47 protein-coding genes and 1 pseudogene (1 of these 48 running past the window's edge) are annotated in these 57,671 nt (G+C 38.7%); 28 read left to right on the forward strand and 20 right to left on the reverse strand.

The features are described 5' to 3' along the window. Both F968_RS07200 and F968_RS07205 read left to right on the forward strand, forming a co-directional pair. Nucleotides 1–875 (forward strand): annotated as a pseudogene (locus F968_RS07200) (DNA polymerase III subunit gamma/tau); the annotation flags it as partial. Nucleotides 876–1,199: 324 nt separating this feature from the next. Then, a complete protein-coding gene (locus F968_RS07205) occupies nt 1,200–3,428 on the forward strand; it encodes a phosphocholine-specific phospholipase C (protein WP_004791720.1) in 2,229 nt (742 codons plus the stop codon). 47 nt (nt 3,429–3,475) lie between these two features. On the opposite strand, the gene F968_RS07210 is transcribed toward F968_RS07205, so the two are convergent. Together F968_RS07210 and F968_RS07215 are read right to left on the reverse strand one after the other, a co-directional pair. Beyond that, a complete protein-coding gene (locus F968_RS07210; RefSeq protein ID WP_004791723.1) occupies nt 3,476–3,910 on the reverse strand; it encodes an acyl-CoA thioesterase in 435 nt (144 codons plus the stop codon). Continuing rightward, nucleotides 3,910–5,067 (reverse strand): iron-containing alcohol dehydrogenase, encoded by a 1,158-nt coding sequence (locus F968_RS07215; RefSeq protein WP_004791724.1) that lies wholly within the window; start codon nt 5,065–5,067, stop codon nt 3,910–3,912. Before F968_RS07215 ends, F968_RS07210 begins: the two co-directional genes overlap by 1 nt. 349 nt (nt 5,068–5,416) lie before the next feature. On the opposite strand from F968_RS07215, the gene F968_RS07220 reads away from it, so the two are divergent. Further along, nucleotides 5,417–5,728 carry a YcgJ family protein gene (locus tag F968_RS07220; protein WP_034596169.1) on the forward strand — a complete coding sequence of 104 codons (312 nt, stop codon included), beginning with the start codon at nt 5,417–5,419 and terminating at the stop codon, nt 5,726–5,728. Nucleotides 5,729–5,792: 64 nt separating this feature from the next. Here the strand turns inward: F968_RS07220 and F968_RS07225 are convergent, their stop codons facing one another. After that, nucleotides 5,793–6,263 carry a winged helix-turn-helix transcriptional regulator gene (locus F968_RS07225; protein WP_004791729.1) on the reverse strand — a complete coding sequence of 157 codons (471 nt, stop codon included), beginning with the start codon at nt 6,261–6,263 and terminating at the stop codon, nt 5,793–5,795. 62 nt (nt 6,264–6,325) lie between these two features. Here F968_RS07225 and F968_RS07230 point away from each other — a divergent pair, with 62 nt between their 5' ends. From F968_RS07230 to F968_RS07250, 5 genes are all read left to right on the forward strand, one after another. Further along, nucleotides 6,326–6,553 carry a tautomerase family protein gene (locus tag F968_RS07230; protein WP_004791732.1) on the forward strand — a complete coding sequence of 76 codons (228 nt, stop codon included), beginning with the start codon at nt 6,326–6,328 and terminating at the stop codon, nt 6,551–6,553. 370 nt (nt 6,554–6,923) lie between these two features. Continuing rightward, entirely contained in the window at nt 6,924–7,427 is a 504-nt protein-coding gene (locus tag F968_RS07235) for a low molecular weight protein-tyrosine-phosphatase (protein WP_004791736.1), read from the forward strand. 19 nt (nt 7,428–7,446) lie between these two features. Further along, a complete protein-coding gene (gene murB, locus F968_RS07240) occupies nt 7,447–8,481 on the forward strand; it encodes a UDP-N-acetylmuramate dehydrogenase (protein WP_004791738.1) in 1,035 nt (344 codons plus the stop codon). Between the two features lie 4 nt (nt 8,482–8,485). Then, entirely contained in the window at nt 8,486–9,607 is a 1,122-nt protein-coding gene (locus F968_RS07245; RefSeq protein ID WP_004791740.1) for a YdcF family protein, read from the forward strand. Further along, nucleotides 9,607–10,635 (forward strand): alpha/beta hydrolase, encoded by a 1,029-nt coding sequence (locus F968_RS07250; RefSeq protein WP_004791742.1) that lies wholly within the window; start codon nt 9,607–9,609, stop codon nt 10,633–10,635. The genes F968_RS07245 and F968_RS07250 overlap by 1 nt, the downstream gene beginning before the upstream one ends. A 53-nt stretch (nt 10,636–10,688) precedes the next feature. Here F968_RS07250 and F968_RS07255 read toward each other — a convergent pair whose 3' ends face one another. The 3 genes from F968_RS07255 to F968_RS07265 form a co-directional block, all read right to left on the reverse strand. Continuing rightward, nucleotides 10,689–11,183 (reverse strand): hypothetical protein, encoded by a 495-nt coding sequence (locus F968_RS07255; protein ID WP_004791745.1) that lies wholly within the window; start codon nt 11,181–11,183, stop codon nt 10,689–10,691. 62 nt (nt 11,184–11,245) lie between these two features. Then, on the reverse strand, nt 11,246–12,301 hold the full coding sequence (locus F968_RS07260; protein ID WP_004791748.1) for a linear amide C-N hydrolase: 1,056 nt from the start codon (nt 12,299–12,301) through the stop codon (nt 11,246–11,248). 211 nt (nt 12,302–12,512) lie between these two features. Further along, a complete protein-coding gene (locus F968_RS07265; protein ID WP_004791750.1) occupies nt 12,513–14,186 on the reverse strand; it encodes an FMN-binding glutamate synthase family protein in 1,674 nt (557 codons plus the stop codon). A gap of 468 nt (nt 14,187–14,654) precedes the next feature. Between F968_RS07265 and F968_RS07270 the strand changes: the two genes are divergently transcribed. The 7 genes from F968_RS07270 to F968_RS07300 all read left to right on the forward strand — a co-directional run bounded on the left by F968_RS07270 (nt 14,655) and on the right by F968_RS07300 (nt 22,699). Beyond that, on the forward strand, nt 14,655–15,086 hold the full coding sequence (locus F968_RS07270) for a hypothetical protein (protein WP_004791752.1): 432 nt from the start codon (nt 14,655–14,657) through the stop codon (nt 15,084–15,086). A 534-nt stretch (nt 15,087–15,620) separates the two neighbouring features. Further along, nucleotides 15,621–16,148, forward strand: a complete 528-nt coding sequence (locus tag F968_RS07275) for a Csu type fimbrial protein (protein WP_004791753.1) — start codon at nt 15,621–15,623, stop codon at nt 16,146–16,148. Nucleotides 16,149–16,231: 83 nt separating this feature from the next. After that, entirely contained in the window at nt 16,232–16,939 is a 708-nt protein-coding gene (locus F968_RS07280) for a fimbrial biogenesis chaperone (protein WP_004791755.1), read from the forward strand. A 40-nt stretch (nt 16,940–16,979) separates the two neighbouring features. After that, nucleotides 16,980–19,388 (forward strand): fimbria/pilus outer membrane usher protein, encoded by a 2,409-nt coding sequence (locus tag F968_RS07285; protein WP_081399622.1) that lies wholly within the window; start codon nt 16,980–16,982, stop codon nt 19,386–19,388. After that, nucleotides 19,379–20,407 (forward strand): Csu type fimbrial protein, encoded by a 1,029-nt coding sequence (locus F968_RS07290; RefSeq protein ID WP_004791759.1) that lies wholly within the window; start codon nt 19,379–19,381, stop codon nt 20,405–20,407. The genes F968_RS07285 and F968_RS07290 overlap by 10 nt, the downstream gene beginning before the upstream one ends. 466 nt (nt 20,408–20,873) lie before the next feature. Next, nucleotides 20,874–22,040, forward strand: a complete 1,167-nt coding sequence (locus F968_RS07295; RefSeq protein ID WP_212749650.1) for an MFS transporter — start codon at nt 20,874–20,876, stop codon at nt 22,038–22,040. Between the two features lie 155 nt (nt 22,041–22,195). Next, nucleotides 22,196–22,699, forward strand: a complete 504-nt coding sequence (locus tag F968_RS07300; protein ID WP_004791762.1) for a hypothetical protein — start codon at nt 22,196–22,198, stop codon at nt 22,697–22,699. Nucleotides 22,700–22,746: 47 nt separating this feature from the next. On the opposite strand, the gene accC is transcribed toward F968_RS07300, so the two are convergent. From accC to sbnA, 11 genes are all read right to left on the reverse strand, one after another. Continuing rightward, nucleotides 22,747–24,117, reverse strand: a complete 1,371-nt coding sequence (accC, locus tag F968_RS07305; RefSeq protein WP_004791764.1) for an acetyl-CoA carboxylase biotin carboxylase subunit — start codon at nt 24,115–24,117, stop codon at nt 22,747–22,749. A gap of 17 nt (nt 24,118–24,134) precedes the next feature. Beyond that, nucleotides 24,135–24,554, reverse strand: a complete 420-nt coding sequence (locus tag F968_RS07310; RefSeq protein WP_004791766.1) for an acetyl-CoA carboxylase biotin carboxyl carrier protein — start codon at nt 24,552–24,554, stop codon at nt 24,135–24,137. A gap of 17 nt (nt 24,555–24,571) precedes the next feature. After that, nucleotides 24,572–25,027, reverse strand: a complete 456-nt coding sequence (gene aroQ, locus F968_RS07315; protein WP_004791768.1) for a type II 3-dehydroquinate dehydratase — start codon at nt 25,025–25,027, stop codon at nt 24,572–24,574. Nucleotides 25,028–25,262: 235 nt separating this feature from the next. Further along, nucleotides 25,263–26,588 carry a Y-family DNA polymerase gene (locus F968_RS07320; protein WP_034596171.1) on the reverse strand — a complete coding sequence of 442 codons (1,326 nt, stop codon included), beginning with the start codon at nt 26,586–26,588 and terminating at the stop codon, nt 25,263–25,265. A gap of 263 nt (nt 26,589–26,851) precedes the next feature. Next, a complete protein-coding gene (locus tag F968_RS07325; protein WP_004791771.1) occupies nt 26,852–29,122 on the reverse strand; it encodes a TonB-dependent receptor in 2,271 nt (756 codons plus the stop codon). A 153-nt stretch (nt 29,123–29,275) separates the two neighbouring features. Further along, nucleotides 29,276–30,049: an HpcH/HpaI aldolase family protein gene (locus F968_RS07330; RefSeq protein WP_004791774.1), complete on the reverse strand. Its 774-nt coding sequence runs from the start codon at nt 30,047–30,049 to the stop codon at nt 29,276–29,278. Next, nucleotides 30,042–33,569, reverse strand: coding sequence for an IucA/IucC family protein (locus tag F968_RS07335; protein ID WP_004791776.1), 3,528 nt, complete (start codon nt 33,567–33,569; stop codon nt 30,042–30,044). Before F968_RS07335 ends, F968_RS07330 begins: the two co-directional genes overlap by 8 nt. Continuing rightward, nucleotides 33,566–34,771 carry an MFS transporter gene (locus F968_RS07340; protein ID WP_004791778.1) on the reverse strand — a complete coding sequence of 402 codons (1,206 nt, stop codon included), beginning with the start codon at nt 34,769–34,771 and terminating at the stop codon, nt 33,566–33,568. Before F968_RS07340 ends, F968_RS07335 begins: the two co-directional genes overlap by 4 nt. Nucleotides 34,772–34,774: 3 nt before the next feature. After that, on the reverse strand, nt 34,775–36,415 hold the full coding sequence (locus tag F968_RS07345; RefSeq protein ID WP_081399625.1) for an IucA/IucC family protein: 1,641 nt from the start codon (nt 36,413–36,415) through the stop codon (nt 34,775–34,777). A 71-nt stretch (nt 36,416–36,486) separates the two neighbouring features. Beyond that, nucleotides 36,487–37,500 (reverse strand): 2,3-diaminopropionate biosynthesis protein SbnB, encoded by a 1,014-nt coding sequence (gene sbnB / locus F968_RS07350; protein ID WP_004791781.1) that lies wholly within the window; start codon nt 37,498–37,500, stop codon nt 36,487–36,489. Nucleotides 37,501–37,521: 21 nt separating this feature from the next. Further along, nucleotides 37,522–38,526: a 2,3-diaminopropionate biosynthesis protein SbnA gene (gene sbnA / locus F968_RS07355; protein ID WP_004791783.1), complete on the reverse strand. Its 1,005-nt coding sequence runs from the start codon at nt 38,524–38,526 to the stop codon at nt 37,522–37,524. Nucleotides 38,527–39,024: 498 nt separating this feature from the next. Here sbnA and F968_RS19670 point away from each other — a divergent pair, with 498 nt between their 5' ends. Continuing rightward, nucleotides 39,025–39,144, forward strand: coding sequence for a hypothetical protein (locus F968_RS19670; RefSeq protein ID WP_081399497.1), 120 nt, complete (start codon nt 39,025–39,027; stop codon nt 39,142–39,144). Between the two features lies 1 nt (nt 39,145). On the opposite strand, the gene F968_RS07360 is transcribed toward F968_RS19670, so the two are convergent. Both F968_RS07360 and F968_RS07365 read right to left on the reverse strand, forming a co-directional pair. Continuing rightward, nucleotides 39,146–40,168, reverse strand: a complete 1,023-nt coding sequence (locus F968_RS07360; protein WP_004791785.1) for an ABC transporter substrate-binding protein — start codon at nt 40,166–40,168, stop codon at nt 39,146–39,148. Further along, nucleotides 40,169–40,759, reverse strand: coding sequence for an ANTAR domain-containing response regulator (locus F968_RS07365; protein WP_004791787.1), 591 nt, complete (start codon nt 40,757–40,759; stop codon nt 40,169–40,171). It abuts the gene before it with no gap. Between the two features lie 456 nt (nt 40,760–41,215). On the opposite strand from F968_RS07365, the gene F968_RS07370 reads away from it, so the two are divergent. The 12 genes from F968_RS07370 to F968_RS07425 all read left to right on the forward strand — a co-directional run bounded on the left by F968_RS07370 (nt 41,216) and on the right by F968_RS07425 (nt 57,513). Then, a complete protein-coding gene (locus tag F968_RS07370; RefSeq protein WP_004791789.1) occupies nt 41,216–42,556 on the forward strand; it encodes an MFS transporter in 1,341 nt (446 codons plus the stop codon). A 27-nt stretch (nt 42,557–42,583) separates the two neighbouring features. Beyond that, the gene (nirB, locus tag F968_RS07375) at nt 42,584–45,130 is read left to right on the forward strand and encodes a nitrite reductase large subunit NirB (protein ID WP_004791792.1); all 2,547 of its coding nucleotides are present in this window, start codon (nt 42,584–42,586) and stop codon (nt 45,128–45,130) included. A 14-nt stretch (nt 45,131–45,144) separates the two neighbouring features. Further along, nucleotides 45,145–46,767 (forward strand): nitrite reductase small subunit NirD, encoded by a 1,623-nt coding sequence (gene nirD / locus F968_RS07380; RefSeq protein ID WP_004791794.1) that lies wholly within the window; start codon nt 45,145–45,147, stop codon nt 46,765–46,767. A gap of 18 nt (nt 46,768–46,785) precedes the next feature. Beyond that, on the forward strand, nt 46,786–49,569 hold the full coding sequence (locus F968_RS07385; protein ID WP_004791796.1) for a nitrate reductase: 2,784 nt from the start codon (nt 46,786–46,788) through the stop codon (nt 49,567–49,569). Next, nucleotides 49,566–50,195, forward strand: coding sequence for a molybdenum cofactor guanylyltransferase (gene mobA / locus F968_RS07390; protein ID WP_004791797.1), 630 nt, complete (start codon nt 49,566–49,568; stop codon nt 50,193–50,195). The genes F968_RS07385 and mobA overlap by 4 nt, the downstream gene beginning before the upstream one ends. Before the next feature lie 149 nt (nt 50,196–50,344). Then, entirely contained in the window at nt 50,345–52,618 is a 2,274-nt protein-coding gene (locus F968_RS07395; RefSeq protein WP_004791799.1) for a molybdopterin-dependent oxidoreductase, read from the forward strand. 228 nt (nt 52,619–52,846) lie between these two features. Then, nucleotides 52,847–53,887: a GTP 3',8-cyclase MoaA gene (gene moaA, locus F968_RS07400; protein ID WP_081399498.1), complete on the forward strand. Its 1,041-nt coding sequence runs from the start codon at nt 52,847–52,849 to the stop codon at nt 53,885–53,887. Further along, nucleotides 53,888–54,142, forward strand: a complete 255-nt coding sequence (locus F968_RS07405; protein ID WP_004791802.1) for a MoaD/ThiS family protein — start codon at nt 53,888–53,890, stop codon at nt 54,140–54,142. Nucleotides 54,143–54,145: 3 nt separating this feature from the next. Then, nucleotides 54,146–54,631 (forward strand): molybdenum cofactor biosynthesis protein MoaE, encoded by a 486-nt coding sequence (locus F968_RS07410; protein ID WP_004791804.1) that lies wholly within the window; start codon nt 54,146–54,148, stop codon nt 54,629–54,631. 23 nt (nt 54,632–54,654) lie between these two features. Continuing rightward, the gene (moaCB, locus tag F968_RS07415) at nt 54,655–55,578 is read left to right on the forward strand and encodes a bifunctional molybdenum cofactor biosynthesis protein MoaC/MoaB (RefSeq protein ID WP_004791806.1); all 924 of its coding nucleotides are present in this window, start codon (nt 54,655–54,657) and stop codon (nt 55,576–55,578) included. Continuing rightward, on the forward strand, nt 55,578–56,813 hold the full coding sequence (locus F968_RS07420) for a molybdopterin molybdotransferase MoeA (protein ID WP_004791808.1): 1,236 nt from the start codon (nt 55,578–55,580) through the stop codon (nt 56,811–56,813). The genes moaCB and F968_RS07420 overlap by 1 nt, the downstream gene beginning before the upstream one ends. A gap of 217 nt (nt 56,814–57,030) precedes the next feature. Next, a complete protein-coding gene (locus F968_RS07425) occupies nt 57,031–57,513 on the forward strand; it encodes a winged helix-turn-helix transcriptional regulator (protein ID WP_004791810.1) in 483 nt (160 codons plus the stop codon). 16 nt (nt 57,514–57,529) lie between these two features. Here the strand turns inward: F968_RS07425 and F968_RS07430 are convergent, their stop codons facing one another. Beyond that, nucleotides 57,530–57,671: the final stretch of an aminotransferase-like domain-containing protein gene (locus F968_RS07430; RefSeq protein ID WP_004791813.1), read on the reverse strand. It continues 1,250 nt past the right edge of the window; only the last 142 of its 1,392 coding nucleotides appear in the window; the start codon falls outside the window, past its right edge — the gene reads right to left on this strand; its stop codon occupies nt 57,530–57,532.

Here is a 57,671-nt window from a genome sequence, read left to right on the forward strand (position 1 = left end):
AACCTGAACCTGAACCTGAACCTGAACCTGAACCTGAACCTGAACCTGAACCTGAACCTGAACCTGAACCTGAACCTGAACCTGAACCTGAACCTCAGTCTAATCAGGATTTAATGGTATTTGACCCAAATCATCATGAGTTGATTGGACTTGAGTCAGCAGTTGTTCAAGAGACTGTTAGTGTTCTGGAAGAAGATTTCATTCCGGTACCAGAACAAAAGATAGTACAAGTTCAGGCAGAAGTCCAAACCAAACAAATTGAACCTGAACCAGCTTTCACTGCTGAACCTATGGGTTTATTTGAAACGCCTAACGCTGAATTTTCGCTGGCCCAAGATACATCTGATCTTGTTTCTGAACCTGTTATTGAACAACAGTCATTTGTGCAAGCCGAAGTAATGGTTGAAACAGTTGCAGTTGTGAAAGAGTCTAGCGGAACTGATAACGGGCAGCTGATGCCTCAAGATATCTTGAAGCTTTCTCCTCAAGTTTTAGAAGGTGAATGGACACTTGAAAAGTGGGAGTATTGGTTTAGAAATAGTCAGCTTTCACCCGCTGTTCAAGAACTTGCACAGCATGGTGTGATGACTGGTGAAATTGGCGGCAATACTATTTTCCATATTCCTCAAGAATATGAAAATATGCTGACCCAATTGCAGCAAGGCCTTATTGATGCATTAAATGAGCAATGGCCGAATACTCAATTTACAGTTGAATATGGTGCTTTGAATACATCTACACCATATACCATTCAAAGTGCGCGTAAAGAAAAAGCCTTTCACCGAGCAGCCGAGCTGTTACAGCAACAGCCAGTTATTAAGAGCCTCATAGAAACTTTTGATGGCGAATTACAAAATATTCAATTAAAGCCTTAAATTTAACTGAGTTTTGATCTGGTGCAGAATATGAAAATAATAGAATTTTCATATTTTTCACTGGATTGAAATATTTGGGTCATGTCACTGTCATTGTACTTTTCTATGTTAGCCATTTTAGATTTTAAATGGATTGTACATAGCAATGAAAAGGCAATGCACTGGAATAAATTGTTTTAAATATTCATATTTTTTATTAATCGGCGCGATTCTGCTGAGTGGTTGTAACGACTCATCAAATGATAATTCAAATACACCAGAAACAGGTAAAAAGCCTGTAATGCGCTGTGCTCCATAAACTTAAATAATAAAAAGAACCTGATCATGATTACACGTCGTAAATTTTTAAATTATTCTTTAAATATGGGTTTGGGTACAGCGGCATTGGCAGCGTTCCCATCTAGTATTCAAAAAGCTTTAGCAATACCTGCAAACAATAAAACTGGCACCATTCAGGATGTTGAACACGTTATTATTTTAATGCAGGAAAACCGATCTTTTGATCATTACTTTGGAACGTTAAAAGGTGTTCGAGGCTTTGCCGACCGTTTTACAATTCCTCTGCCAAGTGGCCGCCGTGTTTGGGAGCAGCTTAGAAGTAATGGGCAAGTTTTAACGCCTTTTCATTTAGATGGTACAGCCAATAATGCGCAGCGTGCAGATGGTACGCCACATACGTGGAACGATAGTCAGTTGGCTTGGGACAATGGGCGTATGGCGAATTGGCCAGCCCATAAAACTGATATATCCATGGGTTATTTTAAAGAAAAAGAAATTCCATATCAGTTTGCACTTGCGAACGCCTTTACGATTTGTGATGCCTACCATTGCTCTATGCACACTGGAACAGATGCAAACCGTTCTTATCATTTAACGGGTACAAATGGTGCAACACCAACCAAGCGTTCATTTGTAAATAATGAATGGGACTGGATTGATGGTAACCCTGCCACGGCAGATCGCGGTTACACGTGGAAAACTTATGCCGAACGTTTAGAAGAAGCAGGGGTAAGCTGGATTTGTTATCAAAATATGCCAGATGAATGGGGCGATAACATGCTTGGAGCATTTTGTACGTTTAGAAAGGCAAATATTGCATCTGGTTATCCAGTTGCAAGCGGTGGTGAACCAAATAAACCATATGCAGATACGGGACAAAAACTACCATATAAAGCCTATGATGCTGCAACGGATAATTCTAAAAATCCACTTTATAAAGGTATTGCAAATACATTGCCGGGCAATAAACCAGAAGAATATCTCGATGCTTTTAAACGCGACATTCGTGAAGGGAAATTACCTCAAGTGTCTTGGATTAATGCGCCATCGATTTATTGTGAACATCCAGACCCTTCAAGCCCAGTTCAAGGGGCTTGGTTTATTCAAGAAATTATTGATGCATTAACTGCTGTGCCAGAGGTTTGGAGTAAAACAGCACTCATTATCAATTTCGATGAAAATGATGGTTACTTTGACCACGTACCGTCACCATCAGCGCCATCTCGACTCAAAAATGGCCAGTACGCAGGCAAAACGACATTAAGTAGTGCTGATATGCAGGATGAGTATTTTGACCACGCAGCGCCTGAGGGGAGTCATTCTCAGCCTACACCTGATGGACGAGTTTATGGTCCGGGCCCTCGTGTTCCGTTATATGTGATTTCACCATGGAGCCGTGGTGGTTGGGTGAATTCGCAAGTGTTTGACCATACGTCTGTGCTTATGTTTTTAGAAAAACGTTTTGGGGTTAAAGAGCCGAATATTAGTCCATACCGCCGTGCAGTGTGTGGTGATTTAACCAGTGCATTTAACTTTAAAACACCAAATGCAGATGTTTTACCGCAGCTGAGCGGTAAACAGACACGTTTGCAGGCCGATGAGCTAAGAGAAAATCAAGAAGCTTTGCCAGCTGTTCCTGTACCAACGGATATTAAGTTCCCGATTCAACAGAGTGGCATACGTCTGTCGCGTGCGCTACCTTACGAGCTGCACACCAGCGCGCGCTGTAAAGCCGATGGTAAAGTGCAATTGATTTTCTCTAATACAGGTCAGCAAGCAGCAGTTTTTCATGTTTATGACAAACTTAACCTAGACCGTATTCCAAAGCGTTATATTGTCGAGCCGAATAAGGCTCTAGATGACGAATGGGATGCTTTAAAAGATAACTTAGGCCGTTATGACTTATGGGTACTTGGTCCAAATGGTTATCATCGTCATTTTAAAGGCGATACTCAACGTATTATCGATAGTGGCATTAAACCTGAAATTCGAGTGTGCTATGACATTGCCAACGGTGATGTATACGTAGAGCTCATGAATGATGGTACCAAGGATGCAATATTGACGGTAAAACCTTGTGCATACCGCCAAGATGCACCGTTACAACTGACCGTAAAAGCGGGACAGGTCGTTAAACAACATTGGTCGTTAGCTGACGTAGGACATTGGTATGATTTTGAAATCACCAGTCAAAGTGATCCGTATTATTACCGACGTTTTGCTGGTCGAGTTGAGACGGGTGAAGACTCCTTTAGTGATCCTGCAATGATATAAGTAGAGAGAGGCAAAAAGAGTACTTTATTTTCTTTTTGCCCTGTTTTTTATAATAAATAACTTTCTAAAACCTCACGAACTGTCTCAGAAATAGGTACAGTTTTACGCGTTTCGCGATCAACAAACACATGAACAAAATGTCCTTGAGCTGACGCTTGGTCTTGACCTTGTTTAAAGATTGCCAATTCATAGCGTAAAGATGTCGTGCCGATTTTCCCAATCACAACACCCACTTGAATAATTTCTGGAAATGACAATTCCTGATTAAAGCTACAAGCTGAATCGACGACTAACCCAATTGATTTTGCTTCATGAATATCAAAACCTGTTTTTTGAATCAGTAACGCATTGGCTGCTGTATCAAAATAGCTATAGTAAGTCACATTATTCACATGACCATAAATATCGTTATCTGCCCAACGCGTTTGAATGTCTAAAAAGAACTTAAATTGATCACGGGTTTTTAAAACGGGTTTAGTCATCAATGAATCGCCTGATAAATTGCCAAAGCAGCGGCTTCTGTCATGTCACGTGGGTTATTTTGTAGTAAGCGGGTTTGCAACATGGCATCTTGAGCAAGTCTAGGTAAGCTAGACTCATCAATACCCAGATCTCTAAGTTTTAAAGTCAAACCACTACGGTCTAAATGGTTTTGCATATGATCAATAAACAGATCACATAGACCATCGGTGCTGCCATTGCTATATGGATCTAACCATTGCATAAGCTCTGCATAATATTGTTTAGCATGTGGTGCATTAAATTTTAATACTTCAACCAATACTAAGGCATTGGTGTGACCATGCGAAAGATGAAAATGTCCACCCAGTGGATAAGCTAAAGCATGTACCGCAGCAACGGGCGAGTTTGCAAATGCCTGACCTGCAAGCATTGAGCCGAACAGCATATTTTGCCTTGCTTCCAAATCATTACCGTTCTTAAGAACTTTCGGTAAGTTATGATTTAGTAGCTTGAGTGCATGTTTGGCTAAAATATCGGTATATATATTTTTTTTGTGCTTAGAAGTATATGCCTCAATGGCATGCACCATCGCATCAATACCTGTCGCAGCAGTAATATGGGCTGGAAGGTTTTGAGTAAAGGTGGCATCAAGAATTGCTGTGTCGGCATACAGTACTGGAGAAACAATCCCCATTTTTGTCGTTTCACCAGTGGTCACAATTGAGATTGGCGTTACTTCTGAGCCAGTACCAGCCGTAGTCGGAATTAAAATAAGCGGAAGGCGAGTTGTGGTGACCTGATTTACACCATACATCTCTTGCAAATGTTGAGTTTGGTTGGGGTGTGCGAGTAAAGCAATTACTTTTGCAACGTCCAAAGAGCTACCACCACCAAAACCAATAATGGCATCTACATTTTGCTGTTTTGCATAATTGGCTGCATCTAAAACCACTTGTTCTGGTGGGTCAGCCTGCACATCCGCATAAATGACATATTCAAGATTGAGGGTATCTAAAATTTGAAGGATGGGACGGTGTAATTGATTTTTAACCATACCCGCATCAGTGACCAGCAATAACTTACGGTAAGTTTTTGAGGACAATATATTCTGTAATTCTTGTATAGAGCCTAAGCCAGAGATGATATTTGGAACAGTTTGAAATTGAAAATGGCTCATATACATTATTTCCTTATTTTTGAACATTATTGTCGAATGGTTCTATAAGATTCAATCTTCAAATAACTTAGCATAAGACACCTTAAAATAAAGTAGTTCTGAGGCGATTATGTTGAGTGTTATATGAGATAGTCACTACTTTCATGTGGTTAGATTCAGACGATAAACGGAGATCATGCAAGTAATTTAAAAGATCATCGAAAGGTGGGCTTTTTGTTATTTATACTGTTCAGTAGATTTTCCTGAAGGCTGCTAATTCATATAATGTCTTAACAATTTATAATTTTATTCGGTTCAAAAAGTGAAAATTTCTAAAACTTTACTTAGTGTTATTGGATGCACTTGCTTCATGCTGAGCTCCGTAGCAATGGCGAAAACAAGCTCTAGCGTCTATTCACCTAAAAAAGGTGTAATTTGTGATAAATATATTTGTGCTGACAAAAAGGGTGTATCTAAAAAACTTACAGCCAAATACTTAGGAACTCCCAAAGCCAACAGAGCATTCTCTCAAGGCGATTTTGATACTTCAGCATTTACACTCTCAAATGGTGTGTTCTGTGATACCAAAACGAAACTATGCCATGTCGATCGATATTTCGAGAATGGTCATCGTAGCAAAATTGATAGGAATATGACTGATAAATTATTTAAAAATAAATGATTTTTGTCTTCATGTTGCTTGAAAGCCCATAATACTTGGGCTTTTTTTATATCTAAATAAAAAGTTATTCCTTATTTCTGTGAGGAGTGAGTTTCAGTTCCAGATTATTAAGATCTATGACTTGATTAGATGAATCAACAAGCTTTAATTTGATTTGATCATCTGAATTCTTCTTAAAAACTTTCACGACATCTTTATCTGCTTCAATAAAATTACCACCAGATTCAAGCATGGCAAGCAAAACAATATTTAAGCTTTTACCTTTTTTGGTGAGTAAGTATTCTTTGCGCTCTCGTACACCCACTTCTTTATAAATTGATAGTTCAAATATTTCTAATTGGATGAGGTGTTTTAAACGATTAGATAAAATTTGCTTCGATATACCTGTATTTTCCAGAAAATCATTGAATTTTGTTACGCCGTAAAAAGCTTCTCTTAACAATAGGATTGTCCAGCTATCGTTCAATATCTCAGCAATTTTGAAGATTCCACATACATCTACTGAAAATCTATGATCTGGAATAATATTTGACATTCTAGGGAGCTCCAATTAATATGAGTCTATAATTTAGACCTAGACTTAATTCAGGTAGCATTATGCCATTTATAAATATACAAACTATAGAGGGTTTACTAGATAAAGATAGTAAAGCCGAGCTTTTCAAACGAATAACAGATTTATTTGTAGAGATAGAAGGAAAGGGAAATCCAGCTTTTCAAGAGCATGTCTGGATACGAATTGATGAATATCCGCCTGAACAGTGGCAATTAGGTAGCTTAAGGCCAACGAAGGAAATGATTGAGTTGATTAGCAACGTTAAATGATTATTTTGGGCCTTTTACTAAAGCTGTATTAGAAAATCATAAGTTGTACATTAAGTAGTTGCTATCCTGTTTTAGGATTTAAAACTCATATAATTATTAATAATGTGAGTATCTACTTTGCTGTAAAAGCTCTCTTCGGAGGGCTTTATTGTTTTATTCAAAATTAGAAGGTCAGCTACTTTATCGACTGATTTATCAACTTTTAATCTATTGATAAACATTATTTTCCTTTTCAAGCCATGTGAGTTTTGACAAAATGCAACACGTCACAATGGTCAATTCGATTCTGACAATACTTTATAGTTCTGTCAGGGTTTTACATGCTCCATATTAATTTCTATTTAATTCAAATGCTTGGAAGTGGTTTCTAATGGAAACACAATATAAGGTGTTATGCGTCTGTTTAGGAAACATTTGCCGTTCTCCTACGGCTGAAGTGGTTTTTAGACATTATTGTGATGCACATCAACTTAATGTCATTGTCGATTCAGCTGGAACGAGTAATTATCATCCAAATAAAGCACCTGATCAGCGTAGTCAGTTGCACGCTAAAAAAAGAGGTTATGACTTATCGTCTTTACGTGCAAGGCAGCTTTCAACTCAAGATTTTTTAGAGTTTGATTTGATTTTAGCAATGGATCACCAAAACTTTGATGATATTCATGACATGCTACAAAGCGCGGTTTCTCAGTTTGGTACTCATAAAATTCGTGCAAAAGTAGCTTTAATGAGTGAGCATGATCCTGAATATCCACAACAAGCCTTACCTGATCCATATTATGGTGGTGCTGATGGCTTCGAGCGCGTACTTGACCAATGCGAGTCTAGTAGTTTGGCGTGGATTAATATTTTAAAAAAACAATTGAATGTTTAAGAATAGGTTTTTCAACACAATGCAAATTCAGAATCAGGTACAGCTTAAGCCATTCAATACATTAAGTTTAGATGCAACAGCTTCACATTACACAAAAGTCGGTAATATTCAGGATATTGAAGAAGCTTTGGATTTTGCTAAGCAGCATCATTTAAATGTACTTGTGTTATCGGGCGGTAGTAACATGTTGTTGCCGCAGCAGATCAATGCTTTAGTGATTCATCTTGATATTCAAGGAATTGAAGTTTTATCAAATGATCATGATTTCGTTCGGGTTAAAGTAGGTGCAGGGCAGGTTTGGCATGATTTTGTTTTATATAGCACTCAGCAAAATTGGTTTGGTTTGCAGAATTTAGCACTTATTCCAGGGTTAGTGGGTGCTTCACCCGTACAAAACATTGGTGCTTATGGGGTAGAGGTTGGTGAGTTTATTGAGTCGGTACAAGTGTATGACCGTAAATTAAAAGAAACTCAGACAATTTTAGCGGCTGACTGCCATTTCGCTTACCGCCATAGTATTTTTAAAGATGATCCGAACCGTTACATCATCACACATGTCACTTTTAAATTACTTAAACAGCCACATTTAAAACTTAACTATGGTGATTTGAAGCAAGCAGTGGGAGACAATCAGACTGCTGAGAACTTACAAAATCAAGTGATCCATATTCGCCAAAGTAAACTCCCAGATCCAAAAGAGTATCCTAACGTAGGTAGTTTCTTTAAAAATCCGATTGTTAATCCTCAAGAATTTGAACGTCTAATCACACAATTCTCAACAATTCCACATTATCCTCAAGCTAGTGGAAACGTTAAAATTGCAGCAGGATGGTTAATTGATCAGGCGGGTTGGAAAGGGAAGCAACTCGATATGGTAGGGATGTTTCATAAACAGGCATTAGTTTTGGTGAATTATGCCAATGCATCTCTTACTGATGTAAAGAAAACTTATCAGGCTGTACAACATGATGTTGATCAGCGTTTCCATATTATGTTAGAACCAGAGCCTGTGCTTTATAACAGTTTAGGTTTAATTGAAAATCATACGGAATAGTTTTATGCCAAAAGTACACTTAATGGTACGTTTAGTACAAGTAGTCACCGTGCTATTTGTACTATTAGGCTGTTTCGTGGTTTTTTTATATTCGCCGTTTTATTCAAAATTAATTGTAGCTGGACTTAATTATTTTGTACCGGTCGATGTGAATCAAGTTGCCGCTGAAAGTCAGAGACAGGCTGCATTAAGTGAACATGATAATTTAGAGCCGGGTTCAAATCTATGGATTGCTCGTCAAGCGTATTTAAAGCTGACCGAAAAAGCTTTACGTGAAAAAAAGACAACAGATCTGACTTATCTTCAAGAAAACTATAAGGCTTTGCAGCAAATTATTCTTTTAGAAGAAAAGGAACAAGATTCAGAGGCGGCCGCTTCTGTAACTGTTCCTTTAGTCGTGAAAAACTCAGAAATTGATGCTGCTGATGAAGCAAGTAGCCCTATTGATGAGGCACTCTTTATTAATAGTTCAGAAAATAAGGCCCTTACAGAGCAATATACCGAGTTTTTAGCAAGAAAACCTGTAGTGCCAGAACATCAAAAAGCTGTGAGCGAACCTGAACAGAAAATCGAGTATGTTCGTAAAAATCCTTTACCCGCTCCAGCTAAAAAGTTATCACAACCTTATGCAATTGTTGTTTTAGGTGGTGGTTTGACGCTTGATAAAAATGGAAAAGATATTGTAGTTAATGGTTATACACGCTTGAGACTAGAAAAAACCTTAGAAGTTGAAAAACAAAATCAGCTTCCTATTGTACTGAGCGGTGTTGAAGCACCTTATATGCAAGCTTGGTTAAAAGAGCGCGGCGTTGATGCAAAGCTACTAGAAAAACGTAGTATGAATACTTGTGAGAATACAAGATTTAGTTCTCTATTACTTCAGAAAAAGGGTGGAGCACCGACGGTGATGTTGGTTACAGATGAATACCATATGCCGCGTACTCGCCGACTATTTGCTTTAAATGGTATTGAAACCATTCCGGTTGTGGCTCCAATGCCAACACCACTGACACGCTGGCAACCAAGTGTGCAAAATTACGATCATAGCCGTCGTGCAAATTATGAATTACTTGCGACAATTCGCGACATGTTGTTTGGCTCAAGTGATTGTCGAGAGGTACCTTAATGTCAGATATCCCATTTCTCAATCCTGCCGTATTAAAACAATTAGATTTGCCGGTTCCTAACCGTGATCTTACGCCACAGGTTTTAAGTCCACTTAATTTAAATACATTAGAAGAACCATCTCGAGATTTACTGGCTTACCGTAAGTTATATGGTTTGCATTTACTTGAATGTGATCATTGGCAGGGCTATGTTCAAATGCCTTTGTTCCGATTACATGTGCAAGTTTTCAAGCCTAAAGTAGAAAAAATACAAGGTACTGTCTGCTTATTACATGGCTATCTTGAGCATAGTGGTATTTATCAACCCATTATTCGTGAAATTCTTGAACAAGGCTTTAGTGTCATTACCTATGACTTACCAGGGCATGGTTTAAGCAATGGCTCACCAGCAAGTATTCAAAATTTTGATCACTATCAACAAGTTTTAATGGCTGTTTATCAATATGTAAAACATGCAGATCAGTTACCAAAACCTTGGGTAGGAATTGGTCAAAGTACGGGTGGCGCAATTTGGATGCATCACTTACTAGAATATGCTGAAAAACGTCAAGATCCGATTGTAGATAGAGTTTTGCTACTTTCTCCTTTGATTCGCCCTGCAAAAACAGCATGGTGGCATAACCCAGTTGGATTGGGCATTATTCGCCGTATTAAGCGCCAAGTACCAAGACACTTTAGACGTAATAATCATAATCCTGAATTTTTACGTTTCATTCGTTTAAAAGATCCTTTGCAGCCTCGAATGATGGGTATGGACTGGATTTTGGCAATGTCTAAATGGATGCAAGAAATGGAAGAGCGGCCAGCTTGTCGTATTCCCGTCTGGCTTGCACAAGGCGCTCTCGATCAGACAGTTGATTGGCGTTACAACATTGAATTTATTCGCCGTAAATTTAGGCTGCAAACGTTATTAATGCTAGAAGAAGGGTCTCATCAATTAATTAATGAACGTGCGGATATACGTGCAGCTTTAACGGGATTGATTCCAGCATTTTTACATGCGAAGCCAAAACATTTTTATTATTAAAAAATAATGCATCTATCCAAAAATGGATAGATGCATGACTTAATCTTTGTACTTTATTTTGAGTTTTGATAAAGCTGCATAAAGTTTGTATACACGGAAGATTGTTTTTGTGGACTATACATATTGCGTTCAATCGTTCCTTTATCAGTTTTTATCAACACATTTACATTTTGAGCACTTTTAAATTCTTGCAAGAATTGACTTGGAATAATAAAGAAAGTTGTAGAATGTTTAGGAACTAATCGGCTCACATTCGTTTTTTCAGTCGATTGAGCAGGTTGATAGTTAAATCGTTTCCCATCAATATCAAATGTTAACTCGTTAATATCATAAAAGTTATAACTACTACTTAAATGAACATCTACACGAAGCTGATCTTTTTGATTCTCGTTCCATTTCACGAGTAAGCTTGGGCATAGTTCAGTTGGTGAGCAGTTTAGCTGACCCGCTGTCTTTACCTCTTTAGGAGCCGTTGTACTAACCTGTGTAGTGCTACAAGCCGCTGTAAGTAGACATGAACCCAATAAGAGTAGAGATTTCTTCATCATATAAATTCCAAGAGAGTATGCTTAATATTATTTATGTTAAGTGTAGTAAATTTTGACATAAATTAACGCATAGATGGGCTTAAAAATACAAATGGTTTTGCAATTTTAAAAGAAGAAGTGGCATCACCTGCATATATATGGCTTTGATCGGGGCCTAAATCTAGTCTACGCGTTTTACCATCTTTAAAATTAATCTTTTTCAAATCAACCCAAAATACATTTGGTGATAGTGCTGACTCGAAAAAGTAAAGCATCTGTTTATGATCGGCCACAGTTCGCCAGCGAGTTGAAGAGATATTCGGTTCTTCTTGAGTATTTAGTCCATAGGGAACAGACGCATTTCGAATGACACTAAATACAGAGGCTTGAGCTTGTTTACTATCATCATTTTTAGGAATTGCATTAATGTAAAAAGACGCGCGCGCAAAGCGATCAGATGCTCGATTTGTACCGGGGAGCATGATCGTTCCACCAATTTGTTTCCAATATTCGGCGAGGGCGAGTTGCTTATCGAAAGTAGGCGAGTTAGTCATGACCTGATAGCTGCGGCTATGGTGAATAACCTGCTTTCCGTCAATATATTCAATAATTGCACTATCACCTGTTTTATCAGAAATAGATAAATGTAGGGTGGTGAGTCTTGATTCACCAGGAACGCTATCTGTAACTATTGTGTACGGTTCTTTCTCAAGAACTCTAACAGCCTCATCAACAGTTGCGAAGTTATCGAGTACATATTGTGCCCAAGCAGCAATGCTGAGTAGCGGTTTATTAGATTTTTTTACATCGGGATACTCAGATTCAACTAACCATAAGACATTAGCAACTAATCCAGCTTCATTCATTCCATCTGTTGTGGAAACTTCATAGCCTGTGGCAATTACACTTCCATATTTAGACGTCCATTTAATTGATTTAGATCCGGCACTTCCATCACGAGAGACTCCACTCGGCATAATCCACAAATTTGTACCCGTATCAACTTTCCAGTCCATTGAGCGAGCAGTAATAATATGTTGGTTATTACCTAAATATACGGCACGTGTACAAGCAACAGCATAGCTACTTAAACCTACTGCTAGTGCGACAAAAGAAGAGATGAATGTTTTTTTCAACATGATGAGATACCTTTTTGTTATAAGCATTAAAAAAATTTTTATTAAATAAAATTAAATTGTGTACGTTATTTATACTTTTATATTAGGTGAAAAATCTATTAAAGACAAATTAAAAGGGTAATGAAATTTAAGAAAAACTCACATATTAATTTCAAATATAGAAGAGCATCACACTATAAATGTAATGCTCAACATATCAAGTTAATATAAATTAAAAGTGATTAGCATCCGCCATATTCCACATCCGATAATAAAAATTATCATCGTCATTATTAAGTTCAGACTGTAAAAGCTCGCCTTCTTTTAAGAAAAAATGCAATTGAGCATAGTTCTTAATTTCACGGTCATTTACTCGCTGAGCCAAATGGTGGGCTTTAATATCCGAAGGATGACGTAAACCGGCTGCAGCAATCATTTCTGATAATGCATGCAATGTATTTTTATGAAAATTAAATACACGTTCTGATTTAGTGGGTACATCAATTGCTTTTTGACGGTCTTTATCTTGGGTTGCAACACCTACAGGACACTGGTTAGTGTGACAGCTTTGTGCCTGAATACATCCAACAGCAAACATGAAACCACGTGCTGAATTAACCCAATCTGCACCTAGCGCAAAAGTACTGGCAATATCGAAGGCACTAATGATTTTACCACTCGCACCAATCTTAACTTGATCTCTTAGTCCTGCACCCACAAGGGTGTTATGAACAAAACGTAGGCCTTCACGTAATGGAGTACCAATATTGTCGCTAAACTCAATCGGTGCTGCGCCTGTACCACCTTCAGATCCATCAACGACTATAAAGTCAGGAACAATTTTTGTTTCTAGCATTGCTTTAACAATACTCATGAATTGCCAAGGTTGACCAATACAAAGTTTAAAACCAACTGGTTTACCGCCAGATAATGTGCGCAATTTCTGCAAGAAATGCATCATTTCAATAGGAGTAGAAAAACTAGAATGCTTTGCAGGAGAAATACAGTCATGATCGCGAGAAACCCCACGGATTTGTGCAATTTCTGCGGTAATTTTATGTTTAGGTAAAATACCACCATGGCCTGGTTTTGCGCCTTGGGAAAGCTTCAGCTCAATCATCTTGATCTGTGGTAATTGAGATTGCTTGGCAAACTTTTGCTCGTCAAATTTCCCATCTAAAGTACGACAGCCAAAATAACCGCTGGCAATTTGCCAAACAATATCACCGCCATTTTCCAGATGATAAGGGCTTAAACTACCTTCGCCAGTATCATGATAGAAACCACCTAACTGCGCACCTTTATTTAACGCACGAATTGCGTTGGCACTTAAACTACCAAAGCTCATGGCAGAGATGTTCATAATTGATGCACTATACGGTTGAAGGCATTGTGCATTACCCACCTGAATACGAAAGCTCTTTGGATCTGCTGGTGGACAAGGGCTTATTGAATGGACAATGAATCGATAATTCTCTTGATAAACGTCAATGATTGAACCAAATGGTTTATCTGCATTTTCATTTTTAGCACGCTGATAAACTAGACTTCTTTGCATACGAGAAAAAGGTAGAGCATCTTGGTCCGCTTCAATAAAGTATTGGCGAATTTCTGGGCGTATATCTTCAAATAAAAAACGGAAATGCCCCATAATTGGGTAGTTTCTTAGAATTGAATGTTTATTCTGCAAAACATCATAAAGGCCTAATAAACTTAGCGCACCCGTAAGCACCCATAACCCGTTAAGGAGAGTATCTGAAATAAAATAATAGATACTATGAGGGGTGTATACGGTTCGAAACCATGTAATGCTCAGTGCAGTAAAAATACATAAGAACCAGAGAGAATGGCGCGAAAAGAATGTATTGAGAAATTTATGTCGAATGATTTGTGCTGGACTCGCCATATTGGAACAAATTCCTAATGTTTTACTGGTACATACCTTGCCAAGAAGCAAGTGAAACTACAAGTGTGGAATTGTTAGTCTCAAGATAAAGCGAACAGTACAGCCGTGGTTCACTCAATTTAGAAATAGATTTTTAAAGAAAATATTTAAGCGATTAATAATATCTATTTGGGAGGTTTAGGGGATTAAATAAATTATCAAATACTTAATTATTAAGTTGATATATTTTATAAATTTTTAGTTGTAGTTGTAATAAGAACTATTTCTATTAAATGTTTTTATTAAAAGGGGTAATTAAATTTAACTTTAGATTTAATTAATAATAACTTTTTTTGTTTGTATATTTTTTGATTTAATTAATGTTGTGCTATTTAATTATTTTTTGCTAGTATAAATAAATTGAAATAATTTTTTTAATAGACATTACTACAACTATATAAGATTCTAAAAAATCATTTAAGGACTGAAATGAATTGGAAGCTATTAATCTGCTCTGTTTTTCTCACAGAGGTTATTCTCTTAACTTTAATGTTTTATCTCGGTTTTGATCTAGATACTTTCAAAATAGTTGCTTTAGTACAAAGTTTATTAGTTGCTGCAACTATAATATTTGACTCGATGGAAAGAAAGAATAATCCTATCTTTCCTGGATCTATCGTTTATCCATTACTTGGTATTTTATTTGTTTTTGGGTTTACACCTATTCTAGATTTTTTTGCAGAAAGACCTAAAGGATTCCATAGCTGGGACATTAAAAATATTTTAGTCATTGGGTCGCAAAGTGCAGATTATCAATTTAGGGAATTAGCTTGGTATGGTAAAGCCTATATACAGTTAGGTTTTGCTATGGTCGGTGGATTTCTTGGTTTGATTTTTCATTTAATTTTTAGAAATAGTTAAGCTAACACGCCCTCCTTCTCGTAGAAGGAAATAGTGTGCAATTGCTGAAAATTATTGAAAAATCCTAAAAATATCTATAAGTTACTTAGACTTCTTATTCATAAAATATTCTTTTGTTATTCATTTAAAATATATAGAACAATCAGTAGCTTACTTTTTGTCCATAATTTTTTTACCAAAAATTAAAAAAATATAAAATACTAAAAGTGATGGTAAACTTTAACTAATGAAAATCTATAATTTTTTTAGTAAAACTAACAAAAGCTAGATGAAATTATCGAAAATCGACATAAAAAGCGCGCTAAACCCTAAAAATTTTTATAATTGAGAAATTCATCAGAAGTTGAATTGTTAATTGATATTTAGAATGAAACTTATATTAGTGTTTTTGTTGTTTTTTTGTATTATGCGCCGTAAGTAGAGTAAAAAAATAACGCTTTGAAAAAACAATCAGAAAAGCTAGTGATTGTGATGGGGAAGGCTAGTTTTTACATCTATTAATTTTATTGGCGTAATGTAAAAAGGTTTTTAACCATGAAAAATTCTCTCATTTTATCAGTAATTACTTTGGGTTTAATGTCTATCAATGCCGCAAATGCTGCAACTGCAACAGGTACTTTGACCGTTAAAGCAACAATTACAAATAGCTGTGTATTGAATACTTCAGCTACAGGTACAACAGCTAACGCAGTTTTAGATTTTGGTACTTTAAGTTCTCTTGCAAGCAATGTAGACGCAGACACCACAACGACAGGTGGTACTGCAATTAAAGTTTTATGTAACAACACTGTGCCATGGACTTTGGCTTTCGATGCTGGCAAAAATGCTCAAACGACTCAACGTCGTATGATTGGTGGTGCAACTAGCAACGAATATATTCCTTACAACCTTTTCTCTGACACTAACCGTGCAACAGCGATTGGTATTGCAACTACTGCTTATAGCGGTACTGGTACTGGTGCACCACAAACAGTTAACGTCTATGGTCGTATTCCAGCTGGCTCAACTTTACCAAGTGCTGGTAGCTATGTTGATACTGTGACTGTAACAGTAACTTATTAATTTTTAATAAGTTTTATTGTGTCATTGCTAGCTCTTGATTTAGAGAGCTAGCCTAATTTGAGAAAAGTCGTTCTGGGCAAATCATGAGAAAAAATATCTTTGTTACTACAAGTTTATTATTATTTTTGCCTAGTATGCTGAATGCTGCATCAATTCGTCTTTCACCTGTAAGTGTTGAAATATTAAGTGATCAAGCTGCGTCCTCAATTAGTTTGTATAATCAGTCAAATGAAAGCAGTGATTTACAGGTACGTGTATTTGAATGGCGCCAAAATGCTGGGCAAGATCAATTAATACCTACAGATGAGATCGCGATTAGTCCACCATTTTTAAAATTACAACCTAATGATTCTTATAACTTACGTGTAGTTAGAATTAATCCAGTACCAGTTTCTGGTGAACAAACCTATCGTATAATTATTGATGAGTTACCAAAACCGATTGATAACCGTAAAGTAGATCAGGGGGTTAACGTACTACTACGTTCTTCATTGCCCCTATTTGTAGTCAATAAGGACGCAATGACTAAACTTACTTGGTCAATTCAGCAAGAGCAAAATAATTCCTCTCTTATAATTAATAATATTGGAAATCGACATGCACTTTTAAGCAATCTAACTATTGTTGATACAACAGCAAATAAAAGTTATGCAATTAAAGTAAATACAGTGAATGGTTATATTCTTGCTGGCAAAGCAAGAAATTTTAATATCAGTCCTGATTTTAAATTTCAAACGGATCATAAATATAATATTTCATTGAATATTAACGGTAAGCAAACATCTCTTTAAAGAGGCACACATGAAATATCTCGTAAGTGCCTTATGTGTTATGTACTTGCCGATTCATGCTTTTGCTGAATCATTGCAAGATAACACCAATGCTGCTTTACCAAGTATTCCGGAAGTTACAAGTTCTTCTCATCAGGTATTCATTTCTGATAAGGCGTATACACAGCTTTTCTTAAAGATTTCTATTAATTCGAGTATTTCAACAGATTTGATTTCGGTACGCCAAGATCAAGATAGAAAGCTGTATATCCGTACTCGTGATTTGAAAGTTTTAAGAATAAAAATGGATGAACATATCCCGGATAATCAATGGGTGTGTATTAATGAACTAAAAGGAATTCAGTTTAAGTATCTAGAGAACGAACAGGCTCTAAATTTACAAGTTTCGTCGAACATGCTGACGGATTATTCAGTTGATTTAAATGGTCAGCAGAGTACCAACCCACATTTGCTGAAAATGAAGCCCTTAAATGCGGCTATTCTGAACTATAGTCTGTATAACACCATAACCAATGACGAGAATGTTTTCTCAGGTTCGGCAGAAGGGATCTTTAACAGCGCAATTGGTAACTTTTCTTCAGGTGTTTTATACAACGGTAGTAATGAAAATAGTTATAGCCATGAAAAATGGGTGCGCTTAGAAAGTAAGTGGCAATATGTAGATCCTGAAAAAGTTAGGATATATACCTTAGGGGATTTTATTTCCAATAGTTCTGACTGGGGTAGCAGTGTACGTTTGGCCGGTTTCCAATGGTCGAGTGCTTATACTCAACGAGGTGATCTTGTCACTTCAGCATTCCCACAATTTTCTGGCTCAGCCGCACTTCCTTCAACTTTAGATTTATACGTTAACCAACAAAAGATTTATTCAGGCCTTGTGCCATCAGGTCCATTTGACATTAAACAGCTCCCGTTTATTTCAGGCAATGAAGTCACACTTGTGACCACCGATGCAACGGGTCAGCAGAGCATTACCAAGCAGGCTTACTATTTTTCATCCAAAATTTTGGCAAAAGGCATTAACGAATTCTCAGTAGATGTCGGTGTTCCACGCTATAACTACGGACTGTTTTCCAACGATTATGATGATGCCACTTTTGCTTCGGGTGCGATTCGATATGGCTACAGCAATTCGCTGACCTTAAGTGGTGGTGCAGAGGCTTCAACAGATGGCCTATCAAATCTAGGCACTGGTTTTGCCAAGAACCTGTTTGGTTTTGGGGTGATTAATGCTGATATTGCAGCGAGTCAGTATAAAGATGAAAACGGTTATTCTGCTCTAGTGGGTTTAGAAGGACGCATTAGTAAGAATATTTCGTTTAATACCAGCTACCGCAAAGTGTTTGATAATTACTTTGACCTTGCCCGTGTGTCTCAAGTTCGATATTTAAAAGATAACCAGATGACTCCTGAACCACAGAACTATCTGAGCTACAGTGCGCTGGCAGATGAGATTTTTAGGGCAGGCATTAACTATAATTTTTACGCAGGCTATGGTGCTTATCTGGGCTATAACCAGATCAAATATAGCGACAACTCTAATAAATTAGTGTCTGCCAATTTAAGCGGAAGCCTGAACAAAAACTGGGGCTTTTATGCATCAGCGTATAAAGATTATGAACACCAAAAAGACTATGGCATTTACTTTGCGCTGCGCTATACACCATCTAGCCGAGTCAATGCGATTACAAGTATTTCTAATGAAAGTGGTAAAACAACGTATAGACAAGAAATAAATGGATTTAGCGATCCACAAATCGGTGCATTTGGATGGGGAGCTTATGTTGAGCGTGATCAAGATGTGAATCAAAACAATGCATCGGTCTATGCTTCTTACCGTGCTCGTGCAGCTTACCTAACTGGTCGATACAACCGAATTGGGGATAATGACCAAGTTGCACTTTCAGCGACAGGATCATTGGTTGCGGCAGCAGGGCGAATTTTTGCGGCTAATGAAATTGGTGATGGTTACGCAGTCGTGACCAATGCTGGGCCACAAAGCCAAATTTTAAATGGCGGGGTAAATTTAGGAGCAACTGATGGAACTGGTCGATTCTTAATTGCAAATTTAAGACCCTATCAGCTTCATCATATCTATCTAGATCCATCATATTTACCTTTAGAGTGGGATGTTAAATCCACTAACCAAACAGCATTCGTAGGTTACCGCCAAGGAGCTTTGATTGACTTTGGTGCTCATCGGGTCATTTCTGGATTAGTGAAGCTTGTTGACCAAAATAATTCACCTTTATTACCGGGATATACAGTTCGCATTAATGGGCAACAAAATGGTGTAGTTGGCTATGACGGTGAAGTATTTATTCCAAACCTCTTAAAGCAAAACAAGCTTGAAGTCGATCTACTGGATCATGGCTCATGCCAAGTTAATTTTGCGTATGAAAATAAGCAATACAGTGCTAAAAAATTGGGGCCTTATGTATGTCGATAACTACTGCGAGTCATAGTTTTTGGATGAAGAGTGAAAAGTTTTCATTGGCCATAAAGTATATTTTAGCACCTGTTTTGTTTTTTATATTATATGCATTTTTTAGCTCTGCACATGCTGCTTGTGCGGTAACTGGAACCACTAATGGTACGTATACCTATACGGCTGCCACTATTAATAGTGATGCTACTATTACCTATACGGGAACCATTCGCTGTACGAATGTGGGAAGTACTGCTCAAATATCACAATACATGTGTATGAAGACTGTATTTACAGGGGCAACCACTGCGAATAATAGTGTGACCTTACCTTATACGGTTACGGCAACTGTAGGTGGGGCTGGCTCTTCTACTACGAATCAAACTTCAAATGTTTGGTACGGTCCAGTTACAACGGTTGCACCAAGTAATATTATTAGTTACTCAGTAAGTATTAAAGTTCCAGCGAGATCGGGTTCCTTAACCACCTATCCAATAGGAACTTATACAGGCTCCATTCAACTATTCTGGGACATGCAAGCAAATTCGAGCAGTGTTTGTGAGGGAAATAGTGGGGGGGGCTGGGATTCAGGTAATACCACTATCACTGCTAATTATATTGTACCGAGTTTGTGCCAATTAGATTCCACATCAAATGTGGATTTTGGCAATATTAATGATATTGGTACGACGAGTCGTGATTACACAGCTCAAGGAGTAGTGAACACGACTTGTAATAATAGTACGCCATACAGTATTTATTTGGGCGATGGAAATAACCGTATTGTTGGTGGTTTTAGACGTATGACAAATGGCAGTAGTGAGTATATTCCTTATCAATTATATAAAGATTCTAACTATAGTACGGTATGGGACACTACTGGTGGTGTAAACACGGTGGGAGGTTCTGGAGGTGTTTCTAAAACAGGCTCAGGCAGTGCCCAAAGTACAAACGTTTATGGGAAAATTCCGCAGGGTACAACTATTTCAACGACACCTGGTAAGTACTCAGATACGATAGTTGTTACAGTAACTTATTAATAATCTGTTAGAATTTGATGTTGAGTCTGTTTTTATATTGAGTTGCTCATGCGAATAGTCATGAGGTTTAGATTTGATTTTTTAATTGTTCTAATTTGAAGATGGTGTAAAAGCTTTTAAAGAAAAGATAGATGTAAAAAGGTAATCAACGGTAATGTTGTTTTAGAATAAGTAAAAATAGAAAAAGGCAAATTAAAAAAATAAGAAAAAACATCTGATGAATAAATACCTTATGAATATTAAATGTATTTTTACACAAGTTAACAGATTGTACAAATTAAATTACAGTTGTCTTATATTCATTTAGTCTTTCTTATCAATAAAAAAAGCTTTTAAAGGCGAAGTAAGCTATTAATAATTTAGTTATTTGTATTGGAAAACAAAGTGTTAAAATTGTGGGGTTGGGATGCTTTGAATATACAATTATCTCTAATTTTAACCTATTGAAACTACTAAGGTTTACAACTTGTTCCAACCACTTACAATCCAAACCAGACTCGGCGGATTCTACTTTTTTTACTATTCCATTGTTGGTACGTTCATGCCTTATTGGAATTTATATCTTCAAGATCAAGGGTTTAATTATCAAGAAATAGGTGTCTTATCATCAATTGCGATTGTAACTCGTTTTTTTGCGCCTTTAGTATGGGGATGGGTTGCCGACAAATCTGGTAAGCGAATGCTGTTAGTGCGGCTAGCAACTTGGATGGAATCATGTATATGGTTGGCTATTTTTATAGTGCCAAATACGTTTCAATCCATAGCTTTACTCATGCTTATTTTTAGCTTCTTCCAAAATGCTATTTTAGCTCAATTTGAAGGGGTTACTTTATTTTGGTTGGGTGATCAAAAAGCTAAACTTTATGGCAAAATTCGTAAGTGGGGATCTGTTGGATTTATTGTCGGTGTATTTGTTATTGGTGCGCTTCTGGAAATAGTACCTATTTCGATGCTTCCAATTTTATTATTAATTATTGCTTCATTGGCATTTATTTGGTCTTTTACCATTCGAGAACCAGATGGTGCACCTACCTCACAGAAAAAGTTAGAACCTTTACTTCCTGTATTAAGGCGCCCGACAGTAGCTGCATTTTTCACAATTGAATTTATTTTACTTTTTTCACATGCACCTTTTTATAGTTTTTATAGTAACTTTCTAAAATCTTTGAATTTCAGTACGACTGAAATTGGTTTTTTATGGGCAATGGGGGTTTTTGCTGAAATTTTTATGTTTTCAATTGCCTCAAAGATTTTTCAACGTTTTTCGTGGCGTAGTTTAGTCGTTGTGTGTTTGCTAGTGACGAGCATACGTTGGATGCTTGTTGCACTATTTTCACATTACTTTGTTGGTCAGCTTTTTGCACAATGTTTGCACGCTTTTAGTTTTGGTTTATTTCACTTAATTGCAATGAGAGTTATTTTTCAAAACTTCTCTGCTGGACAGCAAGGGCGTGGACAAGCTCTTTACAGTACCATGTGGGGACTCGGTGTAGCTTTTGGTAGTGTGCTGGCTGGGCATTTCTGGAAAATTCTTTCTGGTGAACTCATTTTTATGTGTGCCAGCGTGGTTGTACTGTTAGGTTTGTGCTTTGTAATGTGGCTTCCGAAACAAGTCGATTCTTCAGCTGCTTAAGCTTGAGATAATTTAAAACAAAGAGTTTATATTGAAAAAAGCAAGTAAATATTAAATTGTTTGATGACTTGTTGTGGCACGTTACAGTTGAAAAATATTGTTTTTATATGGTTATGGAACAGTGATTTTGTCAAAAAATATGCTAACTTAACTTCATGCGTTTAATGATTAATAAATCTATGAAAAATATTTATATTATTGGATTATTGTGGGCTTGTTCTGGTTTAGCTGTGGCAGAAACGGCTACTCAACAGCCAGCCGAACAACCCGTTCGGACTGCAAGTAATCCTAATGCTATACGTATTGTTACGCGTCCTGAAATTATGGGATTATGGGGAATGGAAATTCCAAATAATAAAAAATGTGTGGAATATTATAACTTCCGTAGTAGTAATGATGTAGTGATCAAAAGTGGTCAAGAGTGGTCATACGGTTTATATGAATATCAACCATCTGATGACCCTAAAGAGCAGTTAGCTGCTTTAGTGATGCAGATTAAATTTGATAATAATAAAGTAGATTGTTCGGGTCAGAAACAAGATCAAACAGGTGATGTTTCTCAGTATTTTGTACAGTGGAAAAATGACCATACTATCAACTTCTGTTCAACCGCTAAGGGTGAGCAGTGTTTTGCGACTTTACGTAGAGTCCTACCATAAAGTAATGGATATAAAAAAAGCCTCTTACGTATAAGAGGCTTTTTTTATTATGCAGTTTCAGCTTTCTTCTTTTCTTCCAATTGCTTTAACAAGTGCTTTTCAAGGTAATGGATGTCCATTGCTTGAGAACAGAAGCTCTTATCTTGCAAAATGAGATCTTTATGCAGAGGAATGTTAGTTTTAATTCCTGTAAGGATCATTTCATCTAACGCTTGACGCATACGAGCAAGTGAAGTTTCACGGTCTTTACCATGAGAAATCAATTTAGCAATCATAGAGTCATAGTAAGGTGGAATGCTATATTCTGGGTAGATATGAGAATCTAAACGAATACCAGCACCGCCTGGCGCATAGAAACTTTCAATTTTACCTGGTGAAGGTAAGAAAGTTGTTGGATCTTCAGCATTGATACGACATTCGATTGCATGACCATTAACTTTGATATCTTCTTGTTGAAGCTCTAGTCCTAGGCCGCCTGCAATACGCAACTGTTGTTCAATAATATCAACACCAGTAACCATTTCAGTAACAGGGTGCTCTACCTGAACACGAGTGTTCATTTCGATAAAGAAGAATTCACCATCTTCAAATAGAAATTCAAACGTACCAGCGCCACGATATTGCATTAACTGACATGCATGAACACATGCTTCTAAGATATCAGCTCGAGCTTGCTCTGGTAGATTTGGAGCAGGTGCTTCTTCTAACACTTTTTGGTGACGACGTTGTAATGAACAGTCGCGGTCATATAAATGAATCGCATGGCCATTACCATCACCAAGAACTTGCACTTCAACATGGCGAGGTTTTTGTAAGAAGCGTTCCATGTAAACGGTATCGTCACCAAACCACATTTCTGCATCGCGCTGAGCTGCTTGAACTGATTCAAGTAGTGTATCTACACGCTCAACAATACGCATACCACGTCCACCGCCACCAGATGCCGCTTTAACAATAAGCGGGAAACCGATTTCTTTAGCTTCTGCAAGGGCATTGTGGATGGTTACAGCATGGTCACAACCAGGTACAGTAGGTACACCAGCTTTTTTCATGGCAACAATCGCAGAAACTTTGTTCCCCATAAGGCGAATGTGTTCTGGACGTGGACCAATAAAAGTAAAACCTGAACTTTCTACAATTTCAGCAAATTCAGCATTTTCTGAAAGAAAACCGTAGCCGGGATGAATAGCATCGGCACCGGTAATTTCTGCAGCAGTAATAATTGCCGGGATATTTAAATAGCTATCACTACTTGCACCGGGACCAATACATACTGCTTCATCAACAAAACGTAAATGCATCAAATCTTTATCAGCATCTGAATAGATACCAACAGTCTTGATTCCTAATGTTTTGCAAGCCCGGGTAATTCGTAAAGCGATTTCACCACGGTTTGCAATTAAAACTTTTTGCAACATAGACGTCCCCGAGGTAATTACGCGCGATAACGGAATAAAGGTTGACCGAATTGGATTACATCGCCATTTTTCACTAAAATTTCTTCAACCACGCCACTTTGAGTTGCTTCAATTGGGTTCATGATTTTCATTGCTTCAATAATACCCAAAGTTTCACCAGCAGATACAGTTTGACCTACTTTAACAAATGGTGCTTCGCCTGGGCTTGGAGCAGCGTAGAACACACCAACCATTGGAGAAGTTTCAACTGCTCCGCGTGGTGTTTTTGCAACTGGTGCTGCTGCAACAGGAGCTGCCGGAAGTGCTACACCAGCCGCAGCAACGACTGGACTACGGCGAGTTAAAGCGATTGATTGATCACCTTCTTTAACTTCAATCGCTTGCAAGTCAGACTCAATCATTAAATCGATGAGTTTCTTAATTTTGCGGATATCCATGGGCGACTATTCCTAAACTAGTTTGGGTTAGATGGTTGAATTTTTTCAATAGCGTAATCGAGTGCAAAACTATAACCTTTTGCACCAAGACCACAGATCACGCCAATTGCTTTATCGGATAAATATGAATGATGTCTAAATGCTTCTCTTGCATGGACATTCGACAAATGTACTTCAATAAATGGAATGGCAACGCCGAGTAGGGCATCGCGTAGAGCAACGGAAGTATGGGTGAGGGCCGCAGGATTAATAATAATAAGTTTTACGCCTTCGGTTTGTGCCTGATGAATGCGGTCAACAATCGCACCTTCCCAATTGCTTTGAAAAGTATCTAATGTTATTGATGCGTTTTGAGCTTGGATAACGAGTTGTTGGTTAATATCACCTAAGGTAAGATGACCATATACTTCTGGTTCGCGTTTTCCCAGCAAATTCAAATTCGGTCCATGAATCACCAAAATGGTCGAACTCATTCAGATTGCTCCAGCTCTAAAGTTGCAAATATTCTTTGCAAGATGTCTGCAAAGTTTGCTTATTATGGCATATGTTTCTACAATTTTTTTATAATTTGTTTTAATTGTCGCAGAAAGGGTATACCAAATTCGGCTTATATATTGTAAATTTTGCGATGATTTAGCAATGTTAAAAAATGACAAAATTTCAAGTAATTTAATGAAGCTCATTTTAAACTGAATTGACAAAAACAGTTCATGTATTTTGTGTAACGACTGTAGAATTCTCTCCAATTACAAGTAGCTCATTCCATCGAGTTAGATAGTTTTTTGAACGGTGACATTGTTTCATATGCCAAGATGGACTACTGGAATGATAACCGACTTGTAGATAGTGACTGCCGAATCGATTACGAACTGTACTTAGTGTTTTCATGAGTTGTTGTCTTTGCTGAATTAACTCAAGAGGTTGCCATAAGTCATCAATGTGATGTTGACGGGCGTGCAAACCACAAAATAATACTCCAATCTTAATGTACTTTTTATTTTCTTTATATAAAACATCAATTTGTTGCATGGCTGCTTTAGTTAATATGCATAGGTCATCTGTTGCATACGTTAAACCTATCGCTTGAGATGATGCTTTTTTATAAGGTGGTTTATCTGTTTTTTCATAAAGCATGACCTGAATACAGGCACACAGCTGTTCTTGTTTCATTAAGCGCCGATGAGCGCGATTGAGATGAAAGATGAGCGCTTGTTTAATAATCTCAATGCTGGATAAAGCTTGAGCGAAACTTCGTGATGCTAAAATTCGTTTTGTGACGATGGCAGGATCATCGAGTTGGATACAGGATTGGCCTTTTAGCTCACGAATAGTACGTGCCATAACCACAGAGAAAGCTTTTGCGAGATGGTGTTCATTGGCAAAAGTTAAGTCTAGGCATGAATAAATTTCATAGCTTCGTAATTGTTTGACCAATTGGTAGCCAATTCCCCACACTTCTTTGACGGAAGTTTGTTGCATGAGGTCTTCAAGCAGTAGGGGATCTAAGGTAGTGAAATTACAAATTCCATTAAAGCTTTTAATTTTTTTAGCGTAGTGATTGGCTAACTTGGCCTGAGTTTTTGAATATCCGATGCCAATACAGCAAGGTAAGCTTAACCATTTTTCTAGGGTTTCTACCGCTTTGGCACAATGAGAATGAATATCTAGAGTTTGAAGATAAGGGGTTAAACGGATAAAGCATTCATCAATAGAATAAGCTTCTAAATCATCGGGTGAGAAGAATTCACCTAAAACCGAAAAAAAGCGACGAGACATCTCAGCATATAAAGTGTAGTTACTTGAATAGACATGTACGCCTGCTTGGAGAGCTTCTTCTTCGATTTGGTACCATGGAATACCCATTTTGATACCCATGTTTTTTGCTTCCTCACTGCGTGATACAACACATCCATCGTTATTAGAAAGCACGACAACGGGCACGCCAATAAGTTTGGGGTCAAATAGTCGCTCACAACTGACATAACAGTTATTAATGTCTACAAGCGCGTAAATTTCGCGGTGTGAGATGTCCATTCTGACTTGCCCCATTAAAAATATTGGTAAAACTACATATTAGTATTAGCTTTCATTAACAATCTAGTGAGGAATGTTGGTTAGAAAACTGTATTTTGAATATGTAACGAAATCAAGTTAACAAAATTTCTAGGGGAAAGCTAGGGGAGTTCCGACAGCCGACTTTTAGCTAATAAAGCAAAGAAAATAAAACTTTATTTTTTTATTAAAAAAGGAGATCGCGCTGATCTCCTTTTTTGTGAATCATTCTATGTCAGCTTTGATTACCACTTGTGACTATAAGTCACTTTAAGTGTTGCACCATTTGCCACCAAATGGCTAGTGTTATCACCCGATCTTAATAATTGGCTATAAAGAGGATAGTATTTACGGTTAAACATGTTCTCTAAACCAATCGTCACAGTGTCTTTTTTGTTAAGTGCAAAACTACTGATTAAATCAGCTGTTGTATACGTTTTTACATCGTAGCGACCAAAACCATTTACACCATTTAAGCGGTAATCTTCTGAGCCGAAGTAAGTTGCTTGTAGGCGGTTGGTCCAAGTTTCAGTTGGGCTATAAGAAACATAAGCTGTTAGTTTTAATGGTGGAATACGGAAACCCGTCATGTCTTGTTCAGCACCGTTTTCAGGTGTTTCACGACCTTTCATCCACGTAACACTACCACCAGTTCCCCAAACATTAGCATCGTCAAGATAGTCAAAAGTTGCTTCAAGACCAGTAACTTTTTCTTTGGTTCTGCTAAGTGCCAGACCATTGCTGAAAGACTGCACAGCGCCTAGATCAGAAGTAGAGTGGAAGACGGCTAAGCTTGATGAGAAGTTATTGAAGTTTCCTTTCCAGCCTAATTCATAGTTATCAACTTTTACAGGTTCTAAAAATGAAGATGATAATTCATAATTTTTTTCCTTATCTGTATTATTGGCATTACGAATAATTACACCAACATCAGGTAATTGAAAACCTTGGTTAAATGATGCATAAATTGAGTGTTGGTCATTTGGAGAGAAAGTCACATTAGCATTGTACAACCATGCATCAGCTTTTACTTTTCCACCTTGATATACATAAGGGTTTGGCTTATATGATTGTGTGTTAGGATCAAATTGGGATAATGGAACAAAGCTATCAATTTGGGCATAGCTGTCTTCATAACGCGTACCAGCTTCTGCTGACCATTGGTCATTAAAGCGGTGTTTTAACTGTATAAAACCACCCACACTTTGCGTTGTAAGTTCAGGTAAATAAATGAGCTTGCCAGTTTTTACAAACTCTAGCCCCCCAGATTGGTCATAAATATCAGGATCGAAAGTATCTAAAGGCATTTCGCTTTTTTCACGGCTAAAGTCACCACCCCAAACCAGTGAGGAGTCACCTAAAAACTCAAGCGGTGTGGTCACAGTTAAGCGGCTGCCAAGTATATTATTTTCTTGATAGATCTGGTCTACGTTACCACCCCGATTCGGATTTTTTCGTGCATCAAACGGTGAGAAACGTGTAAAGAAGTCTCGGTAATAAATTTGAGCATCAACTTTATTCCCAAACAGGTCTTTGTTTGTATAGGTCAAATTGTAGATCTGGTTTTCATTTTTATTTTGGTCTTTGAGCTTTAAGCCTTTAATTGCTTTCGCTGGTACAGTTCCAGCAGGAGCATTCTTCACACTTGGGTCAGATGCATAATCTGAGTCTTGCTCGGCATTGTAGTAGTTTGCAGCGAATTGTAGATATTGGTTGTCATCAATATGATAACCAAGCTTACCACCTACGCTGTAAGCATCAGCATCATATAAATCACCCTGACTTGGTTCCGGTGCAACACGGTCACCACTTGCATCGTATGGGCTACCAATACGTTGATAACCAAAATCAAATGCATAATCAAATGCATTAAAGCTGCCTGTGAAATATTGGTGAATATCGCCACTTAAAGCATTAGAACGGAAATTTGTTAAAGGTGTTTGAAGTCCAACCACGGTTTTTGCGGTAGGTTCACCACCCGCAGCTTTTGTCGTAATTGAAATAATTCCACCCGCAGCACCACCGCCATAAATAGCATTACTGCCGCGAATCACTTCAATATTCGCAATACTTTCAGGATCAATTGCTGAAAGTCCACGTGATGTATCGCGTGTAAGGTTCATCGGCACGCCATCGACCAAGATCAGGGCATTACGACCACGTAAGGTTTGACCATAATCGGTAATGGTTCGGCTTGAGTCCGATAGGCCTGGTACGGCTTTCGCTAAAACAGTCGCAATACTTCCAGATGAACCATTTCTTAAAAGTTCAATTTGTTTTTCATCTAACTTGGTGACTTGTTTGGCAGAGGTAGAGAGTTCATCTGTCCGTGAAGCAGTGATTGTAATTGTAGGAAGTGCTTCAGGTTTCTTTTCTGTTTCTGTGGTTTCAGCAGGTGAAGCTGCAAATGCTGAGTTTGAAAGGAAAATAGCTCCACCAAGTGAAAGAAGTGGAATGATATTTTTAACTTCAGACTTTCTTGTAAAAAGTTTATTACTTTTTATGTTATTTCCCATTATCTCGCCCTGAGAGTGATTTTAAATTGAGCGAATTATAAATGAGAATCATTGTAATTAACAATATTATTAATTGCTTTAAAATAATATATTTGAAATTTATTCAATGAATTAGGGGAATAGGAATTTATTCCCCTAAAAAGGTGTGAACAGTTATGAGTTGTCCTTAAATGTATTTAGATGGTTTTGATGGGCACGGCGAATAATGCTGCGGTCATCACCGAGTACAAAAAGCTGAACGGATTGTTGTTTCCATGCAGCAATATCTTCAGGTTGTCGGGGAATAGCACAGAAATGCTTTTGACTATTTTTAGTCTTTATATACATCTCTTGAATCTTTTCTTTCAGTTTTGGATGGCTGGTTTGCCATGGCATTCCCATCGATTGAGAGAGGTCGGCAGCACCTTCAAGAATAATATCGATGCCTTCAACTTTTAAAATTTCATCAAGTTGTTCTAGTCCTTCTAAGCTTTCAATCATAGCAATGACAACAGTCTCGTTTGCTGCCTGTTGAACAAAACTCGCTAAATCATCAATACCGTATCGATTTAGCCTTGTCGAATTCAATCCTCTTTGCCCAAGCGGCATATAGTGGCAATAGTTCACAGCTTCTTGTGCTTGCTGAGCATTTTCAATACGCGGAAACACAATGCCTGTTACACCTGCATCGAGCAGAGGTAGTACGAGGTGGTTAGCGTTTAGAGGCACTCTTACAAACAAATCAATAGACATAGCCCTAGCGGCTAAAATCATTGTCTCGACTTGAGACGTACTAAATAAAGTATGTTCCAAGTCGATAATAATAAAGTCGTAGCCCGCTAGTGACAGTTGCTCAACATTAATCGGAGAAGCTACGGAACAAAATATTCCGTAAAGCGTTTCGCCATTTGCTATTCGTTTCTTAAAAGAAATCGAATGCTTATTCATATTCAATTTCCTTAATAAGACTGAGCGGATTTGGTGTGGTTTGTACTCTTAAGCGAATTTCTGGAAGGAAACGGCGGCTTGCCAGCTGTTCAATGTCGATAGTGTCATCTGTAAAGTTAAATAATTCATATCGTTCGCTAAATTCTGGGTGAGCTTCTTTATGCTGATTGATGATGGTTCTTAACATAGTCCAGAATTTGATTTCATCGAAGTCATAATGTTCATTTAAGAAAATCGCTAACTCTGCCAAATTTACAAACCACAGCGCATCTTGAGTAAAGTCTCTTAACTCATTTGGAGAATGGGTTTCCAAGAAAGAGTTCGGATTAATTTTGGCATGTTCTTTCGGCGCATCTTGTAAGTTGGGTAAAAGGTCGGGCTCGCGCAAAAGATGACGGCTAAAACGAATGCCATCATGGAAATCTTTCAAAGCAGCTTTAACGGGTAAGCCATTTTTATGAATAAGTACCATGTTTTGTGCATGTGACTCTAAAGCGAGGCCGTGGCACCATAAAATATGCATGATAGGCAGATAAGCATTGGTAAGTAACTTTTCTAACCAGAACGCGATCCCATACTCTTGAATCCACTCATCAATGAGAGGTTTTTGGTCCGTATCAACTTGCATCAACCCTGTTACTGGTGTTGCCGATTCACCTTCTTTTAAGTAGCTGTAAATACTTTCGCGCCAAATGCAGGCGAGTGCGCCGTATTGAACAGGAAGGGCAATCGGCTGGTTAACTGAGAGACCGCCAATCTCTCTTAAAATAACAGGTTTGCGCTGTTTTTCTAAAATATGATCTTGCTCAACAATGTTATAAAGCCAGTCACTCATTTTTGCTGCATTTTGAACGGTATGCGGTGCCAATACACGAGAGGTCGATGTATTAACTAAGTTCATTGCCAATTTAAGAGAAAGCGCCGAGATATCACTAATATTTGATAAGGTTCGAATTGACTGCTGTGGTAAATAAGTGGGGCCTTCAATATCTAACGGAATGATCAGTTGGTTGCTAATTGCATCTTGATAATATAATTCAATAATTTTATCCCACTGCCACGGGTGAATTGGGGTGAGAATATAATCTTTAAAATCTACATTTTGCTCTTTCAATTGATCATTAATAGTTTGTAAATCTTTTTCTGAAAAATGCTGTTTATAAAGCTGCTCTAAATTAATGGTTTTACTTAAAACCAGTTTGCATAAACTGTTATGAGTCGCGACCCATTGAACAGTAAAACCTTCAGAAAGCTCTGGAGCATATTTCTGGTTTTCTTTTAAATCGAAGCCAATACGAGACTTAAAACTTGGGTGATATAAATGCGCATTGGTAATCCGTGCTTCTTGTTCTAAATAAGGCAAGGTTCTTAAAGGTTGGGCAGGAACTTGGCTCAAAGTCTGAGCATGTTTAACGTAAGTCAAATTCAGCTCATCATTAAAGTTTTGCCATTTAACTGGGTCAGCTTCAATAATATTTTTGAGATCGGTAAGTAGCGTTTTTAAGTTAGGGCGAGTTTCAGTGTCTAAAGTAATATCAGAACGGACTAAGCTTGAAGGATCTAACTTAATTCGTTTAAAACTGAAATGTCTCTTGGCTGCGCAAGTATAAAAAACGGTATCGGAAATATAAAACTTGATTTGACCTTTAGAAAACTCATATTTAAAAGTATTTTCAAAAATGAGTGCTTCTAATAACTGGCCCATCACGCGATTTTCCGCGAGGGTTTTATAATTGGTTTGTTGTGTTGGTTGAAGAGGGCAAAGCGCTTCTGCGCCGCGATATTTATAAATAGGGTTTTCAACTTCAATCCAGATTGGATTGCCACCACTGTGGTAGAGCGTATTTAACATATTTGCCTTAATTGGTAATGTGAGTGAATGAATTAATAAATTGCGGTATTGCTGGCCTTTGGTGCTAAAGTTTTCTTGTGTGAGTGTAAGACGGGTGGCTTGCCAAAGTTCAGATTCTTCAATGGCCGTAACTCGTGCAATTGCACTGATGAGATGAGCAATATGGTTGATCACGAGGTAATATTTTAAAAACGTCCATGCATCTTTTTGAGAGAACCAAACAGTACTATCTTCAGAAATAGATGAGTTGTCTTCTATCATTTCTGGAACAATGCTAATGCCTTCCATATCTCGAAGAATAAGGCGATGCGGATAGCCGTTTTTGAATTCCATTAAGCTGTTTTGCATATGCGCTTCTACGCTAATGCCTTTATTTGCAAACAACTCAATTAATGGAATAAGTGAAACTTTAACGTACTGTTTCCACCAAAAAGTAATGAAGTCTTTGGCATCTTTCGATTGTAGATTTTGATTTGGGGCGGCTTGCTGAATGAAGCTTAAAAGTGGAATTTCATGGTCTTCATTTTCTTCAACCAAGCCGCCGAGCATTCTGGTATTTTCTAATACCTCTGGCGTGAGTCCTGCCCGATAAATAATGCCAAATGAACTTTCAAGCTCAGGAATTTTGACTGTTTTCGCCTCTAGTTCCGGTAGAATCACAAGGTCGGGATATTGCTCATTAATCCTATGATTAATAATAATTTTGCTCGCATCAATGGCGCGTTCCATTTCATCCATTGGGTTATTACGAATGAAACTGGTAATTCGCACATCAATGGAAAGCTTTAAGAATAGGTTCGATTGAGGTAACCACACGGTGCGAACGGATGAGGTTGGCCATACGGTTTGACCTAAAGCACCTAGATAAATAACGTCTTGGCTATCTAAATGTTTCTTTAAAGATGGATGTTGAAGTAAAAAATTAGCTTGCCAAGGGTGAGTTGGCATAAGCTCATAGTTTGCGAAGTTTTCTTGCAAACGCTCTTTTGCAGTTGCTAAAACTTCATCTTCAATATGGTAAGAAGGCTGTTCTTCACTTACCAGCTTTTGAATTAGAGAAGAATGAACCGCGAAGTAGTGAAGTTGGAAACTGGCGCCTAGCTCAGGGCTATATTTTTTCATGTCTTCTTTAGAAAAACCTAAGTTGGCTTTAGAAGTCACATGAAAAGGATGCCCATATAACATGCCTTGTTCAGTTGCTTGAAAACCGCTTAACGCTTTAGTTGCTGATTGGGAGGGCTTATTTTCTATAAAGAATTTTGTATTCTCGATACTATTAGCAATATCAAAATACAGGTTCTTATTTTGATTTTTATCTTTAAATAAGCTATTCAGCTCATCTGTAATCAGCTTCACTAAATTTTTAGGGTCGGTAAGCGAGTCAAATGTATTGTTGCTTAAGTTTTGTAGGCTAAAACCACGTTGATATCTATGATAACCAGTGGTGGATAGATGTTGAACTGCGCCATAAACAACTGTGTTAGATGCATTAAATGTATAAGCAAAATATAGGGTGTCTGGGCGCTCCGTATACAGTGTGAATAAAGGAGAATCTTGAGCTGGAATAATGTGCTCTTCAAGATTCACTTTAAGTTCACGAAAGAAAGTATTCAGGTACTGTTCGAAAAGTTTATAAGACCATGCATCTGTTGTAATAATTGAGTTCATTCTTGTGCCTCTTTTAAAATTGTATCCATTAAGAATCTGTTCAAAATCACCACTAAACCCGCACCAATAAAAAATAGTGAGGTGCAGATTAATGCAGCGGTAATATTGAAAAATGAGTAGGTGAGGGTGATGGTGATTGGGCCAATAAGTTGCCCTAAAACAAAGGCACTGTTAGAAATACCAATCACTTTTCCTTGGCTTTGAGCGCCAGCTTTTAGAGAAATGGTGTGTAAGATCGAAGGAATAAGGGCTGCAAAGCAAAAGCCTTGTATGAGTCGTAATACAAGAATCAGCCAGAGATTAGAAACCCAGATCAATGCGAAAATCGTGATGCCGCAAATCAAAGATGCGTAAATGAAGTTATTAAAAGAATCTCCTTTATCATCATTTCTTTTTCCCCAATAGGTCGCAGCAATAAAGGCTGCTCCCCATGAAAGCGCATGAATTGTTCCAGTTAAGCTTGCAGCAGATAATGATGAATGAGTGCTTTGGCTTATTTCACTAATGTATAAAACAAAGCAAGACACTAAGCCAAAGCCACCGGCTTGAACCAAAATGCCAGCGCTTAACCATGAAAAAATTGTTCTATCAAAGAAAGCCGGAAGCTTAGATTTTTCTTTGGTTTTTGTGGTTTCAGTTTTAACGGGATTGGTTAATACAATTGACGCAATCACAATGAGTGTCATCACAACAAATGCTGTTGCGTTGAGTAATACTTCAACCCGCCATTGATCCATAAATATCCCGCCGAGTACGGGACCACATAGGCAAGCGAGTGCAACACTACTTTGCAGTTGTCCAAAAGCGGCACCACGTTGTTGTTCATTGGAAAGATATGAAACATAGGCATTTAAAATCACGGAAAGACCGCAAAAACCGAGTAAAATTCGCGCGAAAATAAATAGGTCTAAATGCTGGGCGCTCGCCATAAGCAATATTGAAATACAGAAACCAGCCAGAGAAAGTAGCAAGGCTTTTTTATGGCCAAATGTGTCGGATAGATGACCCACAATCGGTGCTGTAAATAAACTGCCAATAGCCGGAGCCGCGAGTGCCAAACCTGCCCAGATAGTGGGAGCACTCATATGCGCCGTCAGTTTTTCCATATAGAGTGGCATGATCGGAATCAGCACCATAAGCCCAAAAGTGGAAAAAAACTGACAGAGCAAAATAATGAAATGATCTAGGCGAGATGAGCGCATGATTTAGATGTCCATGGTCTCATAGCTAGAAACAGACAAGCTCTGATAAGGGTTTGGTGTGGTTCCGATTTTACTTGGCATACCTGTTGAGTCACTTTCTTGCGCGAGTAAAGGTGTAAGTAGCTGTTTGAATGGCCAAGTCTTATTGTCAAAAAGATAGGTTTGAATTTGCGATTTTGTTTGTTCTGAAATGGGTTGAGTTTCTAGAAAATCTTGAATAATGTCTTGAACCATCTCCCAAAAATCGCTTTCTGTACGATCCGTATATTTCAAGGTGGCTAAAGCAATTGGGTAGAGGTTAATTTGAATCCCTAAAGTAATGAAGTAATTAAATAAGTCTTCATTTTTACTAAAGATAAGGTTGTTCGGCGTGCTGGTATCGATGGTATAAATCGGAGGAGTAAAACCACTTTCTTCAATGGCTGTTGTACATATTCTTAAGGTATCGTGGTCACGTAAAATAAAGCATTTAAACTTATTATTTTCATAACACACCATCATGTTTTGCCCGTGGCATTCAGGCATGATGCCTTTTGCCCAAAGCGTTAAGAATGTTTGAATAAAATGAACACTTAAGTCTTTTAATAATGTCCATTTGTCGCCTTCAATGCCCAATGTTTCCCAAGGGTCAACATAAGTACAGCTTAAAGCTGACATGGTAATAGGTGTAACATTTTGATCTTGGCAAAAATCGGGTAAATGTCTGACTTGGCAACCGATTACACCTAAATTTTTTACAATCGGCTCTTGTTTACCGAGTACCCACCAATGCGTTTCATTACTCAAAAAGAGACGATTTTTTATTAGAGCAGTTTCATTAATGACTTCATTTAAAAAATCATAAGCCGTATGACCATTCATTAAATAACGGCCTGGCATAGAACGGATTGCACCTAATGTTTTAGCATTGGTCGAAAGTTTTAAATGCAGAGTAGGGTTTGAGTTATGAATAAGCGTTCTTAATGAAGAAGTTGGTGAGCCAATTGTCGTGACATGGTTCAGGTCAATAGCGCCGTACTTATTTTCATCAAACTTTAAATAGCGATGTTGAGTCTCTAACAAAGGTAGGGCTAAGTAATTATCTGAAAGTTCCGCTATTTTTTCAGTAATATGCTTGTCCTCAGCTTCGCATAACAGAAGCTCTTTATGAGGAATCGAATCCATATTATTGATGATGTCATCTTTCTTAAAAGCCCACCAATACACCTCAATTTCTTTTTGAGTTGTGAGTGGTGCAAGTTCACCTTTTGAATGAGCAAACGGATGAAATGGGCGGTCAGCCACCAGCGAGAGCAATTCACTAGTAATTAAAGGCGATGAAAATGAAAGTGCTAACTGTAAAATTTGAGGGATTTTTTCAGCCGTTACTAAGTTGTCGAGCCAATAATTAATAGCTTTTTGATGATGTGGTGAAGGCCACCAAGTTGCTTTTGTTAAATAATTAAAAACCTCAGCAATAGAAATTTTAGACGTCGTATTGTTTAAGAGGTTATGAAGCAGAACTTCGGGTTGGGTGACATAGAAAGGATTTACACCATCTACTTTTAAACAGCTTAGATAGAGTTCCAACTCATCATTGAGAGTTATTGCCAGATAAGGCTTTTTATAGGAAATATGATCTTTAAAATCTCCATAATTCTCCATGTAGAGAGCATCTATCGTTTTTTGTAGTTGTGCTGTGTAAATCCGATCTAACATTTTAGTTATTCCTATTCTTATAAAAGCGGTAGAACCGTGCCAACGTTTTGTTCTTGTGCGGCATTGAAGAACCACTTAGCGCAGACAATATCGTCAATCGCCATGCCCATTGGGTTGAGCAAAATGATTTCATCTTCATGTTCGCGGCCGTTTTTATGACCAATAATGATGTCGCCAAGTTCGGCATGCAGTTTTTCACGGCTGAATAAGCCATCTTCAACGAGTACGTTGATGACTTTCTTTTCGCGGTTTGATTGGTCCCAGTCATCCACAATCACTTTGTCCACTTTTAAGAAGACTTCAGGCTCAATATCCATAATTGAAATGTTTGAAACAAAGCAGCCTTTTTTAAGCCATTCAAATGGAATGTAAGGTTTATCTGAAACTGTGCAGGTAATGAGGACATCCGCTTGCTGAATCGCAGACTTAGCACTGTCATGAATTTCAATTTCTAAATGTGGATATTCGGAAAGGAACAATGCTTTGAGTTTTTCAGCCGCTTCAGGGTTTACATCAAATAAATGTATTTTTTTCACTTGAGTGTATTGTTCAAGTACAGTCTTAATCTGCATTTGCGCAATTGGTCCGCAGCCAATCACAGTAATATCTGAAAAGTCTTTTTTTGCTAAATATTTAATTGAAACACCGGTAATTGCAGCAGTTCGCATGGCACTAATTAAGCTGCCTTCCATCACCGCGACCGGATAATTTGTTTCTGAGTCATTTAAAACAATCAGTGCGCTAGCACGAGGAATATTGAATTTTTTAGGGTTATGTTGTCTTGAGCCAATCCATTTAATTCCGGCAATCGGGTCATTGCCACCTAAATAGCAAGGCATGGCAATAATACGGTCAGCAATATGGTCGGCACCTTGCCAGCGAAGATAAGGTTTTAAGGGTTGTACAAACTGTTTATTTGCATGCAGGGTTAAACCTTCAGTAATCGCTTCAATAAATGAATTACTATGATTTGCGCCAAGATTTAATAAATCTGATTGACTTAAGTAGCGAAGGGTAGCCAAATTGCTCATGAATATGTCCTAAGGAGAAGGTTAAACAACATTTTGTAAAGTAAGGTTTTCTTGGCGTCGTACATTTCGATTGAAGTGACGTTTCTTAATCATTTCGAACCATTCATCTTCATAAACAAGATCGAGATAACGGTCGCCACGATCAGGCAACAGTGTTAAAACGCATGACCCAGCAGGAATGGTTGGAATCAGTTTTTTGATGGCTGAAATAGATGAGCCACTCGAACCGCCTGCAAAAATTCCTTCATGTTCAAGAAGCTCTCTGCAACCGAGTGCCGACTCATAGTCATCTACATAAATGACATCATCAATTTCATCGGGGGAGAGTAGTGGTGGGACAGTACTTGCACCAATGCCAGGAATTTCGCGCGGACCAGATGTACCACCGAACAACACAGAGCCGACGATATCGACTGCGATCACTTTTAATTCTGGAAATCTTTCTTTAAGGCGACGAGATACGCCCATAATCGTGCCTGAGGTACTTGCTCCAATCACGAGGTAATCAATCTTGCGATCAATTTGATTTAGGATTTCTTCTGCTTCACCAAAATAGTGGCTTTTCCAGTTGTTTGGGTTTGCATACTGATTAATCCAAACAGCATTCGGTAGTTGTTGGCAGAGACGTTTTACAGTGTCAATTCTGGTTTTTAAGTAACCGCCGTTTTGGTCTTTTTCAGAGACCATTTCGATATTGGCTTTATAAAGCTTCAGCATTTGTAAATTTGCTGAAGCAATTTTTGGGTCAATCACGGCAGTAAATTTTAATCCATAGATTTTGCATGCCATTGCAAGCGCAATAGCTAAGTTCCCTGATGAGCTTTCAACAATATGACTATCTTTATTGATGACTCCAGATTTCAAGCCTTCCTGTAGCATGAATAATGCTGGACGGTCTTTAATACTTCCTCCTGGGTTTAACAATTCCATTTTCGCAATCACTGAGACTGATTGATGCGTGAATAGCCTTGATAGTTGTAATAGTGGCGTTTTACCTATGCAGTCGAGAATATTTTCATGGATCATGGTAGATCTTCTCAGGTTTTTATGTGTTGTGAATGATAATGATTATTAATTTAATTATTATTACCATTTGTGCCATGATTGTTGCGGTTTGTAACTCAAAATAGGGGGCACTTATAGGATTTTTCACTAATTTTTTTTGTGTAATTATTTGAATCGTAATATTTATATTTTATAAAGAGAAAAATTAATAAATGTTTTAAATATAACTAGATAGGCAATAAATTACTTTTTAGCTAAAAAAAATAATCTAATTAAGACCGATGTTTGAAATTACTTTGAAGCAATAAAATTTATGACCTGACCCACATAATTTGTGTATTACTATTTTGTAGAGATCATAGATAAGTTTTATGCATAAAAAGAGAGGACTATTTGAGTACTCTCTTAAAAGGTTGAAATGATTAACGAAATTGATGATGTGGCAGTTATTGATATGAAAATGTCTGAAAATGATATGTTTAGATAGATATGATCATTTGCATAAGCGCTATATTTTCAATGGATCAGTTGAGTCCAAAAAATATAGTAATGCGTGTTTCGCATTTTGTCTTATGGGTCTTTCAAGCTGTCTTTTTTATAAAAGACAGCTTTTTTTATGCTGATTTGATTCTTAGATGACTTATGAAGAATATCGCTGTTTGGCTTGTTCATAAGCCTCAAGATTAATGCATTGAGCTCCCAAGCTTGTAATTTGTGCTTGCTCGATTTGAAGTTCATCCCATTTTTGCATTTGTTCGAGCAGCCAATAAAAGTCTTCTACTTTTGGAAGCGCACTTTCTTTTACTAAATGACGGACAATATCTTGAATCATGAAATATTTATCGACATGTACTTCTTCAGAACAATGAAAACGAACGATTCCAGACTCAACCAATAATTTTAAAATTGGCGCAAAGTCTTGTAACTCACTCAACTCTTGTTGGGCTTTCATGATTGCGGCGGTGAGCGCGACGAGCGTTTGTGGATGCTGCTCCGCCCATTCTTGCGTTACTGCTAAAACCTTATCTGCGACAGGAGGAATAACGTTTTGGCTTGAGCAAATCATTTTACTTAAACCAAGAAGCTCACCTTGGGTATTCCAAGGTTCACCTACACAGAAACCATCAATCACATGTTTGTCGAGTGCTTCGACCATGTATGGTGGTGGTAATGTTTTGAGCTGAATAGACTGCGCAAGTTTTGGATTTGATAAAGCCAGCCATTCTCTTAAACAGTAATGGTGAATAGAATGCTTAAACACATGCGCTAAAGAAAGAGGGTGACCTTGTTCAAGATAGCTCGCCACTTTTTGTGCCGTTACTTGTGCGATGTCATTTTCTTGAATTGCAAGTTGATGAGTAAGCTTTTGACTTAAGCTAATGAAAGCACGGTTTTCACTTAAAACCAGTGACGTTTGTAGAGGTGTACCAATTTGATCTGCGCCTACAGCCGCCGCAGGTAACATTGCCGATAAGCAATGGGCCGCGTCTAATAATCCAAAAGCAAGACGGTCGCGCAGACTCGCCCACGATGCTTCTTTAACTAAAGTAACTTCTAAACCTACTTCTTCAAAGAAACCTCTTTGTTTTGCCCAAAGCAACGCAAGACAATCAAGCAAAGGAATATAGCCAAGTTGTAATTGAGTCTTTTCTAATCTGCTCATTTAGTCATCCTTTAATTGATTGCCAAGTAATTTTTGAGCGTCAAGTAAACGCCGTGCCATTTCTCCAATTGTAATGCGGTGGCTCATCGCATTTTTTCTAAGAAGCTGAAATGCAGTTTCTTCAGGTAGGCCATGCAGTTGCATAAGTAGCACTTTGGCTTTTTCGACATCCTTACGGTCGGCAAGTTTGGTTTGAGCCTCTTTTAAATCACCTTCGAGTTTTTTGTGCTTTTTATATTGCTCAATTGAGATTTCTAAAATGGTATGTAAGCGGGAAGGGTCGATGCCATCGACAATATACGCAGTTACTCCCGCATCGATGGCTTGTTTAATGGTGTCTTTATCAGAATTTTTGGTGAATAGAACTGTAGGTAGGTCATAACTACTGACACAGCTTTCAATAATGTCACGATGGGGATGATCCATATCAAGCAAGATGACATCAGCTTGCAAATGTTCCAGACGAAAGATATTCAAATGATCCAAAGTAAGGCATGCGACTACTTCAAAATCATTTTCAAGCAAACTTTTTCTTATATAGTCGGCTCGCGCATGATCATCATCAATAAGGGCTATTTTGAGTTTTGGCATAAGTTCAGAAAATCAGGCTAAGAAAATGCGCCAATTCGACGCGTTTTTGTTATCAATTATTTAAGCAAGATTAATGCCATAGCAAACTAAAGAAAAAATCGAGCTTTATCGCTAAATTAGCATGCTTAATAGCGCTACTGATCAATCTTGGTGCAAAAATGCGATTCATTTTGTAGCAGAGCGTATTTTTACCTGAACCCTATAAGGGTGCAAGGTTAAAGCAGTTAAAGATATGAGAATGATCATTTTGATATTTTAAAAAATTTTATCTATATGAAAAATAATAATAAAAAAATATTAATTTAATTTTTAAAAAAGCTGGCATGCAAAATGCTTATTCAATAACAGGTCGAAGACGACCATGAGTTTTAAAGACGGCCAATGATGTCCGTTCTGATCGAGTTTGTGAATACCTAGGTGTACACAAAGAAGTTACGTTCAGTCGGAGTGAAGGCAATGTCTTTGAATTTGTCAGCCACAAAAGCAACATCTATTAAGCTGTTTAATTTTACAGTTCCAGCGATGCGGGCCTTCCACATGAGTTGGCTCGCTTTTTTTGCTTGCTTTTTTGCGTGGTTTGCCTGTGCACCTCTCATGCCTGTTATTGCAGGTGAGTTCCATTTAACAAAAGATCAAATTGCTAACATTAGCATTGCGGCCGTTGCTGTCACGATTGTGGTGCGTTTGGCCGTCGGGCCTTTGTGTGACAAATATGGCCCACGTAAAGCATATATCACACTTTTACTTGTTGGCAGTATCCCGGTCATTGGGATCACTGCTGTTAGAAGTTACGAATCCTTTCTCTTTTTCCGCTTTTTGATTGGTGCCATTGGCGCAAGCTTTGTCATCACTCAATATCACACCAGCGTCATGTTTGCTCCAAATGTTGTGGGCACAGCCAATGCAACTGCTGTAGGTTGGGGTAATGCTGGGGGTGGTACCACACAAGCAGTCATGCCTTTGATTCTCTCCGCAATTGTGATGTTTGGCGTTGAGCAATCTATGGGCTGGCGTATTGCACTTTTAATGCCCGGCATAATGATGCTTGTAGTGGCATTCATGTATTGGAAATTTACCCAAGACTGTCCACAAGGCAACTTCGATGAGCTGCGCGCTCAAGGCATTGCCACAGATAGCGGTAAAAAAGGCGGCTGGGCTGTAATGAAACAAGCAGCTGGCAATTACCGTGTCTGGATTTTATTTGGTACATACGGCGCATGTTTTGGTGTTGAGATTTTTATGCACAACATCTTGGCCATGTATTACGTCGAAAAATTTCACTTTGGCTTAAAAGAGGCAGGCTTAACTGCCGGAATTTTAGGACTACTTGCCATCTTCGCTCGCTCTTTGGGAGGTTTTCTCTCTGACAAAGTAGCAATCAAAAAAGGTTTGGATGGCCGTACAAAACTACTCTTTGTCATGATTTTGGGCGAAGGGCTATTCCTGATTTTATTTTCACAAATGAATTTCGCGCACTTGGCCATCATGAGCATGGTGGTCTTTGCACTCTTCATTAACATGGCATGCGGTGCGACCTATGCCATGGTTCCATTTATCGACCGTGAAGCACTGGGTGGTGTGTCTGGCATTATCGGTGCCGGAGGCAATGCAGGCGCGGTCGTTGCAGGTTTTTTATTAAAAGGTATGACAGATATTCAATCTTGCCTGATGGCATTAGGTGGATTTGTCATTGTCGCTGGATGCTTCGTGATGTTGATTCGCTTCTCGGTAGAGCACAAGGCAAAAGAACAACGTCTATTTGAGCAAGCTATTTTAGATCGCAATAACGCAGCTTAAAAGCAACGTGATTTGAGGAGAAACACTATGAAATTGGTAATGATTGGTCATGGTATGGTGGGCCACAAATTCATCGAAGCCATTTTAGAAAAAGCAGATGATGAACTGGAAATCACGATTCTCGCGGAAGAGCCTCGTATCGCGTATGACCGCGTACATTTGACAGAATATTTTTCGGGGAAATCGGCAAAAGATTTATCTTTAGCTCGTTTTGACTTTGCCGATGCGCATGGCATTGACTTACGTCTTAATACAAAAGCAACGGCAATTGATACAGCAGCGCAAACAGTTACAACCAACCATGGCGATGTGATTAGCTATGACAAATTGGTGTTGGCAACGGGCTCTTATGCATTTGTTCCCCCTATTCCGGGTAATGACCGTGAAAACTGTTTTGTTTACCGTACGATTGAAGACTTAGATGCGATTCGTGCAGCAAGTCTTAATGCAAAAATAGGTGTAGTCATTGGTGGTGGTTTACTTGGTCTTGAGGCAGCCAAAGCGTTGCGTGATTTAGATCTAGAAACCCATGTTGTTGAGTTTGCGCCACGTTTAATGGCAGTTCAAATTGATGACTTAGGTGGTAAAGTTTTACGCCGCAAAATCGAAGATCTTGGTGTAAAAGTTCATACACAAAAAGCGACTCAATCTATTGAATGCGGTGACAGCACAACGCATGTAATGAAATTTGCAGATGGTAGCGAGCTTGAAGCAGATGTCATTTTATTCTCTGCTGGGATCCGTCCACGTGATGAGCTTGCGCGCAACAGTGGACTTGCGATAGGTGAGCGTGGCGGTATCGTCATTAATGATTACTGCCAAACCTCAGATACCAATGTTTATGCCATTGGTGAATGTGCACTTTGGCAAAACAAAATTTATGGTTTGGTTGCTCCGGGCTATGACATGGCACGTATTGCAGCAAAACACATTTTAGATGAAGAGTGTCATTGCTTCGCTGGCGCAGACATGAGCACTAAGTTGAAGTTGATGGGTGTGGACGTTGCCTCTGTTGGTGATGCTCATGCCATGACGCCGGGTGCATTAAGCTATTTCTATGCAGATGAGCATGCACTGGTTTATAAAAAGATCGTTGTAAATGCCGACAAAACCAAATTGCTTGGCGCAGTTTTGGTAGGGGACGCCAAAGAATACAGCGACCTTTTACAAATGATGTTAAACGGTCTAGCTTTACCGGAAGTGCCTGAAAGCTTGATCATGCCGGGCTTTGAGCAATCAGCAGGTAAGTCGGGTGGTAGTGGTGTAGATTTGCTGCCTGACAGCGCAACAATCTGTTCATGTAACAACGTATCAAAAGCGGACATCTGCCAAGCAATTAGCGATGGTTCGACCTCTTTAGGTGCATTAAAGAAATGCACCAAAGCAGCAACTGCATGTGGTGGTTGTGCACCATTAGTGACGCAAGTTTTAAAGTCAGAATTACAACGTCAAGGTGTGACTGTAAATAACCATATCTGTGAACACTTTCCGTACTCGCGTCAAGAGCTACATCACTTGGTACGTGTCAATGAAATCAAAACTTTTGATGACTTGATTCACCAACATGGCCATGGTTTGGGTTGTGACATCTGTAAACCGACTGCCGCAAATATTTTGGCTTCTTGTTGGAATGATTTCGTACTTGAGCCAAGCCATGCAGGCTTACAAGACAGTAACGACTATTACTTGGGTAACATCCAAAAAGATGGTTCTTACTCGGTTGTGCCGCGTATGGCAGGCGGTGAAGTGACTCCAGATGGTTTGATTGCCATTGGTCAAATCGCGAAGAAATATAACCTGTACACCAAAATTACTGGCGGTCAACGTGTAGACATGTTTGGTGCGCAAGTTTACGAACTTCCATTCATTTGGGAAGAGTTAAATGCTGCTGGTTTCGAGTCTGGTCATGCTTACGGTAAATCATTGCGTACCGTGAAATCATGTGTGGGAAGTACTTGGTGCCGTTACGGTGTAGACAACTCGGTTGGTTTAGCGATCGAACTTGAAAACCGCTACAAAGGTTTACGTTCACCCCATAAATTAAAAATGGCTGTGTCTGGATGTACACGTGAATGTGCGGAAGCACAAGGTAAAGATGTCGGTATTATCGCGACTGAAAAAGGTTGGAACCTTTATGTGTGTGGTAACGGTGGTATGAAACCACGTCATGCTGAATTACTCGCATCTGACCTCGATAAAGCAACGCTCATCCGTTACATCGACCGTTTCTATATGTTCTACATTCAAACCGCAGACCGTTTACAACGTACCAGTGTATGGCGCGACAACATGGAAGGTGGCTTAGATTACCTTAAATCTGTAGTTGTTGATGATTCTCTTGGTTTGGCTGCCGAGCTTGAGCGCCGTATGGAACACATTATTGGCACGTACCAAGACGAATGGCGTACTGCGGTAGAAAATCCTGAAGTACGTAAACGCTTCCAGACCTATATCAATGCAGATGTAAGTGAACAGACCGATCCACACATTCAATTTACGACTGAACGTGGTCAGATCCGCCCATTAACTGATGCTGAACGTTCAGAAGACCGCATTCCAATGGTTGAAGCATAACAAGGAGAATCTCTATGAATATTGTACAAGACAAAAATATGCTTCCTGATGATCAATGGATTGATGTATGTGCACTCGATGATTTAACCCCAAATACTGGCGCAGGTGCGCTAGTGGGCGGTCAAGCGGTTGCAATCTTACGTGTGGGGCATGAAAAACGTGTTTACGTGTTAAGCAATAAAGATCCGTTTAGCCAAGCCAACGTCATGAGCCGCGGCATTATTGGCGATTTGCAAGGTGAGCGGGTCATTGCATCGCCAATCTATAAACAACACTTTAGTTTGGCAACGGGTCGTTGTTTAGAAGATAAAGACCAAAAACTCTCAGTTTATCCGAGCAAAATTGTTGATGGTCGTGTTTTGATCAACCCTGTGCCGCAAAAAACTTATATTACTAATACAGGTGTGTCTCAAGACAAACTTAAACTGGTCTTGATTGGTAATGGTTTAGCAGGAATGCGTTGCCTAGAAGATTTACTGGATATGGCACCAGATCGTTATGAAGTCACGGTGATTGGTGAAGAACCATGGGGAAACTATAACCGCATTATGCTGTCTCCGGTTTTATCAGGCGAAAAAACCATTGAAGACATCATGCTGCACCCACCAAAATGGTATGACGATAAAGGCATCAAGTTTATTGCGGGTGACAAGGCTGTAAAAATTGATCGTCCACGTAAAGTGGTTTACACCGAAAAAGGGCAAACCGTTGATTATGACCGTTTGATCTTGGCAACAGGTTCGGCTCCGTTTATTCCACCAGTTCAAGGTGTTGACTTAAAAGGCGTGTTAACTTTCCGCGATATTTATGACGTTAACACCATGATTGAATACTGCGGTTCAAAAACCAATGCAGTCGTGATTGGCGGTGGTTTACTTGGTTTAGAAGCAGCGTACGGTTTAAAACAACGCGGTATGAATGTGACTGTGCTGCATTTGATGGACCGCATTATGGAGCGTCAACTCGACAGTCGTGCGAGTCAGTTACTGCGTCATAGCATTGAGCAAAAAGGCATTCACATTATTACCGAAGCGAATACTGAAGCGTTAATTGGTGATGAAGACGGTCATGTGAAGCAAATCCGTTTGAAAGATGGCACGGTTTTAGAAGCCGATCTTGTGGTATTTGCAGTCGGTATTCGACCAAATATTAGCTTGGCGCAAAGTGCCGGTTTACGTTGTAACCGCGGTGTGTTGGTGAATGACACCATGCAAACGTTTGACCCAAGTATTTATGCGGTGGGTGAGTGTATTGAACACCGTGGACAAACTTTTGGTTTGGTTGAACCATTATGGGGCCAAGCATTTATCTGCGCGACACATTTAGCAGAGCACGGCAGCTTAACTTTTAAAGCACCGACCGTACCGACTCAGTTAAAGGTGAGCGGTGTCGATGTATTCTCGGCGGGTAACTTTGAGCCTAAAGATGATTATGAAGACATTATTTTGAATGATGAAAAACGTCACATCTATAAACGCATTATTATTCAAGGTGATAGAGTGATTGGCGCAGTTTTATTTGGCGATACTGAAGATGGCATGTGGTATGCAGAGTTAATTGCAGATCAAACCCCAGTCTCATCATTTAGAAATAAACTGCTATTTGGTCGAGATTTTGCATTAAAAAATGCAGGCTAAATAGGGAAAGGAGCAGTTATGAATAGTATTCCAAGCGTTGAAATCGATAGCTCCGACCATGTTGCAACAACTATAACCAAAACAACATGTCCATATTGTGGGGTGGGTTGCGGTGTTAGCGTAAACGTCCAGCAAAAACCTCAAGGACCTCTGGTACAAGTTGAGGGGGATGCTGAGCATCCTTCCAACTTTGGACGCTTATGTATTAAAGGTAGCCGCTTGGCGGATACTTTGGGATTAGAAACACGTGTTTTACAACCGATGATGGGACGAAAAGCTGATCGGGTAGTAACGACATGGGATGCGGCAATCAATAAAATTGCCGATAAATTCCAATCTTGTATCGACCAATATGGCCGTGACAGCATTGCATTTTATGTTTCAGGTCAGCTTTTGACTGAAGACTATTATGTAGTGAACAAGTTTGTAAAAGGTTATTTGGGCACGGCAAATATCGACACCAACTCGCGCCTTTGCATGTCATCTGCGGTTGCTGGGCATAAACGCAGCTTTGGTGAAGATATTGTCCCTGCAAGCTATGAAGATTTTGAACATGCCGACATGGTGGTTTTAGTCGGCTCTAATACCGCATGGTGCCATCCTGTGCTTTATCAACGGATCATGCAGGCTAAAAGCCAAAATCCGGATATGTTTGTGGTGGTAATTGACCCACGTTTTACCAGTACTTGTGAACAAGCGGATTTACATTTACCGATTTTACCCGGTCAAGATGTCGCATTGTTTAATGGCTTATTTCAATATTTATATGGAAATGGTCATGCTGATCAGGCCTTTGTAGATGCTTATACCGAAGGTTTGCAAGAAGTTTTGGCAAGCAGTCAGCCAGAAACTGATGTTGAATATGTGGCAAAACGTAGTGGCATTTCTTTAGACAAATTGCAGCAATTCTTTGAGAAATTTGCACAGACTGAAAAAGTAATCACCCTATTTTCAATGGGAGTGAATCAATCAAGTCAGGGTGTAAATAAAGCTAATAGCATTATTAACTGTCATTTACTAACTGGAAAAATTGGTAAGCTCGGCGCTGCACCATTTTCAATGACAGGTCAGCCAAATGCGATGGGTGGTCGAGAAGTGGGTGGCTTGGCCAATATGCTGGCTGCGCACATGGACTTAGATAATCCACTACATCAAAAAGTAGTGCAAACCTTTTGGGATAGTCCATTTATTGCGACTCAAGCTGGTTTAAAAGCAGTGGATTTGTTCCGTGCCGTTGAAGCTGGAAAAATTAAAGCCATTTGGATTATGGCGACAAATCCAGTCGTGAGTTTGCCAGATGCCGATCAAGTTAAACGGGCATTAGAGAAGTGCGAGTTAGTTGTCGTGTCAGATATCTGCGCAGATACGGATACCACTGCTTATGCTGATGTTTTGCTTCCAGCTTTAGGCTGGGGCGAAAAGGATGGAACGGTAACTAACTCTGAGCGCCGTATTTCACGTCAGCGTGCTTTTTTACCTGCACCGGGTGAAGCAAAAGCAGATTGGTGGTCTGTTAGCCAAGTCGCGAAAAAATTAGGCTTTAAAGGTTTTGATTTTACGAATGCAACTGACATCTTTAATGAACATGCAGCTTTATCTGCACAAGACAATGCAGATATCGAAGCTCGTGAACAAGGTAATAATTTTCGTTATTTCAACCTGAAAGGGTTAATGAATCTGAGTGCTGCTGAGTACGATGCATTGCAACCCATTCAATGGCCAGTGTGGAATAAAAACCAAGATGCTAATGCCGTTCAACAACTATTTGGCAAGGGTCAGTTTAGTCATAAAAATGCCAAGGCGAAATTGATTCCAACTGTTGCAATTGACCCAGTTCATGCGGTTTCAGAAGACTATCCACTCATTTTGAATACTGGACGTATTCGAGACCAATGGCACACCATGACGCGTACAGGTTTGTCACCAAATTTGACCAGTCACCGTGCCGAGCCATTTTGCGAGATCCATCCGAGTGATGCTTTGAAGTTTGGTGTGCGTGATCAAGGCTTGGTCGAAATCCGTTCAAAATGGGGCAGTTGTGTACTACGTGTAACATTCTCGTCGGGAGTACGTCGTGGGCAAATTTTTGCCCCAATTCACTGGACTGAACAAGTTGCGTCCGATGCCCGTATTGGTAAAGTTGTTAACCCCGAAGTCGATGCTATTTCAGGCGAGCCTGAGTTCAAACATACACCTGTCACGATTCAACCATTTTATACCACTTGGCAGGGCGTACTTTATGTGCGTGAAGGATATGATTCACATATTCAAGAATCGCTACATCACTGTGCATGGTGGACCAAGGTCAAAATGGTGAAAACTAATCGTTACGAACTTGCAGACCGTCAAACTTTTCATGACACTCAAAAGAACCTAAAAAGCTTCTTGCCGTTTGCAGATGAAACTTTTGAATGGTTGAGTATCGAAGATATTTCTTCACAACTCAGTCATAGCATTATTTTGAAAGACGGCGTGGTGATCGCAAGCTTATACATCGCCCCACCAGATTTATTACCGGATCGTGATTGGGTCGCAAGTCTGTTTAAACGTGAACGTTTAAGTGCGTTACACCGAAAAGCGTTACTGGCTGGCATGCCAATGTCTGCTACAAATAATGACGGACCTTTAGTCTGTAGTTGTTTTAAAGTAGGTAAGAACAAAATTATAGACGCAATCAAAACTCAAAATATTACTCATGAAAAGCAAGTGACGGCTTGTTTAAAAGCAGGTGGTAACTGTGGTTCATGTTTACCTGAAATCCGTGGCTTGATTAAAGCTTGCCAACAGGAGGTGGAAGTGTGAATAAGGGGTATCCCGTAACTGATTTGGTCATTCTGGCGGGTGGACAAGCTCGCCGTATGAATGGTTTAAACAAATTGTTGCAGCAATTTGATGGTGAAACTCAACTGATTAAAATTCATCAGAAACTAAGATCATCAGTGTCTGAAATTTGGGTGAATAGCCATCGCGATTATTCAATTTATCAAAGTATTGTGCCGGACATTCAATGTTATCAAGATGATGCAGCAGGTTTTTTCGGGCCACTGATGGGAATGAAAAGTGCATGGTCAAATGTAAGCGCAGACTATGTTTTGTTTATCCCTTGTGATGTGACCTATATACCTACGCAAGTCGTTGCCAAATTACACGGTGCACTTCGGAAAAATAAACAGGCTCAGGCAGCTTATGTTTCAATTAATGGAGATGCCTTATACCCATTTTGCTTATTAAAACGTGAAAGCCTAAATACCATAACAGAGCAAATTGAAAAGCAGCGGTTAAGTTTGAAAGAGTGCTTTAAGCTTTTACATGCTCAAGTGGCTATATTTCAAAAACAAAACCTGTTTTTTCATAGTATTAATTCATTGGATGAGCTTCAGCAATACAAACAAATCAAAGCATTTAAAGAAATTTTTACAGCAAATTAACTTCGTATATGAGTGCTTTAAAACTTACATTGGTCGAGTGAAACACGTTTTTAATCTTTGTACTGTTGACTATTTATTGTTTAAGTTCTATTTTGGAACTTGTTGTTTTCATTCTAGCCAGATGTATAAAAATAAATGGAGCCAGAAAAATGATCGATGCAGTTCAGCAAAATAAAACAGATGTGACCGCATGTATTTTGTGTTCTAGAAACTGTGGTTTAACTGTTGAAGTTAAAGATAATCAGTTTGTCAAAATAAAAGGCAATCCTGAACATCCATTTTCTCAAGGCTACATTTGCCAAAAAGCTGCTAGATTACAGCACTATCAGCAACATGCAGACCGTTTGACTGCACCTTTAAAGCGCCAACCAGATGGCTCATTTCAAGAAGTGAGTTGGGATGCTGCTATACAAGAAATTGCTGATCGATTAGTTCAGATTAAAGATAAGTTTGGTGGAACTGCTTTTGCTTCGGTTGGGGGCGGTGGTCAAGGCAATCATCTCGGTGCAGCATATGGTCGCCAACTTTTGCTGGCCATGAAAAGTTATTATGCTTACAACTCTCTTGCTCAAGAGAAAACAGGTGATTTCTGGCTCAATGGACGCTTGTTCGGGAGTCAGGCTTGCCATACCACAGAAGATGTTGAGTATGCCGACTATGTTCTTTTTATTGGGACAAATCCTTTTCAAGCCCATGGCATTCCCAACGCCCGAGATACGCTAAAACATATTAAAAAAGATCCCAACCGAACCATGGTGGTATTTGATCCGCGTGTTACCGAAACAGCCAAACAAGCAGATATCCACGTGCAGCTAAAACCGGGAACAGATGCTTTTTTAATGTCAGCCATGATTGCGATCATTATTAAAGAAAAACTTTATGATGCAGCGTTTATTGGGCAGCATACGCACGGTTTTGAAGATATAAAAACAGCATTTAGTCGAGTTCCAATTGAAGACTATATTGCCAAAGCAGATGTTCCGGTCGATTTAATTTACCAAGTGGTTCGAGATTTTGCTAAAGCAAAAAGAGGGTGTGTACGGATTGATTTAGGTATTCAACATACTTTAAATACGACATTAAATGGCTATTTAGAAAAGCTTTTATATTTATTAACAGGGAATTTTGGAAAACAAGGTACTAATAATTTGCATACTATGTTTATTCCAATCTTAAGCGATACGGATGAAAGAAAGCCAAAATATCGACGTAGCGTTTACCATAAAATGTTCCCAATATCAGGGTTTTTTCCACCTAACATTTTACCCGATGAAATCTTGAAAGCAGGGGAAAAGCGAATTCGCGCAGTTTTTGTAGATAGCTGTAACCCGTTATTAACTTATCCCGATACACCTGCTTTTGAGGAAGCCTTTAAAGCATTAGATTTGTTGGTTGTGGTTGATGTTGCCATGACGGAAACCGCTAGGTTTGCGGACTACATTTTGCCAGCGCATACCCAGTTTGAAAAATGGGAATTTACTGGCTTTAATCTTGAGTTTCCTAAAAATGGTTTTCACTTAAGACATCCTGTATTAGCTGCTCAAGCGAATACTTTGCCAGAGGCAGAAATTTATACACGATTACTTGAAGCCATGCAGGTGATTCCAAAACGCTTTCCGCTTTTAGAAAAAATTGCTGCGGTTGACTCGAAAAAAACAGCCTATTTATCTTATCTATCCGCTTTAGGTTTAACTTTTGCCCGACATAAAAAATATATCCCTTTTGCCGCTTCAATTCTCTATCGCACTTTAGGTAAACAGTTAGAAAAATCAGCTGGTTCAGTTGCTTTTTTATTGCCGCTATCAATTCAATATGCTGTCTTACACACCAAAGCGGTACGCCGTGCAGGTTACAAAGGAAACCCTTTAACTTTAGGCGTTCGTTTATTTGAACAAATTTTAAAGCAACGCTCAGGCGTAGTGTTATCGCAACATGAATATGACGAAATCTGGAAACTGGTAGCTTATAAAGATAAGAAAATACGTCTTGCTATTCCAGAGATGTTAAACGAGCTGGCAAATTTAAAAAATCATCAGGTTAATGTTGAAGAATTTCCATTCATACTTTTATCAGGTGAGCGACGTAGCTATAACGCCAATCAAATTTACCGTGATCCTGCTTGGCGAAAAGTAGATGCTGAAGGGGCTTTACGAATTCATCCTGAAGATGCAAAGCACCTAAATGTAGATGAAGGAGGTCAGCTTAAATGTATTTCACAACATGGAGAAATTCAGGTTACTGTAGATTTTGATGAAGGAATGCGAAAAGGGGTAGTTTCACTTCCACATGGCTATGGCATGCGCTTTCAGGGTAGTGAACCAATTGGACCACAATTAAATCGACTGATTTCCGCTGAACATTGTGATCCATTATCTAAAACGCCGTACCATAAATATGTACCCATTCGCTTAGAAAAGTGCTAGAAATAATGTAAGGCAAATAAGAGATTAATGCTGCACTAACTTTATACAGTTTTAAAATTACAGTTAAGTGGTGCAGCCAAAAGTCTATTAGAAAAACCTAAGAAGTTATGGATGATAAATAGAATTGGAACAAATTTTGCATAAAGATCAGAGCACTATTGAAGAGCAATTTCTTCTTTTAATTGCCCATAAAAAGTGCCAGCAATATTTGAACTGTTCTCGACATGAGTGCAAATGATGAAACAATATTACTCTGAAACTGCGCCAATGCTTCTGCAAGATCAATATGGGCGCATCAAGCGTAAGTTACGTATTTCGGTAACCGATCGCTGTAATTTTAAGTGTGTATATTGCATGCCTGAACATCCTGAATGGTTAAATAAACAAGATTTGCTGAGTTTTGAAGCGCTTTTTGAGTTTTGCCATTTTATGGTGCAGCAAGGTATTGAAAGCATCCGTATTACAGGCGGTGAACCATTAATGCGTCAAGGCATTGTTCATTTCGTTCGCGATTTGCAAGCTTTAAAAGCATTAGGTCTAAAACGCATTTCAATGACCACCAATGGGCATTATCTTGCTAAATACGCTCAGCAGTTAAAAGATGCTGGTTTAGATGACTTAAATATTAGTTTAGATAGCCTTGATCCAATACAATTTAAAGAACTCACCAAGAAAAAATTAGAACCAGTTCTTGAGGGTATTCAAGCTGCAAAAGATGCAGGTCTACCTTTTAAAATTAACTGTGTATTGATGAAAAATAAAAATGATGATCAGATCTTACCTATGGTGAGATGGTCTATAGCCAATCATATTCCACTACGTTTCATTGAATTCATGCCGCTTGATGGTGATGCACTCTGGTCAAATAAAGATGTGGTGAGTGAAGCTGAAATTTTACAAGTGTTGCAACCGCATTATTCGGTACACGTCATCGAGCAACAACATGAGCCAGCGCGCCAATATTTGCTTAATAATAGCTATGCTCTCGGCATTATTTCTACCATTACTCATTCATTTTGCCACCAATGTGACCGCATACGACTAACGGCGCAAGGTGAGCTATATAACTGTCTCTTTGCCCCGCAGGGTTTAAATATTAAGCCGCAGCTTCAAGCATTATTACGCGCACAGAACTCAACCGATCATGTGCTGCATAGTCAGCAATTAAAAGATCAAGTTATGCCGTATATCTGGAATAAAGCCAAAGGCTTTCATGCCTTACAACATCAACAAACCCGTAAAATCAGTATGCATATGCTTGGGGGATAAATGCAGCAATCTATCCAAATTAAAATCGAATCATTTGGTGCAATTGAAAAATTGCTTCCCCAAAATCTTTCGATCGTTTGTCCTACCAATATTTTAGTGAAAGATGTCTTAGATCAAATTGTGACTTTACATCCGGAATGTACACAGGCCATGGAAAAATGTGCATGTGCGGTAGAGGATAACGTTATAACCAGACAATCTGCCTTAAGTCAGCCATGTACTTTGGTTTTATTATCACCAGTTGCAGGAGGGTGAGCCATGCGAGATTTTGCACGTATACAAGAGCAGGCTTTAAGTCTTGATGCCTTTGACCCGATTGAGTCATTTCCTGAATGCGGTGGAATTGATATTTTTATGGGTACGGTTCGTAATCATCATGAAGGTAAAGCTGTTAAAGCCCTGAAATATACCTCTTATAAACCGCTTTCTGAAAAAATGATACGTGAAATTGAACTGGAAATTGAGAAAAAGTATCAGGTATCTTATGTGCGAGTGGTTCATCGGATAGGATATCTAGATGTGGGTGAAACAGCAATTATTGCAATTGCTTATGCAGCCCATCGCCGTGAAGCTTTTCAAGCATGCGAAGAAGCGGTTGAGCGGGTAAAACATGAAGTGCCTGTGTTCAAAGAGGAGTTCTTTACAGATGGTACAAGCCACTATGTAGAAGGCTGCTGTATTCGTAAGGATGCACCGCACGAACACAAACATCACCATCATGCCGGCCATGAACACTCACACTGAAATAAGCAAAACTAGGATAAATAATGAAAAACGTAGGAATGAAGCCGGAAAGTTATCGTGTTGCTGAAGCACAAGCAATTTTATATGCACCACCGCACTGTATTGAATTATTAAGACAAGGAAATACTGAAAAAGGGGATGCATTAAAAACTGCACGTGTTGCAGGAATCTTGGCAGCAAAACGAACTGATGAGCTGATTCCTTTGTGTCATCCACTGCCGATTTATCGTGCAGATGTTGAATATGAATTAGAACATGACTTTGTAAAAATTATTACCGTGGTCGAAACCATTGGGCCAACTGGTGTAGAAATGGAAGCCTTAACGGCTGCAAGTCTTGCAGGGTTAACTATTTACGACATGTTAAAACCGCATTGTGAACCAGAAGAGCTCTGGATGGATCAATGTAAATTGCTTAAGAAAAAAGGTGGCAAATCACACTTTAAGCGACTTCTTCGTCAGCCTGTTTCGGCTGCGGTTATTGTATTGTCAGACACCGTAGCAGCAGGTAGAAAACCCGATACTGCTGGGAAATCTGTGGTTGAAACTTTAACTGAGGCAGGATTTGATCCAATTCATTACCAAATTTTGCCAGATGAAGCAGATACTTTAAAAAACTTAGTGCTTGAGTTGAGCAAGTCATATGCTTGTATTATGACCGTTGGTGGCACTGGAATTGGTAAGCGTGATATTACGGTTGATACGTTAGAACCCCTTTTAGAGCGTAAGTTAGATGGCTTAATGGAAGCTGCGCGTTCATTTGGACAAAAACGCACGCCATATGCTGCAATGTCACGTGGAGTAGCTGGTTTTATTGACCGTTCATTGGTGGTGACTTTACCGGGAAGCCGTGGTGGAGCAAGCGAATCAATGGCTGCTATTTTACCTGCATTAGTTCATATTTTTGATGTTTGCCGTGATTTACCCCATCCGGGAGGTTATGAGTAATGTCAGGTTGTGGTACAGAACGTGGGTTGATTAGCGTAGATGAAGCGATTGAGCTGATTAGTAACCAACCAAAAAAAATAGGTTCAATTCAGCAAGTGCTTCAAAATAGCCTAAGTAGATATCTTGCTAAAGAAATCTATTCAGAAATTAATTTGCCAAGCTTTTCTCAAAGTGCTGTAGATGGTTATGCGCTTTGTAGCCATGTAGAAGATTTAAATAATCAAAAGTTTCAGGTTACGGGTGAGATTCGTGCTGGAAGCGAAAGTCATGACATCCTAAGCGAAGGTCAAGCAATTCGTATATTTACAGGTGGCAAAATTCCTGAAGGCACAACACATGTTGCGAGGCAAGAAATAGTAGAGGTCATTTCAGCACAAGAAATTTCTTTAACTGAACATATTCGCCCTCAAGCTGACATTCGTTTTACTGGCGAAGAAATCCAGAAAGGACAGTTACTTGCACAAGTTGGACAGTTTCTAAATATTGGAAGCTTGGCTGCCTTAAGTATGGCTGGTGTACAAACGGTTGAGATTTACCGTGCACCGAAAGTTGCTGTTTTAATCACTGGTGATGAAGTTGCCGAAAAAGCAGAAGATCTTGCAGAAGGCAAAATCTTTGATGCGAATGGTCCATTACTAAAAGCGTGGTTTGAAGATTATGGGTTAGATGTTGAAATTATTCATGTGGCAGATGAGGCAGCACAGGTCACACAATATTTCGACCGATTAAAAGATAGTCATGATGTCATCATAACCACAGGCGGAGTGTCAGTAGGTGATTATGATTTTGTTCGGCCATGTGCTTTTGAGACTGGCTTTGAACAGATCTTCTGGAAAGTAAAACAAAAGCCGGGTAAACCACTCTTTTTTGCTGAATATTCTCACACCGAAAAAGATCATCGTTGTTATTTGTTGGGGTTACCGGGTAATCCGGCTGCAGTCTATGTATCAATGCAAGTTTACGGAAAAGTATTGCTCGACACTTTGCAGGGAAATCAAACAGGGCCAGAGTGGTTTAGTGCAATTTTAGATCATGATTTAAAAGAAGATGCGCGTGAACGGTTTCTAAGAATGCATGCTTATTTTGACAATGGACAACTTAAAGTTAAAAGTCTGGCAAAACAGCAATCACACATGCTCAGTAATTTAATGCAGGCCAATTGTCTGGTGCGAATTCCAGCAAGTGTGAAACTAGAAGCAGGTCATATTTTGAAGGGTGTATTTATCTCAAATTAATGATGAGTAATAATAGATATAACTCACTATGCAATTAGGTGAGTTATATTTGTTAAGCGAATTTATATAATAGCTTTCTATTTTTTTATAATAAAAATTCTTTTATAAAGTTGATAAGAAGTTATTTTTATAATGAATCTTGCATAAATCGTATTAAGTGGTTTAGGGTATAAACAATAGGGCCGTTAGGCTAGGAAATATCGAGGAACGCATAAAGATGAAATGGGATGACATCGGTGATCAACCTTGTTCGGTTGCTCGTATGCTATCAGTGATTGGCGATCGATGGACGATGCTAATATTACGTAATGCTTTTATGGGAATACGCCGTTTTGACGATTTTCAAAAATCATTAGGTGTAACTCGTCATGTCCTTTCAGATCGTTTAAAGCGTTTGGTTGAATATGAAATTTTAGCCAAAGCTCCTTATTTTGATCGTCAAGAACGCTTTGAATATCGCCTCACTGATAAGGGTTTTGAACTTTATCCAATTATTTTATCGATGGCGAATTGGGCAGATAAATGGATGGATCAAGGTTTAGGTAAACCTTTAGAGTATCGTCATAAAACTTGTGGCCATAAGTTCGAACCAGTTATGGTGTGTTCAGTCTGCCATGAACCTTTACATGCAAAACAAGTGCAAGTTTCAGCTGGGCCAGGTTATTTTGCATATATTGAACAAAAACAGAAACAAGCTTAATTTTCTTGTCTATAAATTATGAAGGCTCTTGTTGAATCGCATCAGCTAGAGTCTTATAAATGTGATCATGATTTGACTGTGTTACATTAAAACGTATGAATTGACCGGCATTAGGAGCTTGGCTAAACGCATTTCCTGGTGCAAGAATAACTTGATGG

Source organism: Acinetobacter sp. NIPH 817 (genome assembly GCF_000368405.1).
GTDB lineage: Bacteria > Pseudomonadota > Gammaproteobacteria > Pseudomonadales > Moraxellaceae > Acinetobacter.

Coding starts and splice junctions, on each gene's coding strand:
- F968_RS07410 (WP_004791804.1), top strand. CDS start 54,146: ATGCGAGATTTTGCACGTATACAAGAGCAGGCTTTAAGTCTTGATGCC.
- F968_RS07385 (WP_004791796.1), top strand. CDS start 46,786: ATGAATAGTATTCCAAGCGTTGAAATCGATAGCTCCGACCATGTTGCA.
- F968_RS07300 (WP_004791762.1), top strand. CDS start 22,196: ATGCGTTTAATGATTAATAAATCTATGAAAAATATTTATATTATTGGA.
- nirD (WP_004791794.1), top strand. CDS start 45,145: ATGAATATTGTACAAGACAAAAATATGCTTCCTGATGATCAATGGATT.
- F968_RS07225 (WP_004791729.1), bottom strand. CDS start 6,263: ATGTCAAATATTATTCCAGATCATAGATTTTCAGTAGATGTATGTGGA.
- F968_RS07320 (WP_034596171.1), bottom strand. CDS start 26,588: ATGGACATCTCACACCGCGAAATTTACGCGCTTGTAGACATTAATAAC.
- F968_RS07370 (WP_004791789.1), top strand. CDS start 41,216: ATGTCTTTGAATTTGTCAGCCACAAAAGCAACATCTATTAAGCTGTTT.
- F968_RS07420 (WP_004791808.1), top strand. CDS start 55,578: ATGTCAGGTTGTGGTACAGAACGTGGGTTGATTAGCGTAGATGAAGCG.
- accC (WP_004791764.1), bottom strand. CDS start 24,117: ATGTTGCAAAAAGTTTTAATTGCAAACCGTGGTGAAATCGCTTTACGA.
- F968_RS07260 (WP_004791748.1), bottom strand. CDS start 12,301: ATGTTGAAAAAAACATTCATCTCTTCTTTTGTCGCACTAGCAGTAGGT.
- aroQ (WP_004791768.1), bottom strand. CDS start 25,027: ATGAGTTCGACCATTTTGGTGATTCATGGACCGAATTTGAATTTGCTG.
- F968_RS07230 (WP_004791732.1), top strand. CDS start 6,326: ATGCCATTTATAAATATACAAACTATAGAGGGTTTACTAGATAAAGAT.
- F968_RS07310 (WP_004791766.1), bottom strand. CDS start 24,554: ATGGATATCCGCAAAATTAAGAAACTCATCGATTTAATGATTGAGTCT.
- F968_RS07235 (WP_004791736.1), top strand. CDS start 6,924: ATGGAAACACAATATAAGGTGTTATGCGTCTGTTTAGGAAACATTTGC.
- F968_RS07280 (WP_004791755.1), top strand. CDS start 16,232: ATGAGAAAAAATATCTTTGTTACTACAAGTTTATTATTATTTTTGCCT.
- F968_RS07220 (WP_034596169.1), top strand. CDS start 5,417: ATGCTGAGCTCCGTAGCAATGGCGAAAACAAGCTCTAGCGTCTATTCA.
- F968_RS07335 (WP_004791776.1), bottom strand. CDS start 33,569: ATGAACTCAATTATTACAACAGATGCATGGTCTTATAAACTTTTCGAA.
- murB (WP_004791738.1), top strand. CDS start 7,447: ATGCAAATTCAGAATCAGGTACAGCTTAAGCCATTCAATACATTAAGT.
- F968_RS07330 (WP_004791774.1), bottom strand. CDS start 30,049: ATGAATAAGCATTCGATTTCTTTTAAGAAACGAATAGCAAATGGCGAA.
- F968_RS07290 (WP_004791759.1), top strand. CDS start 19,379: ATGTCGATAACTACTGCGAGTCATAGTTTTTGGATGAAGAGTGAAAAG.
- F968_RS07210 (WP_004791723.1), bottom strand. CDS start 3,910: ATGACTAAACCCGTTTTAAAAACCCGTGATCAATTTAAGTTCTTTTTA.
- nirB (WP_004791792.1), top strand. CDS start 42,584: ATGAAATTGGTAATGATTGGTCATGGTATGGTGGGCCACAAATTCATC.
- F968_RS07285 (WP_081399622.1), top strand. CDS start 16,980: ATGTACTTGCCGATTCATGCTTTTGCTGAATCATTGCAAGATAACACC.
- F968_RS07265 (WP_004791750.1), bottom strand. CDS start 14,186: ATGGCGAGTCCAGCACAAATCATTCGACATAAATTTCTCAATACATTC.
- F968_RS07255 (WP_004791745.1), bottom strand. CDS start 11,183: ATGATGAAGAAATCTCTACTCTTATTGGGTTCATGTCTACTTACAGCG.
- moaCB (WP_004791806.1), top strand. CDS start 54,655: ATGAAAAACGTAGGAATGAAGCCGGAAAGTTATCGTGTTGCTGAAGCA.
- sbnA (WP_004791783.1), bottom strand. CDS start 38,526: ATGATCCATGAAAATATTCTCGACTGCATAGGTAAAACGCCACTATTA.
- F968_RS07345 (WP_081399625.1), bottom strand. CDS start 36,415: ATGGAGAATTATGGAGATTTTAAAGATCATATTTCCTATAAAAAGCCT.
- F968_RS07205 (WP_004791720.1), top strand. CDS start 1,200: ATGATTACACGTCGTAAATTTTTAAATTATTCTTTAAATATGGGTTTG.
- F968_RS07215 (WP_004791724.1), bottom strand. CDS start 5,067: ATGAGCCATTTTCAATTTCAAACTGTTCCAAATATCATCTCTGGCTTA.
- F968_RS07270 (WP_004791752.1), top strand. CDS start 14,655: ATGAATTGGAAGCTATTAATCTGCTCTGTTTTTCTCACAGAGGTTATT.
- F968_RS07250 (WP_004791742.1), top strand. CDS start 9,607: ATGTCAGATATCCCATTTCTCAATCCTGCCGTATTAAAACAATTAGAT.
- F968_RS07275 (WP_004791753.1), top strand. CDS start 15,621: ATGAAAAATTCTCTCATTTTATCAGTAATTACTTTGGGTTTAATGTCT.
- F968_RS07395 (WP_004791799.1), top strand. CDS start 50,345: ATGATCGATGCAGTTCAGCAAAATAAAACAGATGTGACCGCATGTATT.
- sbnB (WP_004791781.1), bottom strand. CDS start 37,500: ATGAGCAATTTGGCTACCCTTCGCTACTTAAGTCAATCAGATTTATTA.
- F968_RS07405 (WP_004791802.1), top strand. CDS start 53,888: ATGCAGCAATCTATCCAAATTAAAATCGAATCATTTGGTGCAATTGAA.
- F968_RS07365 (WP_004791787.1), bottom strand. CDS start 40,759: ATGCCAAAACTCAAAATAGCCCTTATTGATGATGATCATGCGCGAGCC.
- F968_RS19670 (WP_081399497.1), top strand. CDS start 39,025: ATGGATCAGTTGAGTCCAAAAAATATAGTAATGCGTGTTTCGCATTTT.
- F968_RS07325 (WP_004791771.1), bottom strand. CDS start 29,122: ATGGGAAATAACATAAAAAGTAATAAACTTTTTACAAGAAAGTCTGAA.
- F968_RS07245 (WP_004791740.1), top strand. CDS start 8,486: ATGCCAAAAGTACACTTAATGGTACGTTTAGTACAAGTAGTCACCGTG.
- F968_RS07425 (WP_004791810.1), top strand. CDS start 57,031: ATGAAATGGGATGACATCGGTGATCAACCTTGTTCGGTTGCTCGTATG.
- F968_RS07360 (WP_004791785.1), bottom strand. CDS start 40,168: ATGAGCAGATTAGAAAAGACTCAATTACAACTTGGCTATATTCCTTTG.
- F968_RS07340 (WP_004791778.1), bottom strand. CDS start 34,771: ATGCGCTCATCTCGCCTAGATCATTTCATTATTTTGCTCTGTCAGTTT.